This window comes from Mucilaginibacter sp. Mucisp86 (assembly GCF_047324315.1).
GTDB lineage: Bacteria > Bacteroidota > Bacteroidia > Sphingobacteriales > Sphingobacteriaceae > Mucilaginibacter.
On sequence record NZ_CP168503.1, the window covers coordinates 5,647,645 to 5,705,315 of the forward strand.

The 57,671-nt window shown below is 42.1% G+C and carries 49 protein-coding genes (2 of these 49 only partly in view); 32 read left to right on the plus strand and 17 right to left on the minus strand.

Annotated elements, in window-relative coordinates:
- From ACEN9X_RS23645 to ACEN9X_RS23655, 3 genes are all read left to right on the plus strand, one after another.
- Positions 1-913, plus strand: partial view of an alpha-L-fucosidase gene (locus ACEN9X_RS23645; RefSeq protein WP_413667472.1) — the final stretch only. The gene continues 1,205 nt to the left of window position 1, outside the view; 913 of the gene's 2,118 nt are visible here — the last part of the coding sequence; its start codon lies off the left edge, out of view; the stop codon is at positions 911-913.
- 67 nt (positions 914-980) lie between these two features.
- A complete protein-coding gene (locus ACEN9X_RS23650; protein ID WP_413667473.1) occupies positions 981-3,257 on the plus strand; it encodes a GH92 family glycosyl hydrolase in 2,277 nt (758 codons plus the stop codon).
- 265 nt (positions 3,258-3,522) lie between these two features.
- Entirely contained in the window at positions 3,523-4,608 is a 1,086-nt protein-coding gene (locus ACEN9X_RS23655) for a DNA topoisomerase IB (RefSeq protein ID WP_413667474.1), read from the plus strand.
- A 111-nt stretch (positions 4,609-4,719) separates the two neighbouring features.
- On the opposite strand, the gene ACEN9X_RS23660 is transcribed toward ACEN9X_RS23655, so the two are convergent.
- Both ACEN9X_RS23660 and ACEN9X_RS23665 read right to left on the minus strand, forming a co-directional pair.
- A complete protein-coding gene (locus ACEN9X_RS23660; protein WP_413667475.1) occupies positions 4,720-6,582 on the minus strand; it encodes a M56 family metallopeptidase in 1,863 nt (620 codons plus the stop codon).
- 11 nt (positions 6,583-6,593) lie between these two features.
- Complete coding sequence (locus ACEN9X_RS23665; protein ID WP_413667476.1) at positions 6,594-6,950, minus strand: BlaI/MecI/CopY family transcriptional regulator; 357 nt, start codon at positions 6,948-6,950, stop codon at positions 6,594-6,596.
- Between the two features lie 643 nt (positions 6,951-7,593).
- Here ACEN9X_RS23665 and ACEN9X_RS23670 point away from each other — a divergent pair.
- From ACEN9X_RS23670 to accC, 6 genes are all read left to right on the plus strand, one after another.
- On the plus strand, positions 7,594-9,177 hold the full coding sequence (locus ACEN9X_RS23670) for an FAD-dependent oxidoreductase (RefSeq protein WP_413667477.1): 1,584 nt from the start codon (positions 7,594-7,596) through the stop codon (positions 9,175-9,177).
- Positions 9,178-9,208: 31 nt separating this feature from the next.
- On the plus strand, positions 9,209-10,375 hold the full coding sequence (locus ACEN9X_RS23675) for a pyridoxal phosphate-dependent aminotransferase (protein ID WP_413667478.1): 1,167 nt from the start codon (positions 9,209-9,211) through the stop codon (positions 10,373-10,375).
- Between the two features lie 100 nt (positions 10,376-10,475).
- Positions 10,476-11,468, plus strand: coding sequence for a Hint domain-containing protein (locus ACEN9X_RS23680; protein WP_413667479.1), 993 nt, complete (start codon positions 10,476-10,478; stop codon positions 11,466-11,468).
- A 139-nt stretch (positions 11,469-11,607) separates the two neighbouring features.
- Positions 11,608-12,450 (plus strand): SDR family oxidoreductase, encoded by an 843-nt coding sequence (locus ACEN9X_RS23685; protein WP_413667480.1) that lies wholly within the window; start codon positions 11,608-11,610, stop codon positions 12,448-12,450.
- Positions 12,451-12,565: 115 nt separating this feature from the next.
- Positions 12,566-13,063, plus strand: coding sequence for a c-type cytochrome (locus ACEN9X_RS23690; protein WP_413667481.1), 498 nt, complete (start codon positions 12,566-12,568; stop codon positions 13,061-13,063).
- A gap of 587 nt (positions 13,064-13,650) precedes the next feature.
- Positions 13,651-15,135 (plus strand): acetyl-CoA carboxylase biotin carboxylase subunit, encoded by a 1,485-nt coding sequence (gene accC / locus ACEN9X_RS23695; RefSeq protein WP_413667482.1) that lies wholly within the window; start codon positions 13,651-13,653, stop codon positions 15,133-15,135.
- On the opposite strand, the gene ACEN9X_RS23700 is transcribed toward accC, so the two are convergent.
- Positions 15,132-15,593: an NUDIX domain-containing protein gene (locus ACEN9X_RS23700; protein ID WP_413667483.1), complete on the minus strand. Its 462-nt coding sequence runs from the start codon at positions 15,591-15,593 to the stop codon at positions 15,132-15,134. The two genes, accC and ACEN9X_RS23700, sit on opposite strands and share 4 nt — an antisense overlap.
- An 89-nt stretch (positions 15,594-15,682) precedes the next feature.
- On the opposite strand from ACEN9X_RS23700, the gene ACEN9X_RS23705 reads away from it, so the two are divergent.
- Complete coding sequence (locus ACEN9X_RS23705) at positions 15,683-16,180, plus strand: SRPBCC family protein (RefSeq protein ID WP_413667484.1); 498 nt, start codon at positions 15,683-15,685, stop codon at positions 16,178-16,180.
- An 85-nt stretch (positions 16,181-16,265) separates the two neighbouring features.
- On the plus strand, positions 16,266-16,850 hold the full coding sequence (locus tag ACEN9X_RS23710) for a riboflavin synthase (RefSeq protein ID WP_413667485.1): 585 nt from the start codon (positions 16,266-16,268) through the stop codon (positions 16,848-16,850).
- Here ACEN9X_RS23710 and ACEN9X_RS23715 read toward each other — a convergent pair.
- Complete coding sequence (locus ACEN9X_RS23715; protein ID WP_413667486.1) at positions 16,847-17,989, minus strand: hypothetical protein; 1,143 nt, start codon at positions 17,987-17,989, stop codon at positions 16,847-16,849. The two genes, ACEN9X_RS23710 and ACEN9X_RS23715, sit on opposite strands and share 4 nt — an antisense overlap.
- Positions 17,990-18,100: 111 nt before the next feature.
- Between ACEN9X_RS23715 and ACEN9X_RS23720 the strand changes: the two genes are divergently transcribed.
- A complete protein-coding gene (locus tag ACEN9X_RS23720; protein WP_330860125.1) occupies positions 18,101-18,388 on the plus strand; it encodes a hypothetical protein in 288 nt (95 codons plus the stop codon).
- A gap of 58 nt (positions 18,389-18,446) precedes the next feature.
- Here the strand turns inward: ACEN9X_RS23720 and ACEN9X_RS23725 are convergent, their stop codons facing one another.
- From ACEN9X_RS23725 to hscA, 4 genes are read right to left on the minus strand one after another with little or no spacing between them, the layout of a single operon-like run.
- Positions 18,447-18,578, minus strand: a complete 132-nt coding sequence (locus ACEN9X_RS23725) for a hypothetical protein (RefSeq protein ID WP_330860124.1) — start codon at positions 18,576-18,578, stop codon at positions 18,447-18,449.
- A gap of 50 nt (positions 18,579-18,628) precedes the next feature.
- Entirely contained in the window at positions 18,629-19,333 is a 705-nt protein-coding gene (locus ACEN9X_RS23730) for a hypothetical protein (protein WP_413667487.1), read from the minus strand.
- 57 nt (positions 19,334-19,390) lie between these two features.
- Positions 19,391-20,383 (minus strand): hypothetical protein, encoded by a 993-nt coding sequence (locus ACEN9X_RS23735; RefSeq protein WP_413667488.1) that lies wholly within the window; start codon positions 20,381-20,383, stop codon positions 19,391-19,393.
- Positions 20,384-20,420: 37 nt separating this feature from the next.
- On the minus strand, positions 20,421-22,277 hold the full coding sequence (gene hscA / locus ACEN9X_RS23740; protein ID WP_413667489.1) for a Fe-S protein assembly chaperone HscA: 1,857 nt from the start codon (positions 22,275-22,277) through the stop codon (positions 20,421-20,423).
- Positions 22,278-22,428: 151 nt separating this feature from the next.
- Here hscA and ACEN9X_RS23745 point away from each other — a divergent pair, with 151 nt between their 5' ends.
- The 5 genes from ACEN9X_RS23745 to ACEN9X_RS23765 all read left to right on the plus strand — a co-directional run bounded on the left by ACEN9X_RS23745 (position 22,429) and on the right by ACEN9X_RS23765 (position 27,110).
- Entirely contained in the window at positions 22,429-23,379 is a 951-nt protein-coding gene (locus ACEN9X_RS23745) for an aldo/keto reductase (protein ID WP_413667490.1), read from the plus strand.
- Positions 23,380-23,645: 266 nt separating this feature from the next.
- The gene (locus ACEN9X_RS23750; protein WP_413667491.1) at positions 23,646-25,403 is read left to right on the plus strand and encodes an ATP-binding protein; all 1,758 of its coding nucleotides are present in this window, start codon (positions 23,646-23,648) and stop codon (positions 25,401-25,403) included.
- A 92-nt stretch (positions 25,404-25,495) separates the two neighbouring features.
- On the plus strand, positions 25,496-26,380 hold the full coding sequence (locus tag ACEN9X_RS23755; protein WP_413667492.1) for an AraC family transcriptional regulator: 885 nt from the start codon (positions 25,496-25,498) through the stop codon (positions 26,378-26,380).
- 4 nt (positions 26,381-26,384) lie between these two features.
- Positions 26,385-26,792 (plus strand): DUF983 domain-containing protein, encoded by a 408-nt coding sequence (locus ACEN9X_RS23760; protein WP_413667493.1) that lies wholly within the window; start codon positions 26,385-26,387, stop codon positions 26,790-26,792.
- 165 nt (positions 26,793-26,957) lie between these two features.
- On the plus strand, positions 26,958-27,110 hold the full coding sequence (locus tag ACEN9X_RS23765; RefSeq protein WP_158603985.1) for a hypothetical protein: 153 nt from the start codon (positions 26,958-26,960) through the stop codon (positions 27,108-27,110).
- A 79-nt stretch (positions 27,111-27,189) separates the two neighbouring features.
- On the opposite strand, the gene ACEN9X_RS23770 is transcribed toward ACEN9X_RS23765, so the two are convergent.
- Entirely contained in the window at positions 27,190-27,498 is a 309-nt protein-coding gene (locus tag ACEN9X_RS23770) for a hypothetical protein (RefSeq protein WP_413667494.1), read from the minus strand.
- 386 nt (positions 27,499-27,884) lie between these two features.
- Here ACEN9X_RS23770 and ACEN9X_RS23775 point away from each other — a divergent pair, with 386 nt between their 5' ends.
- The 7 genes from ACEN9X_RS23775 (at position 27,885) to ACEN9X_RS23805 (ending at position 33,561) form a co-directional block, all read left to right on the plus strand.
- Positions 27,885-28,955, plus strand: a complete 1,071-nt coding sequence (locus ACEN9X_RS23775; protein WP_413667495.1) for an NHL repeat-containing protein — start codon at positions 27,885-27,887, stop codon at positions 28,953-28,955.
- Positions 28,956-29,028: 73 nt separating this feature from the next.
- Positions 29,029-29,673, plus strand: coding sequence for an HAD family hydrolase (locus tag ACEN9X_RS23780; RefSeq protein WP_091211607.1), 645 nt, complete (start codon positions 29,029-29,031; stop codon positions 29,671-29,673).
- A gap of 155 nt (positions 29,674-29,828) precedes the next feature.
- Positions 29,829-30,803 (plus strand): ABC transporter substrate-binding protein, encoded by a 975-nt coding sequence (locus ACEN9X_RS23785; protein WP_413667496.1) that lies wholly within the window; start codon positions 29,829-29,831, stop codon positions 30,801-30,803.
- A complete protein-coding gene (locus ACEN9X_RS23790; RefSeq protein ID WP_413667497.1) occupies positions 30,804-31,673 on the plus strand; it encodes an ABC transporter permease in 870 nt (289 codons plus the stop codon).
- A complete protein-coding gene (locus ACEN9X_RS23795; protein ID WP_413667498.1) occupies positions 31,670-32,419 on the plus strand; it encodes an ABC transporter ATP-binding protein in 750 nt (249 codons plus the stop codon). The genes ACEN9X_RS23790 and ACEN9X_RS23795 overlap by 4 nt, the downstream gene beginning before the upstream one ends.
- 33 nt (positions 32,420-32,452) lie before the next feature.
- Positions 32,453-32,698, plus strand: coding sequence for a hypothetical protein (locus tag ACEN9X_RS23800; RefSeq protein WP_413667499.1), 246 nt, complete (start codon positions 32,453-32,455; stop codon positions 32,696-32,698).
- A 341-nt stretch (positions 32,699-33,039) separates the two neighbouring features.
- A complete protein-coding gene (locus ACEN9X_RS23805) occupies positions 33,040-33,561 on the plus strand; it encodes a tetratricopeptide repeat protein (RefSeq protein ID WP_413667500.1) in 522 nt (173 codons plus the stop codon).
- A 174-nt stretch (positions 33,562-33,735) separates the two neighbouring features.
- On the opposite strand, the gene ACEN9X_RS23810 is transcribed toward ACEN9X_RS23805, so the two are convergent.
- The 5 genes from ACEN9X_RS23810 to ACEN9X_RS23830 all read right to left on the minus strand — a co-directional run bounded on the left by ACEN9X_RS23810 (position 33,736) and on the right by ACEN9X_RS23830 (position 38,530).
- A complete protein-coding gene (locus ACEN9X_RS23810) occupies positions 33,736-34,632 on the minus strand; it encodes a Fic family protein (RefSeq protein ID WP_413667501.1) in 897 nt (298 codons plus the stop codon).
- 145 nt (positions 34,633-34,777) lie between these two features.
- A complete protein-coding gene (gene ctlX, locus ACEN9X_RS23815; RefSeq protein ID WP_413667502.1) occupies positions 34,778-35,668 on the minus strand; it encodes a citrulline utilization hydrolase CtlX in 891 nt (296 codons plus the stop codon).
- Between the two features lie 125 nt (positions 35,669-35,793).
- Positions 35,794-37,239, minus strand: a complete 1,446-nt coding sequence (locus ACEN9X_RS23820; protein ID WP_413667503.1) for an arginine deiminase family protein — start codon at positions 37,237-37,239, stop codon at positions 35,794-35,796.
- Positions 37,240-37,375: 136 nt separating this feature from the next.
- Entirely contained in the window at positions 37,376-37,690 is a 315-nt protein-coding gene (locus ACEN9X_RS23825) for a hypothetical protein (RefSeq protein ID WP_413667504.1), read from the minus strand.
- 66 nt (positions 37,691-37,756) lie between these two features.
- Positions 37,757-38,530: a helix-turn-helix domain-containing protein gene (locus tag ACEN9X_RS23830; RefSeq protein WP_413667505.1), complete on the minus strand. Its 774-nt coding sequence runs from the start codon at positions 38,528-38,530 to the stop codon at positions 37,757-37,759.
- Between the two features lie 162 nt (positions 38,531-38,692).
- On the opposite strand from ACEN9X_RS23830, the gene ACEN9X_RS23835 reads away from it, so the two are divergent.
- From ACEN9X_RS23835 to ACEN9X_RS23860, 6 genes are all read left to right on the plus strand, one after another.
- Positions 38,693-40,837, plus strand: coding sequence for a DUF5703 domain-containing protein (locus ACEN9X_RS23835; protein ID WP_413667506.1), 2,145 nt, complete (start codon positions 38,693-38,695; stop codon positions 40,835-40,837).
- A 3-nt stretch (positions 40,838-40,840) separates the two neighbouring features.
- Positions 40,841-42,229 (plus strand): GDSL-type esterase/lipase family protein, encoded by a 1,389-nt coding sequence (locus ACEN9X_RS23840; protein WP_413667507.1) that lies wholly within the window; start codon positions 40,841-40,843, stop codon positions 42,227-42,229.
- Positions 42,230-42,444: 215 nt separating this feature from the next.
- Positions 42,445-45,009, plus strand: a complete 2,565-nt coding sequence (locus tag ACEN9X_RS23845) for a galactose oxidase (RefSeq protein WP_413667508.1) — start codon at positions 42,445-42,447, stop codon at positions 45,007-45,009.
- Between the two features lie 371 nt (positions 45,010-45,380).
- Entirely contained in the window at positions 45,381-47,639 is a 2,259-nt protein-coding gene (locus ACEN9X_RS23850; protein WP_413667509.1) for a GH92 family glycosyl hydrolase, read from the plus strand.
- 237 nt (positions 47,640-47,876) lie between these two features.
- On the plus strand, positions 47,877-49,136 hold the full coding sequence (locus ACEN9X_RS23855) for a glycoside hydrolase family 71/99-like protein (protein WP_413667510.1): 1,260 nt from the start codon (positions 47,877-47,879) through the stop codon (positions 49,134-49,136).
- A 188-nt stretch (positions 49,137-49,324) separates the two neighbouring features.
- Positions 49,325-51,586 (plus strand): glycoside hydrolase family 3 N-terminal domain-containing protein, encoded by a 2,262-nt coding sequence (locus ACEN9X_RS23860; protein ID WP_413667511.1) that lies wholly within the window; start codon positions 49,325-49,327, stop codon positions 51,584-51,586.
- Between the two features lie 357 nt (positions 51,587-51,943).
- Here ACEN9X_RS23860 and ACEN9X_RS23865 read toward each other — a convergent pair whose 3' ends face one another.
- Complete coding sequence (locus ACEN9X_RS23865; protein ID WP_413667512.1) at positions 51,944-52,660, minus strand: ZIP family metal transporter; 717 nt, start codon at positions 52,658-52,660, stop codon at positions 51,944-51,946.
- The gene (locus tag ACEN9X_RS23870) at positions 52,660-53,223 is read right to left on the minus strand and encodes a phosphatase PAP2 family protein (RefSeq protein WP_413667513.1); all 564 of its coding nucleotides are present in this window, start codon (positions 53,221-53,223) and stop codon (positions 52,660-52,662) included. Before ACEN9X_RS23870 ends, ACEN9X_RS23865 begins: the two co-directional genes overlap by 1 nt.
- Positions 53,224-53,487: 264 nt before the next feature.
- Here ACEN9X_RS23870 and glmM point away from each other — a divergent pair, with 264 nt between their 5' ends.
- Together glmM and ACEN9X_RS23880 are read left to right on the plus strand one after the other, a co-directional pair.
- Positions 53,488-54,879 (plus strand): phosphoglucosamine mutase, encoded by a 1,392-nt coding sequence (gene glmM / locus ACEN9X_RS23875; protein WP_413667514.1) that lies wholly within the window; start codon positions 53,488-53,490, stop codon positions 54,877-54,879.
- Positions 54,880-55,002: 123 nt separating this feature from the next.
- Complete coding sequence (locus tag ACEN9X_RS23880) at positions 55,003-56,139, plus strand: cysteine desulfurase family protein (protein WP_413667515.1); 1,137 nt, start codon at positions 55,003-55,005, stop codon at positions 56,137-56,139.
- A gap of 111 nt (positions 56,140-56,250) precedes the next feature.
- On the opposite strand, the gene rpoN is transcribed toward ACEN9X_RS23880, so the two are convergent.
- Positions 56,251-57,671 carry the 3' portion of an RNA polymerase factor sigma-54 gene (gene rpoN, locus ACEN9X_RS23885; protein WP_413667516.1) on the minus strand. The gene runs 55 nt beyond the window's last position, so the window shows 1,421 of its 1,476 coding nt (coding positions 56-1,476); its start codon lies off the right edge, out of view — the gene reads right to left on this strand; it ends in the stop codon at positions 56,251-56,253.

A 57,671-nucleotide genomic window follows, 5' to 3' on the forward strand; every position in this document is an offset into this window, starting at 1 on the left:
CGAATTAACTATCGATCTGCATTCGCCAAAAACGTTTAACGTGATCCGTCTGCGCGAAAATATTAAGCTTGGTCAGCGTATTGAAGCAGTTGCCGTAGATGCTTATTTAAATGGCAAATGGGAGCAAATAGGGGAAGCTACCAGTATTGGCGGTAACAGGCTGATCCGTTTAACTCAAAATATCACTGCAAGTAAACTGAAACTGAGGGTTACTGCGTCGCCGGTGGCTATTGCTTTGAGCGATTTCGGGATTTATAAAGAGCCGGTGCATTTAACTGCACCAAAAGTATCACGCAATAAAAAAGGCGAAGTAAGCATTATTACCGAAGCTCCTGTAAGCGCTATCCGCTATACGCTTGACGGGCACGAGCCAACATCGAGTTCGTCGGTTTATACTAAGCCGTTTGCGCTTAATGAGGGCGGAGTAGTAAAAGCCCGGAGTTTTGAAGGTAAAAATCAACAAAGTGAAAGTGCTTACGCATCATTTGGCTTTGCTAAAACCGATTGGAAAGTGCTGGATGCCACTGCAGCTAATGATGGCTGGGGGCGTGCAGAAAATGCTTTCGACGAAAATACAGGTAGTCTTTACAGTACCCTTAAAAAAGAAGATGCGCAATTCCCGCAGCAAATCAGCGTTGATTTGGGTAAGGAACAAAAGATAAAAGCATTTGGTTATTTGCCAAGGCAGGATAAACAATCTGAAGGCATTGTTGATAGCTACATTTTCTACGTCAGCAATGATGGCAAAACCTGGGAAAAGGTGGCATCTGGCGAGTTCTCTAATATCAAATCGAACCCAATTGAGCAACCTGTAGCTTTAAAGCAGGCATTTAGCGCACGTTATTTTAAATTTGAAGCCACGCACGTAATTGCAGGCAATGGTATTACCGTAGCCGAATTAAGCGTTTATTAATAATCTATTAAGTATTGAGGTTTACTTTGACAGCAATATAAACCTCAATACATCATTTAAATAAAGAATGAAAAAACAACTCGTTTTGGCCGGTTTACTGGCCCTGGTTAATTTAAGCGCCCAGGCACAAAGGCACCAATCGCAGCCCATGAAAAAGGCCGGCGGTTTAACACAATATGTCGACCCATATATTGGCACCGGTTTTCATGGGCACGTTTTTGTGGGTGCCAGTGTTCCGTTTGGAGCAGTGCAGTTAGGCCCAACCAATATTTCTGAGGGTTGGGACTGGTGTTCGGGCTATCATATTTCCGATTCTACCATTATCGGTTTTCAGCATACGCATTTAAGCGGTACCGGTATTGGTGATCTGGGCGATATTTCTTTTATGCCTACAACCGGGCCAATCAACGTATACAAAGGCAGCAACAAAAATTTAAAAGTCGGTTATGTATCGTTGTTCAGTCACAAGGATGAGGTTGTAAAGCCGGGCTATTACAAAGTAAAGCTTAAAAAATACGATATCGGTGTTGAGCTTACTGCGAGCGCCCGTGTTGGGATGCATAAGTATACTTTCCCTGCATCAAAGGATGCCCACATCCTGATTGATTTGCAGGAAGGTATTGGCTGGGACAGGCCAATGGAAACCTATATTAAACAGGTAGATCAAAATACCATTTGTGGTTATCGTTTTTCAAAAGGCTGGGCAAATGATCAACGTATTTATTTTACAGCGGTGTTTTCAAAGCCTATTAAAACATTCAATGTTTATGACAGTACCGCCAGCGCAAAAGGTACCGAGCTTAAAGGTGTAAAAGTAAAAGGTGTTATCAGCTTTGCTACCACCAAAGGCGAAGTTGTTTATGCTAAAGTTGGTATCTCACCGGTGAGCGCGAAGAATGCCCTGCTTAATATCGAAACTGAGATACCAGGATGGGATTTCAATAAAGTGGTTGCCGATGCTGATGCTGCCTGGAACAAACAGTTTCAGAAAATTGTGATCAAGGCCGATTCATTATCACAGATGAAGAAGTTTTATACTGCTTTTTATCATACTATGATAGCGCCGTCTATTTTTAACGATGTGAATGGCGAATACTGGGGAACAGATAAAAAAGTACACAAAAACGAAGGTTTCAATAACGTAACCACGTTTTCATTGTGGGATACTTACCGTTCAAACAATCCGCTGTCAACCATTATCCACCCTGAGCATGTGAATGATATGATCAACTCTATGCTGGCTATTTATCAGCAACAAGGTAGTTTACCCGTTTGGCATTTGATGGCTAATGAAACCAATTGTATGGTGGGTTACAGCGCGGTACCTGTTGTTGCAGATGCTTTGTTAAAAGGATATAAGGGTTTTGATGCTAATTTAGCATACGAGGCCATGAAAACCACAGCAATGGGTGACGATCGCGGTATCAAATACGTTAAAAAATACGGCTATATCCCTGCCGATAGCAGCCGCGAATCGGTTTCAATGGGCCTTGAATATGCCATAGACGACTGGAGCCTGGCGCAGGTAGCCAAAAAATTAGGCAAAACCGAAGACTACGCTTACTTCAGTAAACGCGGTGCCTACTACAAAAACTATTATGACGCAAAGGCTGGCTTTATGCGCGGCCGTTTATCGCAGGATGCATGGCGTACACCGTATAGCCCATTCATCTCTATCCACGAAACCGGCGACTTTACCGAGGGCAACGGCTGGCAGTACACTTTCCTTGTTCCGCAGGATGTAGAAGGTTTGATTGATATGCTGGGCGGCGTTGATAAGTTCAATACCAAGCTTGATTCATTGTTTATTGCGCAAGGTGATATGGGCAAATTTAAATCGCCTGATGTGTCAGGTTTGATCGGCCAGTATGCACATGGCAACGAGCCAAGCCACCCAATGAGTTATTATTATGCTTACTCGGGCAAGCCATGGAAAACAGCCGAAAAAGTAAGATTTATCCTTGATGACTTTTATACCGATAAGCCGGATGGTATTATCGGCAATGAGGATGTAGGGCAGATGTCGGCCTGGTATGTGTTATCTGCTGTTGGTTTTTACCCGGTTAATCCGGCCAATGGCCTGTACGTGTTCGGCAGCCCGGTAGTTAACGAGGCTACATTGCAATTGCAGGGAAATAAGAAGTTCCATGTAGTGGTTAAAAATAACGGCCCTAAAAACAAGTATATCCAGGCTATGACGCTTAATGGCGCTGATTATACCAAAACTTATATCAAACACACCGATGTGATGCAGGGCGGCGAACTGGTAATTACTATGGGCGATAAGCCTGGCACCGTTTGGGGTGTTGGTGAAGCTAATAAAGCGGTTTCGGTGTTGAAGTAAGGTTTTCCAAGGAAAGCCCACTTCCACGTGTCATTGCGAGCGCAGCGTGGCAATCGCACGGAAACCGAGCCGCTCTGTACAGCCGCCCTGTATCGCATGCGATTGCTTCGTACCTCGCAATGACATAATTATATATTAATGAAAAAAGGGATGCCCGTCGGGCATCCCTTTTTTCATTAAAGAGACTTAAGGCAATAATCTAAAATATCTCTATAAGATAAATTCCTAATTAAAACTTAATATCCCCTCCGCATGTTATCTCCACATGAACCGTCTTCTCAAAAAGCTCGAAAAAATTGGCCGCGACCCAAAGATCACTGCCAAGGCAGTTGGCCTACGTTATGTATCCGACTCATCGCCGGGGTATACCCGTAAAAAGTCGGGCAAAGGCTGGAGTTATTATGATGCAGATAGTAATTTAGTAAAAGACAAAGAATTGTTAACCAGGTTCAACAAGCTGGTGATCCCGCCGGCATATACTAACGTTTGGATCTCGCCCTACGAAAACGGCCACTTACAATTTACGGGTACGGATGCTGCCGGGCGCAAGCAATACCGGTATCATGCTCATTGGAACCAGATCCGGAACCAATCCAAATATCACCGGATGCAGACTTTCGCAGCGCATTTGCCGGCAATTCGCAAGCAGGTAGATAAAGATTTGGCAAGGCATAACCTTGGCCATGAAAAAGTAGTTGCACTGGTAGTGAGGTTAATGGAGCTTACCAGTATCAGGGTTGGGAATGAATCGTACAAAAAGCTTTATGGATCATTTGGCTTAACGACGTTGCAAAACAGGCACGTGAAGGTTGAAGGATCCAATCTCCGGTTTGAGTTTAAAGGCAAGAAAGGAGTGTTTCACAAAGTATCACTGCAAAGCCGTAAGCTTGCACGTTTGGTAAAGCAATGCCGTGATATCCCCGGGAAAGAGCTTTTTCAATATTATAACGAGGATGGTACAAAGTGCAGTGTAGGCTCGGGCGATATTAATAGCTACCTGCATGAAATTACCGGAGAAGACTTTACCGCCAAAGATTTTCGTACCTGGGCAGGCAGCGTAAGTGCACTGTACGCTTTTAAAGAGGCCGGAGAATTTGACAGTGTTACAGAGTGTAAAAAGAAGATAGTGAGTGTTTTGGACGAGGTAGCCATAAACCTTGGGAACACGCGTACTGTTTGCAAAAAGTACTACGTGCACCCATCGGTTATTAAAAGTTATGAAGAAGGAACCATCTTTAAATATATCGGCCAGCTTGATGAACGCGAAGATGTAAAAGCCGCCGAACTTAATATTGCTGAGAAAGCCTTACTCAACCTGCTGGAAACGGAAAAACTGGCCGAGGCCAGTTGAGAAGGTTGATTATGTTTAAAGTTGCTTAAGAGCGTGTTTATTTCTATTAATATTAACTGATCTTATCGAAATAAAACTACTCACCTAATCTAACTTAATCAACCAATTACGTTACTTTTTACGGGTACCTATTACAACTACACCGTCTTTAGCTTTATCGCCATATTTTTTTGTGGCATCGTCGCCTTTGAGTATAGAAATACTCTCTATTTTGTCCGAACCGAGTTTTTTCAGTGCATCCATGGTGCTATTTTTGCCATCTATTACAACCAGTGGGTCTTTGTCGCCATTGGTTACAATGCTCATTCCGTTCACTTTTATTGCCTTAACGTTTGCTTTTTTACCGTACCCGGTAACAATAACATCACCGCCTTGAGCTACTATGGCATCATCGTCAGATTTGATGCTGTATGAAAGAGCTGTAGGTTTTGCTTTTACACCGTTAATAGTTATTGTACTGTTGCTGCTGCCAGTTGCCGAACTGCTTACACCTTTCACTACAACAAGGCTTTTAACATGTTTTACATCAACACTTTTACTAACTGGACCAACAGCCACTACATTAATATTGTCATCGTCATTTAGCACAGTATAGCCACTTAGGTTTGTGCTAACCTTTTTTAAAGTAATATTTGGTACACTTTTTTCGAGTTCTTCTTTGTTGGGAGCGTCTTTAGTAATTATATAAGCTACTTTAATCGGTTTGCCCTCTTCAATCTTAGCAAATTTCCGCGCATTGTCTCCTGTAAGTATATACATGTTCTCGATCTTTGTCGGATCGATGGTTTTACCGGCAGATACCGCGCCATTTACTACAAATACCAATGAATCTCTTTTAATGTCGCTTATTATTCTGATCTTTTTGATAGTATCATTTGGAGCGGTTAATGGGGCGGCAGGCGCAAGCGCACTTAATGCGACTTTGGGAAGTGCCACCGGAGCAGCAGTAATTGCAGCTTTAGTTGCCCTTGCTTTTGACACCGATTTTGAAGCTTTGGCGGGTTTGGTATCCTGTTTAATAACCTCGTCCGGGTTAATGTTAATGATCCTGGCCAGAGGTTGTACCGCGTTGGCAAGGGTAATCCTCACAGGTTTGGCAAAATCAGCTTTTGAAATGCTGAATACCAGTAACAAGGCCATAACGGCCGGCACTACAAAAGCGTAGCGCGTGAGGTTAAGTTTCGACGATCTTTTCGCGTTCATCATGATTATCCGTTTTTTTATAGTTGAAATATTGAAATGGTTTACAATGCCGGGTTGGGTATTATTAAAACTTACGTTTACTAAACTGTATTGGTAAGTTTTACTGTCTACACCATTTTTCAGGATCTTACGATCGGTAATAAACTCAATGTTTTCCCTTACGGCCCTTTTGATAAGCCAGATGCCAGGGTTAAACCAGTAAAAAATACTGCTCAGTTCGGCTAACAGAATATCTGCGGTGTGCCATTGGTTCACGTGCACCTGCTCATGCAGCAGGATAGATTTAAGGTCGGCTGGTTCATGTTTAGCGGGGTTTACATAAATACTTCGCCAAAAGGAAAATGGCGCGGCATCTTTGTCCATTACCCTAACCAAATGTTCGCCTATGTATTGAGGTTTGGAGTTTTTATACAATCGTAACAGGGATAAAAGCTGTAAGGCCAGGCGAATGAGCAGCAGGCCGGCCCCTGTCCAGAAAATAATGCCCAGCCAATACCAGTAATCAAATGTTTGAACCGGTTGGCTTGTCAGTTGTACGTGCGATTGCCAGTTGATGGCAATCTGCTCCATAGGTTTGGCCAGTTCTTCGTGCCGCTGTACAAAGGCCGAAAAATTGATCTGCGGATAGATGCTTGCAAACAGGATAGCCGCAAGCAAATAGATCCGGTTAAGTGTATAAAAAGTGAGGGGCCTCAGCACCAGGTAATAGCCCGCGCAAAACAACAACAGGGCTATGTTTACTTTTAATAAAAAAACAAATGTTGCCGGCATCATCGTAAGGTTTATTGTTTTTCAATGAGTTTAATGATCTCTTTCAGGTCGGTGGCGCTGATTTTTTTTTCATTGGCGAAAAACGTTACCAGGTCTTTATAAGAGTTTTGAAAATAGTTGCTCACAAAACCACTCATAAAGCGCTTTTTATATTCCTCTTCCTGTATCACAGGCAGGTAGCGGAAGGAGTTACCCATTTTTTCGCTTTTCAAAAATCCTTTGCGCTCCAGGTTTTTTATGGTAGAGGCAAGGGTAGTGTAAGGGGGCTTTGGTTCGGCCAGTTGATCTAAAAAATCCTTGATAAATCCCGGGCCCGATTGCCACACCGCCTGCATTGCTTCTTCCTCTTGTTGCGATAATTTTTCCATTGTATTTACGATTGTTTCGTAAATCTACGAATTATTCGTAGTAAAGCAAATTTATTTTCACTTTTTAACAGAATTTAACGTTTGGTGGTAGAGATTAGTGGTTGGAGATCAGAGGTTAGGTTGTAAGAAAACTAATCTCCATTCTCTAATCACTAACCTCTGTCCTTGCGTTAGGGATAGGAGCGGGTACCGGCCAATGAGCGTAATGCCTGCAGGCGTATGAGCGGATAGCCCGGCCGCAGGCAACGCCCATAATCTGAACCGTTGACGTGAATGATTGCGTTGATTGCGTTGATTTTTGCCTGAACCGCGATTAAACGGGTGAAAGAATTTATAGGATTTGAATTGCATCCTTTAATTAACTTCACATTCAAAAAATCCCTATTCATACAAGTAACTGGTCAATAATTCTATCACTAATGTCCATCAACCCATTGGCCAAGCCAGCACAATCGTTCTCGACAAAACCAACCTCTAATTAATAACTGAGCTTAACCATATCTTAACGCAAATCCATTAGCTACCAAACCAACCCTGTTAATTTCATAAAAACCTTAACAAAAGTTGTTTTAAGCTTAACATAGAAACAAACAAAAAACTATATTTAAAGCAGAGTTGATTGTAAAACATAAATACGCGCTTATTGAAAACTATTACCCGCAGGGACTTTTTAGGAAAAGGTGCCATGTTGGCTGGCGGGGCTTATCCCGCTATGCTTGCCCTTGGCTTATTAAAACCATCGCCGGCTCATGCCTTTAATCTCGAAGGCAATGGCAAAGGAAAACATATTATTATTTTAGGCGGAGGTTTGGCCGGCATGACCAGTGCCTACGAACTTGGTAAACTCGGCTATCAGTGCACCATTCTGGAGGCGCGGCAGCGCACGGGTGGACGCTGCTTTAGTATCCGTAATGGTACTACCAATACCGAAATTGATAAACCAACAGCTACCGCCCGCTTTGATGCCGGGCAGTATTTTAACGCCGGCCCTTCGCGCATTCCGCACAACCACGAACTTACACTGCATTACTGCAAAGAGCTGGGCGTGCCCATCCAGGTTTATAATAACGTAAACGAGGGGGCATATTATTTTGCTGAAGGCAAAGGGCCTTTATCCAACAAAAAGATAAAGGTTAGGGAGGTGCATAATGACATTCGTGGTTATATGACCGAAATGCTGGCTAAAAGCATTGACCATGGCAGTCTCGACAGTAACTTTACAAAAGAGGATGGCGAAAAGATCATTGAATACCTGCAGGCCGAAGGTGGGCTGGATATTGGTAAGTTATACAAAGCATCGGCGCGCCGTGGTTACGCTGAATCACCGGGGGCAGGGGACAAGCCAGGCAAAATAGCTGATCCGCATAAACTGGCCGACCTGCTGCATTCGGGTTTGATGGACCCCGATTTTTATAACGTGGCCGAATATACCTATGAATTGCAAATGACCATGTTCCAGGCCGTTGGTGGGATGGATCAGATAGCCAAAGCATTGGAGAAGAAGGTGGCTCCATCCATAAAAATGGGCGCGGAGGTTACGGCTATCAATAATATGGCTGAGGGTGTTAAGATAACCTATAAAGATGCCACCGGCGAGCATATATTAAACGGTGACCTGTGTATCTGTACCATCCCGTTGCCGGTTTTGAGTAATATCAGCAATAATTTTAGCAGTGATGTTAGTCGCGCTATCGATTATATCAGCTATAACCAAACAGGTAAGATTGGCCTGCAGTTTAAGCGCCGTTTTTGGGAGGAGGATGAGCATATTTACGGTGGTATAACGCACACTAACAATGATTTAACGCAGATTTTTTATCCATCCTATGATTATTTAGGAAAAAAAGGTATCTTGATTGGATATTACAATTTTAACGAAAAAGCGCAGAAGATAGGCGCTTTAAGCTACGCCGAGAGGGAGAAGTTCGCACTGGAAAAAGGCAGGCTCGTCCACCCGCAATATGACAAGGAGTTTGAAAGCTCGTTTTCGGTAAGCTGGCATAAAACCAAATATAATTTAGGCGGATGGGCGGTGTATACCACCGAAACCCGTAAAACACAATACCCGGTACTGTTAAAGCCCGATAAGCAGGTATATTTTGCAGGTGAGCATTTAACATACCTGAATGCCTGGATGGCCGGGGCATTTGAATCGGCCAGGAGTACGGTTGCCGCTGTACATGCCAGGGTTACTAACCAGCGCACCCAATATCCGGTTCAGAAATAATATCAACGTAAAAGCATTAAATACCACCACCATGTCAAGTACAATTAACCGCAGAAACTGGATCAAATCCAGCGCATTTATGGCCGGGGGACTGGCCTTTTTTTCAGGAACAATTGGTAAGCTGGCAGCCATGCCGGCCCGTGTATTTAAACCATTAAGCAGGGCATTAACCGATCAGGAGGCTGTTACTAATGCAGGCTTTGAATTAAAGGCAAGGTTGCTGGCCAATGAAAATCCTTTCGGTCCGTCGCCGGCTGCAAAAAAGGCTATACAGGACGCTATTGATAAAAGCTATCAATACCCGTTCATGACCCAGGGTACCTTATACAATAAAATAGCCCAGTATGAGGGCATCAACTACAATAATATCCTGATGGAGTCGGGCTCGTCACCATTATTACTCGCGGCAGCTATACATTACAGCAAAGGCGGGAAAAGCATTATTACCGGCGATCCTTCATATGACGACCTGCCATCGCACGCGCAGCAGCTGGAAGGGAAGTGGATCAAAGTACCCCTTACGGCCGATTACAAGCTTGATCTGGATGCCATGGAGGCCAAGATTGATGATAATACCGGGCTTGTATATATATGTAACCCTAACAATCCAACGGCTACGATATTAGATACGGCTAAGCTTAAAGCTTTTTGCGAACGTGTGTCAAAAAAAACAACCGTATTTGTTGATGAGGCCTACATCGATTACCTGCCCGACCCACAGGCCAGTACGATGATCAGCACTGTGAAAGCCGGAAACAACGTTATTGTTGCCCGTACTTTTTCAAAGTTGTATGGCTTTGCCGGTTTGCGTTGCGGCTACGTAATTGCCCAGCCCGATACGATTAAAACGTTGTCGATGTATACAACAGGCTTTTCGCTTGCCGCAACCACTATTGCAGGCGCAATTGCGGCGTATCGCGAAGAAGAGTTTTTAAAGGACGCTCTCCAAAAAACAAACGCTTCCAAAGAATACCTGTATTCGGTACTAAAAAAAGAAGGTTATGAATACATCCCATCATCGGCAAACTTTGTAATGTTCCCGCTAAAAATGGACGGTAAAAAATTTGTCAGTGAAATGATGAAGCGCGGTGTAGGTGTCCGTAACTGGCAATTTAATGGCAAGGACTGGTGCCGCGTGAGCATCGGTCGTATGGACGAAATGGAAGCCTTTGCCGATGCGTTTAAACAGTTGTCTTAAGTGATTAGAGGTTGGAGATTAGTTGGAAAAGCAAAATCTAATCTCTAATCTCCAATCTCTAAAACAACCAACCTCTAATCTCTAACCTCCAATCTCTAAAATGAGAAAACTCACATTAACACTACTACTAACTTCATCTCTTTATTTTGCCCAGGCGCAAACAGTAAACCCTCGTCCGCTTACTATGGATGAGTATAAAAAGGCACAATCATTCACGATTGCCAACCTGGATAATGACACTTACGTTAAATTTGAAAATACATATGTGCTTGACAGGTATGAAAGCCGTAAACCCTATTTCATAACCGGATCTGACGGGTTAAAAAAACGCATCGACCTGTATAAACTGATGGCCAAAGAAGGTATGCAGGAAATAGGCCTGATGGTATTTTATACCAACGAAAAGGGCAAACTTTACAAAGCCCTGGTACCTGATTTTACAGCCGATGCCAAGGTTTGGGAACAATATTTTCAGGATATTGATAATATCAACAAAGTAGAGCAAAACTTTATCCTAAAACTATCTTATGTACTGTCGAAAGAAGTTAGTTTTCAGCAATATAAAGTACTTAACGGCGGTAAGGACCTGAAAGAGGAAGCTGCTACTTATGGTAATGATATCTGTTTTCCGGGCGAAGAACTGGTAACTATGGCTAACGGCGATAAAAAGATGCTGAAAGCTGTAAAGAGCGGAGATGAGGTAATTTCTGTTGATCCTGCTACTAAAAAGAACATGATAGTTAAGGTGAAAGAACTCACTACTCACGAAGCAAAAAACTACGCGATTACTCAACTGGTGTTGGTATCAGCTCAAACAAAAACTACAACACAGGGGAAAGAGGTTAAATTGAATAGCAAAGTTCTGCAGGCAACTCCCAATCACCCTATGTTAACCAAACAGGGCAATGTCAAAATAGGAGAGGTGGCAACCGGACAGGAAGTGCTTTGCCTCAATGAACAAACAGGTAAATACGAAGCTTTCACCGTGCTGCAAAAAACAGAACATGCAGGCGGCGTACAAAAAGTGTATAATATTGTTGCCGATGGTGGCAGTACGCTGCTCATGAATGGTGTAATGGTGATGCAGAAGTAATCTGCCTCATGATCTGCAATTCTAAAACTTCGTAAGTTTGGGTGAGGGCATCAATCCCAGGGTAAAAATACCATTACCCGGCCGCATAGGGCAAGTAAATGACTATCTTGTCCGTTCAAAATTATCTGCATCAACACTTATGCCTATAAAAACAACGGTTATTACCGGGGCTACCTCCGGCATTGGTAAAGCAACGGCAATAGCCCTTGCCGGGCAGGATCATGCGGTTTACCTGCTGGTTCGTAATATCATCAGGGGTGAGGCTGTTAAACAGGAAATCATTAGCCAGACCGGCAATAAGCATATCTATGTAATTAAATGTGATCTCGCCGATCTGCAAAGTGTTCGTGAAGCTGCAGCTGAGCTTTCATACAAGTTGATGTCGGTTAACACACTTATTAATAATGCAGGCGCCGGTTTTAGTGAGAGACAGGTAAGTAAGGATGGGTTTGAAATGACTTTCGCTACCAACCATCTCGGTCACTTTTTATTAACTACGAGCTTGATGCCATTGCTTGAGCGTGGGCAGGCGCGCATTATCAATGTGAGCTCCGAGGGGCATAAATTAGGGAAACCCAATTTCGACGATTTGCAATCGGTACAAGGATATTCGGCTGTTAAAGCTTACGGTATGGCCAAACTTTTTAACGTTTATTTTGCCCGGTCACTCGCACAAAAGTTTGGCAACAATGGGGTACTGGCATTCTCTCTCCATCCAGGTGCCGTGAACAGCGGCTTTGCCGATAAGCTTAAAGGGTTTGAAAAAATATTCATGAAGCTGGCCCGGCCGTTTATGATCACACCTGAACGGGGCGCAGAAACATCCATCTACCTGGCAACTGCATCTCAATTGGATAAATTTAATGGTAGCTATTTTAAAAAGAAGAGGGTTGCTAAAACGGCTGGAATAGTACAGGATGCTATAGCACAGGAAAAGCTCTGGCAGATAAGTGAGAAACTAATCAGTAAATCAATTGCTTAAAATTTGTGCAAAGGTTTGTAACTATGAATTTACCGTGAATAATTCAATCATTTGCTTGAAAATGTTGCAACATTAAAATCAATAAGTTAATTTAGATGACTTAAACATGACAATTATGCCTGTTAACAAAAAATTATTAGTTACACTCGGTCTGCTATCCATAGTAGTGTTTGGCGCCATGACCACCAGTAAGCCACAGGACGAAGGTTTTAAAAATCTTAAAGTATTGCCTAAAAAGATTTCTGGCGAAAACCTGCATAAGGTAATGGAAGATTGGTCGCATTCTTTGGGCGTGCATTGCAATTTTTGCCATGCCCGTAATGAGGAAACTAAAAAGATGGATTGGACAAGCGATGCCAAACCAGAAAAGGAAATGGCTCGTGATATGTATAAAATGATGAACAAAATTAACCAGAAATATTTTCATGCTAAAAAAGACTCATTGGGCATGATTATGCAGAGCGGAGTTAATTGCAATACCTGTCACCGTGGTACAGCCCATCCTGAAGTGATGGTACCAGACGGAAAAGGCCCGGGTGGCCCAGGAATGGCCCCTGGTCCAGGGGGACAGCCAGGTCCGCCGCCGGGTGCACCTGCGCCAACTAAACCATAATTGAAATCATATTATCTATAAAACAAAAATGCCTTTGGTTTTGCCAAAGGCATTTTTATTTTATGCCTGCTTTGTATGCAAGTTACTTTAGGTAATGATTAAAGAAAGTATGAGTTATTTAATTAACCGTCGATCGCGTATTCTTTTTAGGAATAATTTTAAGCCGAGTTCATGAAAAATTCATTCATTGTAACTATTTTTATACAAAATATTAATTTGTTGATTTTATATAAAAACTTTATTTGTTAGTTTATTATAGGTTAATGAATTAATTATTACAACCTTTAATAATTATCATAATTAACAAATGACTGCGGAGTTTCGAATTAAACCACAGGAGACGGCTAATACTACAACAAGTTCCAGCGAATTAATGTGCCGGAATTGTAAAACCCGTTTAAGCCGTGTTAAGCGGAGCGCATTTGCTAAATTTTTCCTGTTTGGCTTACCTTTCAAAAAATACATCTGTTATAAATGTTCTCGTAAAACCTACAGGTGGGTTTCTAAATAACATTTAATATTTCATGCCGCTTTTATAAGCATCTGGCATATGATAAGTTTTTGGATAAATCAATTACATTTGTTTTATGCAGAAAATATTGGTTGCCAACCGGGGCGAAATTGCCTTGCGGATTATGCGCTCTGCGCGCGAAATGGGTATTAAAACCGTTGCTGTATATTCGGACGCGGATAGAGACGCTTTACATGTGCGCTATGCCGATGAAGCTATAAACATTGGAGAAGCTCCTTCCAGTCAATCTTATCTTGTTGGTGAAAAGATCATAATTGCCTGTAAGCAAACCGGTGCGGAAGGGATTCACCCCGGATATGGCTTTTTAAGCGAAAATGCCGGTTTTGCCCGGTTGGTAAGAGATTCGGGGCTTATTCTTATCGGTCCTTCGCCGGAGGCTATGGAGGTGATGGGTAACAAGCTATCTGCTAAAAATGCGGCGCTTAGATACAATATCCCGATGGTGCCCGGAACCGAAGAGGCAATTACCGATATTAATGAAGCCAAACAGCGGGCTATTGAAGTGGGCTTCCCCATATTGATCAAGGCAGCTGCAGGTGGTGGCGGTAAAGGGATGCGTATTGTTGAAAGTGCCGGGGACTTTGAAGAACAGATGCAGTTGGCGGTTTCTGAAGCTACATCAGCCTTTGGTGATGGTTCCGTTTTCATTGAGCGCTATGTTTCATCCCCCAAACACATCGAAATCCAGGTACTTGGCGATACACATGGTAATATTGTGCACCTGTTTGAGCGCGATTGTTCGGTACAGCGCCGGCATCAAAAAGTAATTGAAGAGGCGCCGTCATCAATATTAACGCCCGAAATAAGAGAAAAGATGGGGCGTTGTGCGGTTGATGTGGCCCGCTCTGTTAACTATACCGGTGCCGGTACGGTTGAGTTTATCATGGATGAGGCGCTGAATTTTTATTTCCTGGAGATGAACACGCGGTTGCAGGTTGAACACCCGGTAACTGAAATGATAACCGGTATTGACCTGGTGAAAGAGCAAATTAAAATAGCGAGAGGCGAGGCTATCAGCTTTAAGCAGGAGGATTTAACGATTCGCGGTCACGCGGTCGAACTTCGTGTTTATGCCGAAGACCCTGCTAATAATTTTTTGCCGGATATCGGCACGCTGCAAACATACATCACACCCAAGGGCCCCGGTGTGAGGGTCGACGATGGCTTTGAGCAAGGTATGGAAATTCCAATTTATTACGACCCGATGATAGCCAAACTCATAACTTATGCCGATACACGTGCCGAAGCCATTGACCGCATGATAAGGGCTATTGACGAATATCAAATCACCGGTATTACAACTACGCTTGGTTTCGGGCGTTTTGTGATGGAACATGAGGCCTTTACTTCGGGCAATTTTGATACGCACTTTGTAAAAAAATATTTTGCCCCCGAAGAACTGCAGGAAAGCCACGAGGATGAGGCAATAATAGCTGCAATGGTAATGGAACAGCTCTTGAGCAAAAAGAAGGTTTCCATTGCCGCACAGTCGGAGATTGTTGAAGCCAGCAACTGGATTAAAAACAGGAAGCAGGTTTAATAATTATCCATCGCAGCCAGTTCGTCTATAAAAGTTACCTGCGCCGGGTTAATCTTTCTTTTTGCTGTCGCGATATCAAACCATTCGCCGCGGTCAATTTCATCAAAAGTTTGTTTTTTGCCTGAACGCGGCGGCCATTCCATTTCAAATGTATTGCTTTTGATGGCTTTCGGATCGATATTGCCCTCTACTGCCCAGGCCAATACTGTTTTACCTCCTTTTTGTTTGACAGATCTCAATGCTGTAAAACTCCCTGTTATTTCATGTCCGGTTTCTTCCTGAAACTCACGTTTGGCTGCTGCGAGCGGGTCTTCATCCGCTTCGTATTCACCTTTGGGTACCGACCAAGAGGCATCGTCTTTGTTTTTAAAGAAAGGGCCGCCCGGATGTACAAGAAATAACTGTAAACCCTGAGATGTCTTACGGTATAATAAGATCCCGGCACTTTGCTTTGGCATGTTTAAGATTTAAAGGCAAGTTAATGAAAGCCTTAATTATAATTGTTATTTTTGGTTACAAACACCCAAAACCGATATACAATTTTATTATGGCAGACGACAGATGGAGCAAATTTAAAGTAACAGCTGATGTTGACACAGATGTGCGCAGTATGTATGAAGCCTGGGCTACTCCCGAAGGCCTGGAAACCTGGTTTTTGCGTAAGGCCGATTTCTTTGCCATAGCCGGCCGTCAGCGCGAACAGCAGGAATTTATTAAGAAGGAGGATACTTATACCTGGTATTGGCATGGATATGACGATACTACGGTTGAGAACGGGCAGGTATTAGAGGCCAACGGAAGTGATTTTGTTAAGTTTACATTTACCGGCGGCAGTATTGTAAGTGTTTCCATAACCTGCAAATTAGGTGTTGTTATTGTTGAACTGGTACAGGAAAATATCCCTGAAGAAGCCGATCCTGAAAAAAACCTTTATGTACAATGCCAGCTTGGCTGGACATTTTATCTGGCTAACCTGAAATCAATATTGGAAGGTGGCAAAGATCTCCGCAATAAGCGTAAGGATCTGTTCTCAAGTTTCAAATAATTTCATTTACTGCTGACAAACCGTAGTATAAAATGTTATAGCTTTGGTGCCAATCAAAGTAGCCCTTTAACGGGCCAGGAGGCATATGTTTACAGGAATTATAGAAACTTTAGGTAAGATCACCGATCTGCAACAGGAAAAAGGCAACCTCAATATCACTGTTGAATCAGCTATATCGCATGAGCTTAAGATTGACCAATCGGTAGCGCACAATGGCGTTTGCCTTACCGTAGTAGCTTTGGCTGATGGTTTGCATGTAGTGACCGCTATTGAAGAAACCCTGAATAAAACCAATTTATCCCAGCTCAAAGTTGGCGACCCGGTAAACCTGGAGCGTTGTATGCAAATGAATGCCCGGCTTGACGGCCATATTGTGCAGGGGCATGTTGACCAGGTCGCCATTTGTACCGCTTTTAAAGAACTCGACGGTAGCTGGGAGTATACCTTTGAATATGACGCCTCAAGCGGTAATGTAACGGTAGAAAAAGGATCGATCTGCGTAAATGGTATCAGTCTTACTGTAGTTAATTCGCACGCCAACAGCTTTTCTGTAGCTATTATCCCGTATACATTTGAGCATACCAACCTGCACAATGTGCAAGTTGGCAGCCTGGTTAACCTTGAGTTCGATATCATAGGCAAATACGTTGCCCGCTTAATGCAACGCTAAATCCCTAACGACTTAATGCGTTCTTTAGAGTAGGCGATATAAGTTTTTTGTGAATCCTTTGGTTTGTTCGCCAGGTATTTTTTATAGTACTTAATAGCTATTGACTTATTCTTCAGTTCGGTATCATACAGCGTGGCCAGCGCGTAATAAGTGATAGCATCGGGCTTATATAGCAAGCTTTTCTGATATGCTTCAACAGCACTTTTAAGCTGGTGCAGGCGGTCGTACGAATCACCTTTTTCGCTGTAATAGGAGCTTACCCCAGTAGATACGGCCTCCTCAATGGCCTTATTTAAATATACAATAGCTTTAGCATTATTATGTAAAGCTTTGTAGCTCATTGCTGTATAGTAATATGAAGCTTCGGTGCCTGTATTACCATCCTCCAATATTTTGAAGGTTTTGATACAATCCGCATACTGGGTGGTCATGTAATAGGAGGTAGCGAGCATAGATACGATACTGCCGGCCTGTTCACCTGCATCAATTAGTTTTTTGGTAATGGCAACGGCTACCGGGTATCTTTTTAAAGCATACGAAGCCTGGGCTTTCCCCTTCAGCAAAAGCAGGTTTGCTGTATCGGCAACTAAAGCTTTATCAATTATATTTTCGGCATTACCATATAGTTTAAGGTTTATATAAAAAGACGACAGATCATATGCAACATCCGGGTTAAGCGGATTGATTTTGTTGGCTTTTTGCAGGTACACGATACTTCCCTCTATATCGCCTATATTTTGTGATAGGTCTGCCAATTGTTTATATACGTCAAAGTTAGTAGTGTCCTTCAGCAGGATCTTCTTTACATACTGAATCGCTTTTTTGTTATTGCCACGCCTTTTAATGATCTCGCTCATATTGTATAGGTTGGTGAGGCTGGTGGTATCAGTATCGTAAATCCGTTGATAGTAGTTTTCGGCATCAGGCAGGCGTGAGGCCATTTTTGATGTATAGGCCAGTTTCGCCAATACCTTAAGATCCGTAATAGGTTCAGGATATGTTTTTTGGAGATAATCGGCTGCATCGGCAAAACGCTGATTTTGATAATAATCAAGCAAGAGCGAATCATTAGCGGGTTGTTGAGCGTGTAATTGTAATACTGATAAGATAAGGAGTAGGGTTATTAATATATTTTTCATAACTAAATATTTAGTTAAACTAAATTATTAGTTATAGGTGTTAATTCCAAATCTGAAACAATTTTTTATTAAGGTGGTTAGATTTATAATTAATCATTAAAACCACCTATTATGGATAAGTTAAAGAAGTTTGGACTGATGGAAAAAATTGTCCATGAATTGGAAGACCTTAAAAATAGTCAACAAGCTATCATTACCAAATTGACCAAGATAGAAGTTGATAATATTGACCTTGGCGATAAACGCCTGGAACGAGACCTGCCCGATATGCACCAGCGTGTATCCGAAAACCTGGATACCATAGCTGCCATCCTTGAGGACTTTGCCAATCAAACCGCAAGCTATAGTGACAGCAACAATATAGCTGCCCTGAAAGAGCAGGAAGCTTTGGGGAAATAAGTTAAAAATAGAAATCCCCGGGAACGGGGATTTTTATTTTGTCGAATTGACATTCAAATCAAAGATTTTCTCTTCTTTTTTGGAATAGCTTTTCAACGTCTTCATGTTTAACAAAGTCTCCGCCCGCTATTTCATCATCGGCAAGTTCTATTTGCTTATCATAGTCTATTTCTTCTTCCTGATATTCCATACTACCAATATAACAAATAAAGCTATGATAAGCCCTTACTATAACTCCAGTTATTCCTTCTTAGCCCTTTCCGCATTCCGGTTATACCTTTTTATTGCCTGGAGATAATTCTTCCATTGGATGCTTTCAATGGCATCAAGATCATCGCCAATCATTGCTCTTAGATTTTCTTCGTTGTATTGAACAATTGACCCGTTGTTAAGCTGAATGGCAACTATGGATTTGGGGTTGAACATTTTCCCTTCAGGCTCACTTAAAAGTGAGTAGGCGTTGATATGTCCGCTTATAAACTTAAACATCCAACAGCTATCTTTAGCAATGCCCGTATAATAATTTGGTGCCGAAATAATTTCAGCTTGCTTTTTAGTTGACAGAGGTGCTATATTCCGGGCTATTTCAATCGTTTGCTCGGGGTAAATTACCTGCTCCCTGTTTGTATCTGCTTTGGATAATGACTGATCAACAAAGAGCAGATAACTTTTATGGGCATAGGCATCTATATAAATTCTGGATTTAACTTCCTTTTTTGTTCCATTAAGCATGGTTACCAGAAACGTGTATTCAGGATTATTGGTGCTTTTATTGTTATTGCTCCAGAACGACCACATGGCAAATGGTGTTTGATTCTCCATTTGCAGATCCATGTTTTGCCTGTTAAGCGTATTGTTAACAGCCGGCAATCCACTTTGGGCGTGTGAAATACTTGCTAATATAATGAGGAAAAAGGCAGGAATACATTTATGTACAAGTTTCATGGATAAAGCTTAGTCGCGCTAAATCTATGAAACTTGTTTAATCTCAATGTTTAATCTTTACTGGTACTGAATATAAATAGGAGCAGGCTTCAGGCTCAATACCTCTTTAGGGGTAAGCATCCTGTGCGGCTCGTTCTTGATATCGTTTTTGTAGAATAATTTAAAGCCAGTAAACTGAACAGGCTCTTCAGAAATGAAGTATTTGTAAGTGCCTTTTTTAAGTTCCGGGCCGCCCCAGCCATCCATATCCATTACAACCTGTACTTCGGGCTTTAGTTTAATATCCTTATAGTTGGTCACCATACGTTTGGTAAAGCGATGAACCACGAATATTTTTGGTGGCAGGTCATTCTTTTTTACGAGTTTGGCGAGGTAGCCTGTTACATAATTAATATCATCAGCATCAAAAGTGCCAATCCGCTTGCCGGGTACGCTGCCTTCCTTCATAGAAAATTCCGGGTCGATACCTAAATGAACGTTTGGCATCTTCATATACTTCTCCAATAAAGGCAATTCCGTTTGTACCGTACTGAAGCCAACCTGTATATCTAAAAATACAAGCGCGTTGATGCTTTTTGCCCAATTGATCACAGTATCTATCTGGCTAAAGGGCATGCGTAGGTTGTGTAAACCATTACGACCGGCGTCAGCCTGTGCAGTTACACATATATAGTGGAGAGCAGGTACCACGTTGGTAGCGGTATCGGCTTTCTCCCAGTTTTTTACCTCTTCCTTTAATTTATTGAGCATGGTTTTGCGTGGGTATTGACCAAGCACGCCCATGTTTTTAGAATAAAGATTGCCGTAAAACGCTACAATGCGGTTAAATGGTAAGATAGCACCGGGCAGGGGATACTCCTTGGTTTTTACCGGCCAGCGTCCGCTTTTATCGCCGTTGGCCAGTTTTTTCATCAATGAATCGTACGTTAAAGTATCCAGCATTGACGATTTTGCAGACGTATCACGGAAGTGTTTACGGGTTGAAGCACAGGCCGTATTAGTTACGGCAATACAAATAAACAGGGCTAAAGCAGAAATTGTCCTTTTCAAATTTTAAGATTTTTGACTTGATCAGCAATATCTGTGCCTATTCTATACTCTTGCCCTTCATAGCTGTACTTATAGCCTGATCCATCAAGCGTTCCGCAAAAGGCCTTGTAAACTCGTTAACCTCATCAATCGTTTTTAAAATCAGGTCTTTATCACCGCTTGTCAGAGCCTCTTTCAGTTTCTGAACAAGTTTGGTAGTATCAGCAATTTCTGTAACGGAAACATAGTCGGCATTCTTTTGCAGGAAGCGTTCAACAGTATAAACCATTTGCTCGCCTTCTGTACGTGCCTCAATAAGCATACGCTGGCTCACATCATCTTTTGCGTGAGTAATGCTGTCCATCAGCATTTGCTCCACCTGCTCGTCGGTAATGCCGTAAGTTGGTTTTACTTCAACTTCCTGTTTTACGCCCGAACGAAGCTCAATAGCCTGTATAGTAAGGATGCCATCAGCATTCAATAAAAAGTTAATATCAACCTTAGGGAAACCGGCAGGCATAGAAGGGATGCCTTTCAAATCGAACTCGGCCAGTTTACGGTTTTCTTTAATAAGGTCGCGCTCTCCCTGGTAAACAGCAATTTTCATATTTACCTGCCCATCTATTGAGGTGGTATATTGTCTGCCGCCTTTAGTCGGTACTTTGGAATTTCGGGGGATGATCACATCCATCAGGCCGCCCATGGTCTCAATACCTAAGGATAGGGGGGTGACATCAAGCAGTAAAATATCTTTACGGTTACCGGCCAAAATATCGGCCTGTATAGCAGCGCCTAAGGCAACTACTTCATCAGGGTTTACATCATCATGCACTGGTCTGCCGAAAAACTCAGCAACCATACGCTTAACTAATGCTGTACGAGTTGAGCCGCCAACCATGACTACTTCGTCAATCTGATCGATGGTTAGTTTGGCATCTTTAAGTGCGTTTTGGCAACTGGTGATAGTTTGTTGTACCTTGGGTAGTATCAGTTCTTCAAAAGTGGTTCGGTCAAGCGTACACCAAATCTCACCTATTTTATCATTAACCAGGCTTTGATGAGCAAAGGCTTTCTTGGCTTCTTCGGCTTTTAGGCGCAGTTGTTGCGCCAGTTCGGTATTGGCAAATACTTCGGCTTTGTTAAGCTGGTTTTTCTCAATCCAGTAATCAACAATAATGCGGTCAAAATCGTCGCCACCTAAAAAGGTATCGCCATTGGTTGACAGCACTTCGAAAATGCCATTCTGGATCTGCAGTATGGATACATCAAAAGTACCACCACCAAGGTCATAAACAGCAATGGTTTTTGTTTCTTCAGGGTTTAAGCCTATACCATACGCCAAGCTTGCAGCGGTAGGTTCGTTTACTATCCGCAAAACATCAAGTCCGGCAAGTTTACCTGCATCGCGGGTGGCCTGGCGTTGCGAATCGTTGAAATAAGCAGGTACTGTAATTACCGCACGGTTAACCGGGGTTTTAAGGGCATGTTCGGCGCGGGCCTTAAGCTCTTTCAATATCTGGGCCGATAGCTCGATGGGCGTATAAAATTTATCGCCTACTTTGATCTTAACCAGGCTTTCAGTATCGTCGTCAATTACTTTATAGCTAAAAAAGTCTTTGTAGTTTTCAATATCGTGATAACTGCGACCCAGCAAGCGCTTAACCGAAAATATGGTGTTTTGCGGATCAGTTATCAGAAATTCTTTTGCCTCGTTTCCAACCAGTACATCTGCGGTATTGCCAAAATGCACCACAGATGGAACAAGTACACCTTTACCTGCATCATTTATTACCTGCGGATTTTTATCAGGGTTGATAAATGCTACCAGTGAATTGGTGGTGCCAAGATCAATACCTACAATGATTTCTTCTTTTTGTAATGAGCCTGTTGCCAGGTTGATAGAAACTTTAGCCATTATATTAAATTAACAAAGGGCAAATGTACTTAGTTTTAAGTGATGCATTGTCGTTTTTAATTCAGTTTTGTTATAAATAAGCACCAGGTTATTTCATTTTACTGACAAACAAATGCGGCATAGTTCATCTTTTTATAAAAAATAATATCATATGGAAAAGCGTGAATTAGGTAAATCCGAACTATATACTGGGCCATTGGTTTTTGGCGGTAACGTTTTTGGCTGGACAGTTAAAGGCAATGATACCGCCGTTTTACTGGATGCGTTTTTTGACGCCGGTTTTAACACAATTGATACTGCCGATGTATACACCCGCTGGGTTGAAGGCAATAAGGGAGGAGAATCGGAAACGGAGATAGGCAAATGGTTAAAACAAAGCGGTAAGCGTGATCAGGTCATTATTGCTACAAAAGTGGGTTCGGAATTAGATTCGGAAAGAAAGGGCCTGAAAAAGGATTATATTGTCAAAGCTGCTGAAGACTCGTTGAAAAGGCTGCAGACAGATTATATCGACCTGTATCAGACCCATTATGATGACCCTTCAACGCCGGTTGAAGAAACCTTACATGCTTATGATCAGTTAGTGCAGGAAGGTAAAGTTCGTGCTATCGGCACATCCAATATGTCGGTTGAGCGATTGCACGAGTCTTTAAAAGTAAGTGTTGAAAAGGGGCTCATCGCGTACCAAACTTTACAGCCCGAGTATAATCTGTTTGACAGGGAAAAATATGAAACCACCTATGAGCCTTTTTTGAAGGAGAAAAATATAGGTGTAATTAGCTATTTTTCATTAGCCAGCGGCTTTTTAAGCGGTAAATACCGTTCGGAAAGCGACCTGCAGGGGCGCAGCCGGGCACGTTCGGTTAAAAAATATCTTAATGAGCGCGGTTTTAAAATATTGACAGCACTTGATGAGGTTGCTGCTCAATACAACGTAAGCCAGTCGGCAATTGCGTTGGCCTGGTTAATTGCGCGGCCAAGTGTAACGGCGCCTATCGTTAGCGCCACCAATCTTGATCAGCTTAAAGAGTTTGTCACAGCTGCCAATTTGAAGTTGAGCGGGGAAGTTATCGAAACCCTGAATACTGCCAGCGCTTACTAAATATTCTTTTATAATTTAACGGCACGCTTTTCTGTTGAAGGGCGTGCCGTTTGTTTTTAGCAGCCTGATAGGCAAGCTAAAAGCTGGTTTTTGATTGCTTAATAATTACATCAATTTTTTAATTTAATTATTAAATAACAATGTCCTGTTTTTTGATTTTTTAAACACTAAAGTTTTAAAGATTTCATGAAAAATACTTTATTTACTAAACCGAACTCTCCGTTTTGGAGTATAAAGGGTTCTCTCTAATTAATTTTTTATTTTAAATGGAAAAGCTGAAGCGGATTATTGGCTATGGCGAGCCTGATTTGTCGCTGGAGAATAAGCTGTTTAATGTGCTCACATTATTCATTTGCGTTAGCAGCATTTTTTCGCTGATCTGTAATTTGTTCCTGGGTTTAAGTTACAAATTGGAACTTGTTCAGCTTTTCGTGATCCTGATGTCGGGGTGGGCTTTTTACCGGAGCCGTTTTGTAAAATATAAGGAGGATGTTGCAGTGATTTACATCTGTATTGGCTTAGCTGCAATTATCCCGGGCTGGTTTTACAACGGCGGTATTGGCGGCTCAACAACGCTTTCGGGCGTTTTCTTTATAGTGCTTATAACCCTGCTGGTAAAAAAACGATACCATTATATTTTTATCGGTGCCCTGATAGCTATCTTTTTAGGCTGTTATTACGCTGAAAAGCGTTTTCCGTATCTGGTGCAACCCTACAGCAGCCTTAACTCAAAAGAATCAGATCTGCTAACATCCGCAATATCAAACGTTTTAATTGTTGGACTATTGGTGGGCTTCATTAAAAAAAGCCATGAAACAGATAAGCGCGATCTGATCCGTAAGAGTGAAGAGCTGCAAGCCTCGCAAATCGAACTTTCTGCTTCGCGCGATCAGGCAGAAGCGGCTACATTTGCCAAGTCGAATTTCCTGGCTAACATGAGCCATGAAATCCGTACTCCGCTTAATGGTATCATCGGGACGGCCCAATTGCTATCCCGCACCAATTTGCAGCCTGAACAGCAGGAATTGCTTCAAACCTTACAATCAAGTAGTAATTTGCTGATCAACATCATCAGCGATATTCTTGATATCTCAAAGATCGAAGCTGATAAGCTGATCCTGCACCCGGTTTCAACACATTTGCGCAATTGCATAAAAACAGTTATTGAAATTACCGAACCTGCCATTACCACACATCATAAGCCCTTAAGCTTAACGTATCATGTTGATGATAATGTAGTCGACCACGTAATAGCAGATCAGGGCAGGCTTCAGCAAATCCTGGTTAACTTGATAGGAAATGCCATTAAGTTTACAGATGAGGGTTCGGTAAGGTTGCGGGTCAGTGCCACTGAAATCAACAACAATATACAGGAAATAACTTTCAGCGTAAAAGACGATGGTATTGGAATAAGCGAAGAAGCCTTAGCCCAATTATTTAAACCATTTACCCAGGTAAATACCACCGCGTTGCGTAAGTATGGCGGTACAGGACTGGGTTTATCCATCTGTAAAAAGCTTGTTGAAATGATGCACGGCAGGATCTGGGCGGAGAGTAAAGAGGCCCAGGGCTCATTGTTTAGCTTTACTTTACCCTTGCAGGTTACTCATAGTACTACTGAGCAGGAGATACAAGCAGGTGAAAAGGAAGCGTTTCAATACCGCCCTTTACGTATCTTATTAGCAGAGGATAATAAAATGAACCAGCTGATAGCCAGTAAGATATTTAAAAAGGTTGGCTATAATATTGATATAGCCGAAAATGGGCTGGCAGCCGTAAACATGGTTGAGCAGTGTAATTACGACCTGATATTTATGGACATTCAAATGCCCGAAATGGATGGCTTGCAGGCTACACGTCATATATTGAAAAAGCATGGAGAAGGGGCCCCTCCAATTATTGCCATGACAGCCAATGTGCTTAGCGAAAATGAGCGCGAATGTGCCCAGGCCGGTATGAAGGATTTTGTAAGCAAACCTTTTACTTTTGAGCGCGTGGAAGATATTATCCAGAAATGGACGTGATTTGTGAGCGAAAAGCAATAATCGTTGATTAGTACCATACAAAATAAAAATAGTACCATTAAGGGCAAAGCTATTGTGTGTAGTTTTGTGTCATGTTACAAAGCATTCCAACAATTGATATTTGCACGCTGGCTGATGATATAAAGCAGGACGAGATCCTGATCAGCAGGTTTGCCGCGTATCTGGATGCCCATAAAAACCTTTTCTTCCCGCACCGTCATTCTTTTTATCACCTGGTATTGTTTACTGATGGCAGAGGATCACATACCATTGACTTTGAGAGCTTTGATGTAAGGCAGGGGCAGATCTACTTTATGATTCCCGGGCAGGTGCATTCATGGGCTTTTGAGGGTTTTACTGATGGTTATATCATCAATTTCTCAAGCTCGTTTATCCAGTCGTTTTTATTACGCTCAGGCTATTTTGATAATTTTAACTTTTTGAACGGCAACCCAAAGGATGAAGTGATTGACTTGCCTGCCGATCAGTTACCCGAAATTATTGCCCTTTTTGAAAAGATTGTATCTGAAGTTGAAAAGCCTGCAGTTTTGGGCAGCGATATGGTACGGGTGCTTATGCTTCAGCTTTTCATTCTGGTAAATCGTTGTCAGGGAAAAGGCGATGGCTTTGGGAAACAAGGCTACAACCAAACACTGATCCGTAATTTTCAGAAGCTGATTGAACAGCATTATATCGATGTAAAGCTCCCTAAGGACTATGCCGAGCTCCTTTATATCACTCCCAATCATTTAAATGCGGTGTGTAAGGATGTACTTGGGCTGTCGGCAGGCGAGGTGATCCGTAACAGGACATTGCTTGAAGCCAAAAGGTTATTGACCAATCCCAGGCTCAACATAAGCGAAATTGCTTTTAATCTTAATTTTAGCGACAACTCATATTTTACCAAATTCTTTAAAAAAATAGAGGGTATTACTCCCGAAGAGTTCAGGAAAAAAACCTTAAACAATAAATCATAACGTTATGGAAACCCCTAAATATAAATTATCAGCATGGTCTGCCTTTGTAAATGCTAAATGTCCACGTTGCAGGCGCGGTGACCTGTTTATTACCGGCATGTATGAATTTAAAGGCCAGGAAATGCATAAAACCTGTTCGCACTGCGGCCTGGTATATGAGCGGGAGCCAGGTTACTTTTATGTAGCCATGTTTGCCAGTTATGCGCTTAATGTTGCCGAAATGGTTACGCTGGCAGTTGCCATCAGCGTTTTAACAGGCAGCACTAATCCCTGGCTATATGTAACCATTATTTTAGCGGTAGCAGTTGCATTGGCCCCTTTTAATTACAGGTATTCGAGGGTGATGCTTTTACACTGGCTTACACCAGGCTTGCATTATCATCCTGAGATGAGCGAAGATAAAACGAAATAATTTAACTGACTGAAATACATAGCGATGCCCTTGATTGAAAAATTAAGGGCATTTTCATTTAAACCAAAAATTGTTGCCACAGTCATAATAATAACTAGCTTGATTTATATAAAATAAATAACTATTTGAAATTAAGCTTTTTATAATTACTTAAAATCTATTATCATGAAAGCAAAACTTCAATCACTAAAGGCCGATCTATATAATGTATTTGTAGCTGGTAATGCCGATGACAGGCAATTAGCAAAAGCATATTTCCTGTTAGCTATCCCGTTGTTCGCTATATTTTTCGGGTTGGGCTCGTTTCCAAAATTCTGATCATAAAAAAACAGTCGGTACATTTCTGTAACGACTGTTTACAACTGTTCCTAACTAATTAACTAACTATTAAACTAAATTATCTTTCAATTTGGTTTAGGCCAAGGTGATTTGCTGCGATAAGTAAATTATTAAATGAGGGTATTTTATATCCTGTTTGATGGCTACCGTTAATATATTTGCTTAAAACATCATCGTAATGATGATCAGGGATTACCAGCCTGGTGTTTATTCCTGAATTTAACAACGAATCTTTATCTAAATAAATGCCGCTGCGTTGCGGAGGCATGTCAAGCTTTTTTTCGGGTGTTGAGGCAAACATGTTAGCACATGCTACTAAAATGAGGGATGCCGCAACCAGTACAAGAAAATGGTAGAATAATTTCATAAGCAAGGTATAAGTTTTTTAAAATGATTCTGCGTTTTACAGGATCAGATTATACTCCAAAAGTAACCAACGCTCTATAAAAAGTAATCAGGGATTTCACCGTTTTGCGTACGTAGTTTTACGCAATTTTTAATAGATCTGAGTGAATAGTTAAATGTAGAAAGAAAATTTGATATAACGTTGATATTTCTTTAAAAAAAAATAAAACCTTTTACCGGATAGTAATTAAAAGCTCTTTAAGCTATAAATTAAAATGTATTGCGATTTAAGGCAATGTTTGTTCCATTGTGTTTTAGTTGGATTAGGCTTTAATTTTAATTAAATTAGCGCACCTCCTGCACTGATCAGCTATAAAACCAATTAAAATTTTGTTTTAAAATTACATTATGAAGAAAAATGAATTAACCATTTTTAAAGCTGTTGTGCCATGCCTGATGCTTTTAATTGTTGTTTCCGCATGTTCAAAAAAGAGTAATGACACTACGCAAACACTAACCGTCGTCGTAAGCACATTTGCAGGCAGCATAAATCCGGGCAAAGCTGATGGTACCGGGACTGCTGCGTCGTTTAACCACCCGGCTGGTATGATTACAGATGCAGCAGGCAATATTTATTTGGCCGACGCGGGCAATAATTTGATCCGTAAAATAACATCGGCGGGGGTGGTTACTACTTTTGCCGGGAGCGGTGAACAGGGCGATACAGATGGGACAGGCACCGATGCCAGTTTTAATAACCCTCAGGATGTAACACTGGATGGGAATGGCAACTTATATGTTGTGGAAAGTACAGGTAAGGTAATCAGGAAGATAACTTCGGCAGGTATTGTTACTACCCTGGCAGGGGGCGGAGCAAGCGGGGCCGATGGTACAGGTACGGCAGCAGGCTTTACATCACCAACCGGAATAGCGGTGGATGGAAACGGGAATTTATTCGTTGCCGATGTTTATAAAATCCGCAAAATAACATCGGCTGGTGTCGTGACTACGTTTGCTGGGTCGGGTGTTAGTGGTTCTGCAAACGGAACAGGTACCGCTGCAAGTTTTTCGCAGATTAAAGGTATTGTAATTGATTTGTCGGGTAATCTTTATGTAACAGATTCGGGCAATAACATGATCAGAAAGATCACTTCCGATGGCGTTGTTTCCACACTGGCCGGCAGCGGTGCCGAAGGTTCGATAAATGGTACCGGAAACGCTGCTACCTTTACAGCACCTATTGGTTTAACGGCCGATAATCAGGGTGTTATCTACGAGGGAGATTCGGCCCATTTCATAAGGGCTGTTGATGCATTCGGTAATGTTTCGACAATTGCAGGTACAGGTTTTTCAGGACTGGCAGATGGAGAGGGCTCTAAAGCAAGTTTCTCAGTTCCTTACGGACTGGCTGTCGGCGTGGGGAAAGTTTATGTTGCCGATACCTTCAATAATATGATAAGGGTAATTACAGCTCAATAACCTGCTCCTCTTTTTTAAATTAACATCAATGTGATAGCCGGCAGGGGTAAAAAACACTACTTTTGCCGGCACTATGAATAATTCGCTTAAAAACAAATACGACAGCATAATTTTTGACCTTGACGGTACCCTTTGGGATAGCACAGCTACTGTTGCCCTGGCGTGGCAGGCGGCTATCAGTAAGGTAGAATATATTAAAGAGGAAATGACGCAGGAACGTGTACGTTCTATTACAGGAATGACCTATGATGCCATTTTTGATAAATTATTCCCCGAACTTAATGCAGAGCAACGTAAAGAGGTACAAGCCCTTTGCGCTGTTAGCGAGTTGGAAATCCTGTACACCAAAGGAGGGGAACTTTATCCTCAGTTGGAAGACACCCTTAAATATCTTGCCGCAAATTACAAACTTTATATAGTGAGCAATTGCCAGAATGGTTATATCGAACTGTTTTTGGATCTGAACCAATTGCATGGTCATTTCCTTGGTCACCAGTGTTTTGGAACGAAAGGAAACCCTAAGGCCGATAATATTAAAGACGTGGTTAATGATCATCAATTGAAAGCGCCGGTTTATGTGGGTGATACCATGGGCGATTATAGCGCCGCAAAACAAGCCGGTGTACCTTTCATTTTTGCAAACTATGGTTTTGGCGTAGTACCCGATGGGATGGTAGCAACTATCAGTAATTTTGCCGAACTTAAAGAACTGGTTTAAGCAACAGGTTTGTTGGGTTTATTTAACGGGAGCAGTCAACCTGTTACCCTAAATTGTGGTGTAACTTATCGCAATGTTATAATCCTATTGTAAAACAATTTTCAGCTTTTGCCATTGTACTTTCAGCTTTACAGCTAAAAAATTAATTTAGTAAAATGAAGTTCATCAAATATCTGCCGGTAGCCTTAGTTTTTATTTTTTTTGCATCCTGTAAACCAAAAACCAAATCAATGCAGGTGCCTGTAGTTGGTTTTGTTGATGCTTTTGAAGATGCCACCATATCTCAGGCCCGCAAAGGTTTTACTGATGCTTTGGCCAAGAACGGCTTTAGCGAAGAAAAGAAAACCGTTCAGATCGAATATAGTAATGCGCAGGGTGATATCCCAACGCTTACGCAGATAGTTAACCACTTTGTTACCGATAGTGTTAATCTGCTGGCAACCTGCACTACGTTATCAACGGTGACAGCACTTCAAAAAACAAAAAACATTCCGGTTTTTGCCATGGTATCGCCAACTGCCGAACGTATGAAGGTTGTTGATGCAGGCGGCAAAGCTCCGGCCAACCTTTTTGGCACGGTAGAAGATCTTAATTATATCGATACTTCATTCAGCATTATTCCCAAGCTGCTTAAACCTAAAGGTTCAAAGCTGGTTATCGGAATGATCTATAACCAGTCGGAACCGCAGTCGGCAGATGCCCTGAACCGTATTAAAACACTGGCTGCTGACTTAAATGTTGATATTGTAGCGCTTCCGTTAAATACATCTGCCGATGCACAGCTGGTTACGCAATCGCTGCTTAATAAAAATATCGATGCGTTTTTTGCCAACCCGGATAATACCGTTTTTGCATCTTTCGAAACTATCCTGAAAAATTGTAATCAAAAAAATATCCCAATTTTTACCAGCGAAGCAGGTTTGGTACAGCGTGGTGCTGTAGCTGCTTTTGGCGCCGATGTTTACCAATGGGGCTACCAGGTCGGCGAACAGGCAGCCCAATATCTTAAAACGCATAAAACTGATGGTTTACAGCCCGAAATGGTGAAGATCAGGAAGAGGGTATATAACCCGGCAGCGGCTAAAAAATATAACATTACCATTCCGCCAAATTTTGAGCCTGTAAAATAAATGGATTTTTACCTTACCGCTTTATTGCAGGGCCTTTGCTTTTCGGCCATAGCGCTGGGGATTTATATATCCATGAAAATCTTTAACATTCCGGACATCACAACCGATGGCAGCTATACGTTGGGCGGTGTGGTTACGGCAGTGTTACTGACCAATCATCAGCCCACTTATGTTATTTTGCCCGCGGTGATTTCAGCGGGGGCTACAGCAGGTGCGCTTACAGGTATTATTCATACTAAATTGAAAATCAATGCGCTGCTTGCCGGAATCCTGGTCATGACGGCGCTATATTCGGTTAACCTTACTATTTTAGGCAGGTCGAATTTGCCGCTTATCAATTTGCCTTCGCTGTTTACTATTGCAAATGTAGTGAGTGACCCCAATCAAAATACATTCTGGATCCTTGCCATTTTCGTTGTTGTGGTCACTTTTATGATAGGTTATCTGCTGAAAACTGATTTTGGTATAGCTATGCGTGCTACAGGGAATAGCGAATCCATGATCCGTTCATTGGGTGTAAATACCGACAGAATGAAGATCATCGGTTTGGCTTTGGCTAATGCACTTACGGCTTTGAGTGGGTATCTGGTAGCGCAATTTCAGGGCTTTGCGGATATTAGCATGGGGATTGGTATTGTGATAGTAGGCTTGGGCTCGGTAATTATAGCCGAAACATTAATCAATTGGCTTAAACTCACATCAGTATGGTTAAGCCTGATATTGGTGTTGACCGGGGCTGTGATATTCCAGTTGGTACTTGCATTTACGCTGTCAGTAGGTGTTGACCCTAAATTACTTAAAATAGTTACAGCAGGTTTTGTACTGGTTATTGTAAGTCTGCCGCGTTTATCTTTATTAAAATCATCATGATAACGATAACCGACGTACATAAAATATTTAATAGAGGTAAAGCTAACCAGGTAAACGCGGTTAATGGCATTTCGCTGGAAATCAAAAGCGGTGAGTTTTTGGTGATTGTGGGCTCAAACGGCTCCGGTAAAACTACCGTGTTAAATTTAATTGCCGGCAGTGTGTTGCCCGATAAGGGAACGATAAGTATTGATAACACCGACGTTACCAAACTGCCCGATTATAAGCGCAGCCAGTGGATTGCGAGGGTATTCCAAAATCCACTAAGCGGCACTGCACCTGATTTGAGCATTTTAGATAATTTTCGCCTGGCATCGCTCCGCACCAAAACAAAAGGTTTATCGGTAGGGGTAAATGATGCTTTTAAGAAACAGGTTCAGGAAAAAGTAGCTATGCTTGGGATGGGGTTACAAGATAAGATAGATCAGCCTATGGGAACCTTATCAGGTGGGCAACGACAGGCGCTTACCCTGCTAATGAGCGTTATGGACAACTGTAAGGTTTTATTGCTGGATGAGCCTACGGCCGCGCTTGATCCCCGCTCTGCCGATGTAGTAATGCGGACAGCTGATACACTGATCCGTGATTTTAACCTGACGGCTGTATTCATTACGCATAATTTAAAGGACGCATTTAATTACGGCACGCGAATAATACAAATGGGTGAGGGGGGGATTATTAATGATTTATCGGGTACGGAGAAAGCTTCTTTAAAACAAAACGATTTATTCGACTGGTTTGCCTAAAAATTGGCAGAGTAATTGTATAGGCATCTGTCTATGAAAAACAATAATTTTGAATCCATATTCGATGCTTACCAGTTGGTGAGCGGTGCGAAAATAAAAGGCAAAAAACACGACGAGGTATTTGAACTTGGGGCATATGATGCGCTTAAACGCGGCTATGTACTTTACCCGCTTGAACACGGTGTTAAGTTTGATGATTTCAGCGTCATGATATCCGAAAAAGAATTAAAAAACAACTTCCTGATAGAGGCAGTTAAACAAAATGCAATAGCAGCTTAATTAGGGCTGTTATTGCATTTACTGTTTTTGTAAGTCATGCAAAGGCAATAAGCCTCATACACAGTGCTGTTAGCGAGGTGTAGTGTTTTTCATTTCTTGCTTTTCTCATCCAATAATTGTAAGTTTGCACATATAAAGTACAAACCGATGTTGTTTAATAAATCATTCTGCTCAATAGTAATGTGGCCCATGGTGCCGCAGCAGAAGGGTTTTGCATCGATAATTCTCTTCTCAACTCCGGTATAGCGGTTTCGAAGTACCCAAACCGATCCTACATTTACCACATTAGTTTAACATTAGGCATTACTTAAATGTAAGCTTAACTGAATTTGAAATTTTATATGGACAATTATTATTCAATAGAAGAAAAGTACCTCCAGGCTGTTGATGAACTGTCGTTCGGTGAAACACCTAAGGGCTTAAATATATTAAACCAGATCATTACAGATGAGCCTTTTTTTGCAAGGGCGCATTACCAGTTGGGAATGATCCATTATTACAAGATCCAGGATTACCAAACTGCGGGCTATCATTTTAAAACCTGTATGGAGCTGGAGCCATCGTTTCCTGATAATTACACGCATTATCTCGATTTGGTGGTGTTCCTGGGAATGGAGAAATCGGTTTCAACTATTTCGGCCCAGGCTTTAACGACTCCGGGGGTAAATAAGGCCCGCATTCTTGATTTGCTGGGTTTGTTTTACGAAAAGCAAAAAGACTGGAATAAAGCTTTAGGTTACTATCAGGAAGCTTTTATGGAAGTGACCGAAAAAGATGAGCGTAAAGACATTGAGGACAGCCTCAAACGCGTACGCTTAAAAATGAAACAGAAGCAGGCTTACACCTATTTCATTACCGAATAACCTTGATAACTGTTATCGGATACTTAAAGAATAGGCCCCTGATGAAGGGGCTTATTCTTTAGTAAAAAAATCCTAATTAATAACGTATGTTTAAAGATATGTTATTAATGTAAGTTGCTGTTATACAATCAGCATACAATTTTTGTGAAAAGTGTGCAGAGAGAAACACTGTCCTTAATTTATCCACTCTATTTCAAAATACCGAAGTAAAGCCTTATAATTATCCTGAGCTGTAAGGCAGGTATCTAACAGATACTCTTTTATGTGATTCCATTCCTGCAATCCTCTATAATAAAAAAGCTTTAAGTCTTCATCTATAATAAATGGTACAATATTATTAGCAAGACATTCTTTAAACATGATCAATCGTCCCACACGTCCGTTGCCGTCCTGAAAAGGATGAATAATTTCAAACTGATAGTGGAAGTTAATGATATCCTGAAGGTTTTTCTTTTCGATACTGTGATAGTCAGAGAGTATTTCTTTCATTTTTGCCGGAACGCCCTTTGGATGGCACGTTTCGTTACCCCCAACCTCGTTTGGGAGTTTTTTGTATTCACCCACATTAAACCAATCTTTTCTGCTGTCGGAAGTTCCCGATTTTAGCAAAAAATGCAATTCCTTTATAAACGCTTCCGTTAGCTTGGCCATGGCTTTATCGATGATCAGATCGATGCAACGAAAGTGATTGCTTGTCTCAATAATATCATCTACGTTAACACTTTCTTTAGTGGCTCCAATAGTATTAGTTTCAAAAATATATCTGGTTTGGTCCAGAGTTAGTTTGCTTCCTTCAATGCGGTTCGAATTATAAGTTAGGTCAATCTGTGTACGGTGGTATATACCACCTTTAAGTTTCATGTCCTTTTGCTCTTTCAGATTATTTAGCAAAATATTATCACTAAATCTTTTCTTGCTTTCTTTTTTCGGCAATGCTGCATCTTCCGGAATATTCCAGGTTTTACCGGTTAGAAAAGCTCCTTTAATTTTCCCTGTAGCACAGTAATTTCGTATAGTCCTTTCCGGAACATTCCATTTTTTTGCAAATTCGTTTACAGAAGTATAGCTCATGATTTGATATTATTGCCGTTACCGGCAAATATATGGCAAATAAAGCTTTATTTTTGTGGTTTTTTGCCGATAACGCGGTAGCTATTGAGGCATTTCTTCGCATCGCTTTGTTAGCTTTACCGTCAAATATTCGGTAGTCGGTTAACTATTTAGCTGGCAAATGCACTTCGGCCATCATGCATCTTGCGCTGCCACCACCATTGGTTTCAATGGTATTGATATCTGCATAAACTAACTTTCCATATTGCTGCAAAGCCGAACGCTGAATGTCGTTTAAAGCGTTATAAGCATTTTGCGACATCACGATCATCGTTTCGCCCGCTTTATTTTTCACCTCGAGCATATTGCCCGCAAACTGGTTCATCTGCTCAAAAGTGATCTCAATAATTTCTTTGTGCGATGATTTTAATGACGCTGTAACCGTTATTTTTTCGTGCGGATTGGGAATACTATCCAAACAGATCACCGCGAACCCGCTGCCAACACACATCAGCACATTGGTATGATAAATGGCCTTGCCTTTTTCATCAACAGCATCAAAGCTGACAGGTTGGTAACCAGATTGCTCACAAAAATAATTAAGCACTTCTTTATCGGTGCGGGGTGAGAGGCAGGCGTACGCTATTTTATTATCCCTGTCAAGCACCATGCTGCCGGTACCTTCCAAAAAACGGCGCTCATGTTCAAAGCGGCTCAGATCAATTACATGAGCAACTTTGAATTTATCCTCCAAATCGGTTATAATATCTTCCCTGCGCTCAAGCCGGCGGTTTTCTGCCTGCATAGGGTACAGGAAAACACCGCCATCGTTATGGAATGATACCCAATTGTTCGGGAATATAGAATCGGGCGTGTAGGGCTGTGGGGTATCATCCACAACGGTGACATCTACATCATTATGGCGCAAAATGTTAACCATGCTATTAAACTCGCTCAATGCTTTTTCCTGTACGCCATTTTTTTCAGCATCGGGGTTCTGGAAAGCATTGCTTGCAGCGGTTTCTTCGTTAAACCCGAAATTAACCGGGCGGATCATTAGTATATGTGATGTTGATTGACTCATTTCCTATTTGTCATTATTTCATTAGGTCATTGAGTCATTTTCAATTGCAATAAATCACGCTCAGCAATGACTTAATGACCAAATGACTCAATTACAACTTAAATTACACCATCCCTTAATACCGGCATGCTCATGCAATGGAAACCACCGCGGGCACGGGAAAGCTCGGCCGAAGGCATTAATATTAATGTATCGGTCATGCTTTGCGGATCAAGTTCATTATTCTCAAATTTTTGAAGCAGCTCGGCTACCCTGATCACGTTAAAGCCGCCTTCTTTAAACGCTTCAACAGTTTTATCGTTACGGTCGTACCCAACAACTACACCTTCTTTTAATGCCAGCAGATTGCAGGAGTCTGTCCACTGTTCGCGTGCATCAAATGGAAAGGTATTATTGCCCGAGTAAATGAACTTAGTTTTTGCGCCGCTTTTGAGGTCGTTTTCGCTGATATCAGTCAGCAGGTCTTCAATGCAACCAAACAACTTTGGCTTTTCATCTTTTTCAAATTGAACAATTTCCGGCCGTTCTTTCTGTTTTTTATCAGCAAACCATGATATCGGTTCCCGTTCCTCAATAGGCGCTTCGGCTTTAGCAAGTGAACGAAGCAGCACCCAGGTATCACGTTTAACCTGGGTAAAAACAGTGTCGATATGCATATAATCACGCTTGTTCGGGATTTTTACGATGGTTACCTTTTTTACCACGTTATGCTCAAAAAGCAGCCTGATGGCCTCATTAGCTCCGCTTACAGAAGTACGTTCGCTACAGCCGATCACTAAATGATCAGGGCTTACCATCATTACATCGCCGCCCTCTAAAGTAGTGCGGCCTTCAGCGTCTTCGCCGGGGCGTAAAAAATGCTGGGCAGTTTCCGGGATCTCTAAAATATTATCACGATAGGCCTCAAACAGCGGATGGTTGAAAAAGATGTACCGCATTAAAAGCGTTTCGCGGAAACGGGCCTTTTTTGCGGGTTTATTGAGCAGCATGTGGTTATTTACCGCTATGCCCAAATCCCTCGAAAAAATAAGATTCGGAATAGGGGCAAAGATCATCTCTTCAGTTGTTAACGAACCCGAAATAAAGATCTTGGCCAGTTCAACCGGATCGGTATCGGTAAGCTGCTGCTGTAAACGATAATTGCAACTTTCAACAGCGCATACAGAAGCTACCAATTTTTTACGGATATCCGGCTGCTGTAAAATATCAGCCAGCAGGGTTTGGATCTCGATAACTTTATCTGACGAATGGAAGCCTGCATTATCTGGCTTAAAAAATGAGCGGCGTGTGCCTTCATCATTAATTTGATGAAGCTTGCCTTTTATTTTGCCGGGATCAAGAAAATAGAGCAGCAGTTTTACATAATAGTCATATTCGTTCCTGCGCACCGTATCCAGGTGGATGATGTCTTCAAAAAGCCAGTCCTGCGCCTTTGAGGGCACAACCTTGCCCAAACCGCTATCCGGACTGTGAATAAGCAATGTGCGGAGTGTGCCAATTTCGGAGGTTACATCTATTTTAAAATCGGAGTTGGTTATTGTCATAAAGTACTATAATCGTAACACAAATCTATCAGAAATTAAATTACAAAACGGGCTTACCCGGCAAAATTTGGTTGGGTAAGCCTGTTTTCTTTTAACAGAAACTGAATACAAATGTATTGATTATATGCCGCCGTAATTAATCAGCGAGTTGCGTGTAGGTATTCCTTTCCATGCTGATGTTTAACCTTTGCAGCATCGCTTTCATATCAAAACCCTGCTGCTGATATAACTGCTGAACGGCCTCCTTGGCTTTTTGTAAAACGTCCTCATTTTGCCAAATGGCCATAGTAATGCAGATAAGGCTGCCTTGTTCATCATAACGTTCAAAAGCTCTGTCTTCAACAAAGCCGTCGAGTTTTTTTATAAAATCCCGGTTAATCTTCATCCGTTTTTTAAATTCCTGTTGGGCAATTGCCGGAACAATAAATTGGTCAATAAATATCTGTTTCATGATAATCCTTGTTTTTCTTCAAAAATCAAGACAATCAAAACTTAATACTTGTAAAAAATCATTGATTTACCATGCCCGTGGTATCTTGAAGAAATCGGCAGGGCTTAGCCCTGTGAACAATTTAAATTCCTTATTAAAATGTGGCTGGTCAAAGTAACCGGCATTCAGGGCTACTTGTGTAAGGGAACCGTTTTGTGTCTTGTTACCAACTATCGATTTGATTTTAACAATACTCGCAAATTGTTTAGGAGAGGTACCAACAACCCGCCTGAAGCGTTTTTCGAATGCGTCCTGGCTAAGACAATGCGCATTGGCAAGTTCCCTGATCTTGATCTGCCCTTTAGATAACCGGATTTTTTGCAGGGCTGATATGATTAGCTGATCCTGTTTGTAAGTTTGAATATGTTGAACCAGAAATCGCTCAACGATAGCTACCCGTTGTTGATTTCCATCTACTTGCGCAAGCTGTTCCTCAAGTAAGGTTAATTTATCCGGAGCGATGAAATTATCGAGCGGCACACTCGCCTCAAATAATTCGTGAAGCGGTTGCTTAAAAAAGGCTGCTGCGCCGGCTGCTTTAAATAAGATAAGCATGTTACTTGTTGCGGAACCGTAGTTAATTAACCGGGGCGATTTCTTCAATCCGGTAATCAGCGAGGAGGGCAGTTGATTGGTGTTTAACCCGGTAATGTCACTGATATTTCCGCCATACCTGATTGCCATAACTAAAGAAGTGTCTGGCAAAATGCGGTTGATAACGTCGTCCGCCGTTTCAATAAACACGTATTGCTTTATAAATGGCTTCAATATTTCGCCCGGTGCAAAGCGTTCAATATGCATTTAACTAAGATACAAGAATTTGTTTGTCAGATGCTTTTCATAATCGATTGTAATAATTTTTTGCAGTTAATGCTTTTTTAATCTTTTATTAAGTTGCAGTAATTTATTTGCATCATCAATTAACCGATAAATGCAGGTGTACATCATCTGTTAAATAAACCTATGAATACAAAAAAAGTTGGGTTAACACTCACATCGCTGTTCCTTGCCTTTACTTCTACACTATGCTACGCACAATCTGCCGTTAACACGCAATTAGATCATTACAATGTTGAATGGGACACGCCCGGCCCAACGTCGGCACAGTCGATGCCCTTAGGTAACGGAGATATCGGCCTGAATGTATGGTTCGAAAAAAATGGTGATCTGGTTTTTTACATCAGCAAAACAGATGCCTGGGGTGGCGAGCTTGATGCCGAAAAGGACGACTGGATGAAGCAGGGTGGGGTACTAATGAAACTTGGAGCAGTAAGAGTATCGATAAATCCCGATTCTTTAAAAAACAACGCGCCGTTTAAACAGGTCTTAAAACTCCGCAATGGCGAAATCCAAGCACAGTTAGGCGAAGGAAAATCTTCAGTTCAATACAGGATTTGGGTTGATGCAAATCATCCGGTTATTAGGGTGGAGACCAAAAGCATCAGCGCTGCTACTGTTAATGTAAAGCTTGAAAACTGGCGCGCTGGTAAAACAGATACGGTGCTGAACGGACAAAAGAACTGGATAGCCTGGTATCACCATAATTCGCCAACTACCGATGCACATCTGGCGAACCTCACTTTTGGGGCGATAATTAAAGGGAAGGGGTTATCCAACCAGGATGACATTTCCCTAAAGTCGGGCAAAGTAACCTCTCAGGTAATTTCTATTTATCCATTAACCGCAATAGCCGGAAGCGGGCGCCAATGGCTTGGTAAACTGGAGCCCAAAGTAAATGCTATTGATCAGTTAAACCTTGAACAAACTCGCTTAGCTCATCAAAAATGGTGGCAGCAGTTCTGGAGCCGAAGTAATGTATTTGTAACCGGCGATGATCTGGCCGAAAAAATTACACAGGGATACATTCTGCAACGTTTTGTTACCGCTTGCGCAGGAAGGGGAGCTTATCCCATTAAATTTAATGGGTCTATTTTCGTGGTTGATAGTCCGGCCAAAAATGCCAATGCCGATTACCGCGCCTGGGGCGGGCAATACTGGTTTCAAAATACCCGGCCAATGTACTGGCCGCGCCTTATGGCCGGCGATTTTGACATGATGCTACCGCTATTCAGGATGTATGCCAACATCCTGCCGGCCAATGCCAAACAGGTTGATGACTTTTATAAGCATGGTGGTGCTTATTTTGCCGAGACTGCGCCTTTTTGGGGCGGTTTAAACTATATGGGCCCCGAAGTGAAGGCCAATTACACCAATCACTATTTTACCCCTATACTGGAATTAAGCATGATGATGCTTGATTATTACGAATACACCTGCGATACCGGTTTTGCAAAAAAAATGCTGCTGCCGGTTGCTAAAGCCGGGTTACAGTTTTTTGATGAACACTTTAAGCGGGACAGCACCGGTAAACTCCTGCTTGATCCTGATAACTCGATAGAGATGTTCTGGAAAGTGCATAACCCCGCGCCAGATATTGCCGGGTTACATGCTGTACTAAGCCGGATGATCGAGTTGCCGTTAACTGTTGCAGATAAACAGACCAAACAGCAATGGCGAAAATTCTATAACGAACTGCCGCCATTGCCAACTGACAATCATGATGGCAAAACCGTTTTGCTGCCGTATACCGGTCCGCAAACCGCTAAATCATTCAATAGTGAAAATCCGGAGTTGTATGCTATTTATCCGTTTAGGCTTTATGGTTTAGGCAAGCACGGTTTGGATGTAGCTGTTAATACCTTCAACGCCCGTAAACAACGTTCTAAAGGCTGCTGGGTGCAGGACCCTATACAGGCTGCAATGATTGGCGATGCCGAAGTGGCTAAGGATTATACCAGTTTTGCCCTAACCCGAAAAGATCCGGGCCTGAAATTTCCTGCATTTTGGGATAAAGGTAATGATTATATGCCCGATGAAGATAACGGCGGTAACGGCGAAAATGGCCTGCAATTAATGCTGATGCAGGTAGAAGGTAAAAAGATCATGTTGTTGCCTGCCTGGCCCGCAGGTTGGAACGCCGATTTTAAATTGAATGCGCCTTACAAAACCACGGTTGAGGGTAAGGTAATCGACGGGAAGCTCACTAATCTTAAAGTTACGCCGGCCAGTCGCCTTGCTGATGTTATCGATATGACTAAAAAACGCTAAATCATGAAACTGATTATACTGATAGCTTTTTGCCTGATCAACGGCGCGAATGCGATAACAAGGATAACCTGCATAGGCGCAAGTATTACCTATGGAGCTACCTTGCCCGATCCTGCTACGCAATCATATCCCGCACAACTGCAAAAGCTTTTGGGTAAAAACTACTCGGTAAGCAATTTCGGGGTAAGCAGCGCTACGCTTTTGCGCAAAGGTGATCTTTCTTATTGGAGCACCAAGGCCTATCAGCAGGCCCTGCAAAGCAAACCCGATTTGGTATTTATTGACCTGGGAGGTAACGATGCCAAACTCGTTAACCGGATACATCTCGATGAATATGAAAAAGATTATCATGACCTGGTCCGGTCATTTGCTCAATTACCTTCGCATCCGCGTATTGTGTTGTTATTGCCGATTCCATCTTTTCAGGCCGATACTAACCAGATCTATGACAAGGTGATTGTTAACAACATCATTCCCAAACTTAGAAACGTAGCCTATGATGAACATTTAGAGGTAATTGATATGCACTCTATGTTTATTAACCATGAAAGCTGGATGCCAGATAAGATTCACCCCAATTTGGAGGGTACTGCCATGACCGCTAAAAGGTTATATGATGCGGTTGTGCAGCCCCGCGATAGCAACTACGATGTTTTTAGCAGCATGAACCAACCGTTTAAAGAAAGCAATTTTTACGGCTACCCTTGCGCCGAATTTATATTAGATAACCGCGAGTACAAAATTGTAAAGCCCAAATGGGCTGCTAAAGGCCATCCCTGGGTATGGCGTGCACGCTTTTGGGGACATGAACCGCAGACCGATATCGCGCTTTTGGAGCGTGGCTTCCACCTTGTTTATTGTGATGTGGCGGAGCTATTGGGTAATAACGAAGCAATAGGTTATTGGAATGATTTTTATAAAATGCTTACCAACGCAGGCTTGGGTAAAAAGGCTGTGCTTGAGGGCATGAGCAGGGGAGGTATTTACCTATACAATTGGGCGGCTGCCAATCCTGATAAGGTAGCCTGCACCTATGCCGATAATGCCTTGCTCGATTTGAAGTACTGGCCCGATTCGGCTGTTTTAAAAAAGGATTTCAATTTAACCTCTGCAAATCAGATTGGTTCATTGAAAGTAAGCCCTATCGATAAGGTACCACAAATTGTAAAGGGTAAGTTCCCGATGCTGCATCTTTCGGCAGATGATGATGAGGCTGTTGATCCTTCAAAAAATACGCTGTTATTTGAACAGAAGGTTAAGGCTCTTGGAGGTTCAATTACGGTGATTCATAAGCCGGGCTTTAAACATCATCCGCATAGCTTACCTAATCCGACACCAATAGTTGAGTTTATTTTGAAGGCAACGGGTTACGAAATTCCTGCCCCTAATTAATGTTAAATTGTATTGTACACCAAGTATAAGTTCACTAAATGATTGAAGCTTAAACAGCTTTGTACAGCGTAGGATTATAATGTTATAATCTTTGAAACTAAACTGTATTTATTGTAATTTTAGCCAATTGAGCCAATTAAAAGCGCTGAATTAGGGCCTAAATTATAAATACCGGGCGGTACGTGAGTTGTAATGCTTTGGGTGTACTTATCAACATGAGATTTTTTTTACCGGGAATAATTGTTATTGTTTTATTGAATTTTCTGTTCATGTCGCCCACCCATGCACAATCGTACGGGTTGGGGTTCTATAGTCATGAGGTGGTGCAGGATAAACGTACCGGGCTGGACCTTGCGCTGAAAAACCTCTCGCCTAAAGACAAATTTGAGGTTTCTTTTGACCTGTCTTTTTTACCTAACAGGGTTATTTATTTCGGTTATATTTTGCGGCTGATAGGTGATGATAATCAAAATGTCGACTTAGTTTATGATAACCAGGCTAATACCAGGCATTTTAAGATCATTATTGGCGAACGTCTTTCAAAAATATCTTTCAATATTGATGATAAACTGCTTTTTGAGCGCTGGAATAATTTAAAGATCCAGATAGATTATAAAAACGATAAGATCACTGTTGTGTCGGGTAATCAGTATTTAAGTGAAACAAGCATTCATTTAAAAGCAAGCTCAAACTATAAGTTGCTCTTTGGCGCTAATGCTTATAAACAGTTTCAAACCACTGATTTGCCTCCGTTTAAATTGCGTGATGTACGCGTATTGCAAAACACGGAGCAAATAGCTAACTGGCCGCTTAATGAATGGGAGGGCAGCGTAGCCAACGAAACAGAAAACAAAAACATTGGTTCGGTTAATAACCCGCTTTGGATTAAGGCACGTCACCGCAACTGGCAGCTGGAAAAAGAATTTACAGTTCCGGGAGATGCCAGTTTGGCCTTTGACGCCGCAAACGAGGAGGTGTTTGTCATCACGGCTGATTCGTTGGTTACCTATTCCATTAATAAAACACCTCAGTTAAAAAGCAAAGCATATGGCTCCGGTCGGCAAATGTTGGTGCCGGGTGATCAGGCACTGTATGCCAACAATAAACTCTATTACCTATATATGGATCAAACGGCCGTTGGTACGTTTGATTTTATTACGGGTAAATGGGACAGGGGCTACATTAACTTTGCAACTAATAACGGGCACCTCAATAAGTTTTTCAGCCAAACAGATACGGCTCTTTATACCATAGGTGGTTATGGGCAGTTGGTTTACAAGGATAGTGTTCGCCGTTTTAGCCTGAATACTAAACAATGGGAAAAGGTTAAATTTAAAGGGGATACTTTTACGCCTCGTTATTTAGCCGGGTTAGGGGCTAATGCAACCGGCGATACCGTTTATGTAATTGGCGGCTATGGCAGCGCGTCGGGACAGCAGATTGTGAACCCGCGTAACCTGTATGATATGGTGCGTTTTACGGTTAAAGATAAATCCTTCAAAAAGCTTTTTAATATTGATGTTAAGAACGAGGATTTTGTTTTTGCCAATTCCCTTGTCATCAACTCAAAAGATAAATCCTATTATGGTTTGATCTTCCCTCAGCATAAATTTAACTCCAATTTACAGCTTATAAAAGGATCATTGGATAAACCTGCCTACGAAATGGTGGGGGATACCATTCCATTTCAGTTTCATGATGTAAGTGCTTATGTTGATTTGTATTATCTGCCGCATAGCGCCAAATTTTTATCGGTAACGCTGTTTAAAGAAAATGACCGCACCAGGGTTAAGGTTTACTCGCTGCTTAGTCCGCCTGAGCCAATTGCTATCAATACCCTTTCAGAAAGTCATATGGGGTATTTATTATGGATAGCTGCCGGTTGTGTTGTTTTTGTGGGGATTGGGGTAGTTATTGTTAAACGCCGTAAACATGCTGCTTTGAAGCCATTGGCCAAACCTCAAAATGTTACTACTGAAATAGTATTACCTGCTGATGAGCCACAGGGATTAGAGGTAACCGAAGCGAAAGAGGAAAATGAAAGCCGGCTGCATGTCAATAAAAACGCAATATTTTTATTTGGCGATCTGCAGTTGTTTACGCCCGATGGTAACGAAATCACCAAATACTTTACGCCTTTATTAAAAGAGTTGTTTTTAGTGATCCTGATGTATTCGGTTAAGTTCGACCGTGGTGTAAGTTCTGAAAAACTGAATGAAATCCTCTGGTTTGATAAATCGGAGAAAAGCGCAAGGAATAACCGCTCGGTAAATATAGCCAAGCTGAAATCATTGCTTGATAAGATAGGGCATTGCCATCTATCAAAAGATACCGGCTATTGGAAAATTGAGATAGATTATAACGAGATCCAGGTTGATTATCACAATTACCTCAATATTGTATCCAATAAAAGCAAGCTCAATAAACAGAAAATAACCCAGCTTACGCACATCACTCAACGCGGCAATTTCCTGTCGAATATTGAGTATGAATGGCTCGATGCCTTCAAGTCGGAAGTATCTAATGAGATCACCGACTCATACATTCAGTTTGCTAATTCGATAAAGGTTACTGATGATCCTGAATTTTTGATCAAACTGGCCAACGATATTTTTTATTTTGACCCGGTAAATGAGGAAGCCATGATCCTGAAGTGCAAAGCACTGTCACATATCGGTAAGCACTCCCTGGCAAAAAACACGTTCGAGAATTTTAACAAGGAGTATAAAGCAATTTACGGCGAGGCTTTTGAGCGCGATTTTCATTCAATTCTTGAATAAATCTGTTACAATTGATATTTATTGGAGTAATTAATCAATTTTTAATGATTAATTAAGTTGTTCGGGCAATTTTGAGGCATGACCAGTTAATCAATTTTAATAAACACGAGGCACCTACGGAGCCCAAGTCCGGATTATTTTTGCTTTAAACACGAAACTCCTATGGAGTTCAAAAAAGTGGAAGCTCAACTCCGTAAGAGTTTTGTGTTTATAGATGATGCAGAGGGAATTTTAAGGCTCCGTAGGTGCCTCGTGTCGGCGATATCAAAGGTGATTTTTCTGGGAGTATTGCCAATTAATAAATCTGGCGCTTGTATTTTTACAGAGTCAGCATAAAACGTTAATCAGTATATCAATATAAATTAATAGCCATGTTAAGCCCACTTCCCAGGTTGTTTAAACCACTGATTTTATCCACGGTACTCGGTATTGGTAGTTTGTGTGTCAGTGTGACGGTATCTGCTCAAACAAAAGATGAAGGCAATCTTCAATACATCGATCCGCATATTGGTAATGTGGGAGCGCTGCTTGAGCCAACCCGCCCAACAACGCATTTACCTAACCAGATGATCAGGATGTTGCCTGTTCGTCATGATTACATTGATGATCAGATCTCAAGCTTTCCGCTCAATGTGGTATCGCACCGTTTGGGAGAGGTGTTTTCGGTTAAGCCGGATAATAACACAATTACCCCTGCTTCGTGGAGCGAAAGAATGACCTATGACCATGATCTGGAAGTTACCCGCCCGTGGTATTACTCAACCTTTCTGATTGATAAGGACATCACCGTAGAGTTCGCACCTGGTAAAAAGGTTGGAGATTATAAATTTACTTTTCCGGCTAAAAGTGCTGCTAAAAGCATTTTGTTTGGATTGTATAACGATGGCGCAGCTAATTTTACGTTTACCGGAGGGAATGAATTAACCGGTTTTGAAACCTATCATGACGATATCAAAGTTTATGTATACGGTAAGTTTAATGCTAAAGGTACCACTGGCATAGTAAAAGATAATGCCCTGCTTAAACAAAGCACTGCAGATGGGAAAGACCTTAAATCATACATTACATTTGATGCAGGTACTCCGGATGTCATTGAGTTTAAATACGCCATATCATACGTAAGCCCTCAACAGGCTAAGCAAAACTTTAGCGATGAATTTGGCAGTGCCGATTTTGAAACGCTCAAGCAGGCAGCCAAAGCAACATGGGCAAAAGTAGTAGGCCAAATTGAAACAGAAGGCGGCACTGTGGCACAACGCAGGTCATTTTATACTGCTTTGTATCGTTGCAATGAGCGCATGGTTGATATTAACGAGGACGGTCATTATTACAGCGGGTACGACAAAAAAGTACATGATAGCAACCGCTCGTTTTATGTGGATGACTGGGTTTGGGATACTTATTTGGCCCTGCACCCGCTTCGTACTATCCTGAACCCTAAGCTGGAATCGGATATGTTGAACTCGTATGTTAACCAGTATGAGCAAAGCGGCTGGATGCCAACCTTTCCTGTATTATTTGGTGATAACCCTTGTATGAATGGCTTTCACTCTACCGTAATGTTTCTGGATGATTACCGCAAAGGCATTCGCGGTTTTGATGTAGATAAGGCCTATGAAGGGATCCTCAAAAATGCCAATGAAGCCACTATGCTGCCCTGGGAAAATGGCCCTAAATGCGAATTGGATGATTTTTACCATACCAACGGATATTTTCCCGCCTTGAAAAAAGGAGAAAAGGAAACTGTAAGCCTGGTACATGGTTTTGAAAAACGCCAGGCAGTAGCGGTAACCCTTGGCGGCAGTTATGACGATTGGGCGGTTGGCCAATTAGCCGGTGAGTTGAAAAAAACAGCCGATGAGCAAACCTTCGCCAAACGCGCGCTTAATTATAAAAACCTGTGGAACAACGATAAACAAATGTTTATTCCTAAGGATAAGGACGGCAACTGGATAGACATCGACCCCAAGTTTGACGGCGGTTTAGGCGGTCGCGAGTTTTATGATGAAAATAACGGCTGGACTTATTTGTGGCAGGTGCAGCACGATATCTCCGGGCTGGCGAATCTGATGGGCGGGCAGGATAAATTCCAGGCCCGTTTGGATCAGCTGTTCCGTGAAAGCCTTGATAGGAGCAAATACCAGTTCTGGGCAAAATTCCCTGACGCTACGGGATTAGTTGGCCAGTATTCGATGGGTAATGAGCCAAGTTTCCATATCCCATACCTGTACAACTTTGCAGGCGCACCATGGAAAACACAAAAACGTGTAAGGTTCCTGCTTGATGTTTGGTATAAAGATAACATCTTCGGTATCCCCGGCGATGAAGATGGCGGTGGTATGTCGGCCTTTGTGGTGTTCTCGTCAATGGGTTTTTATCCTATTACACCAGGCAAGCCTGTTTATACCATTGGCAGTCCGGTGTTCAGCAAGGTGACCATCAACCTGCAAAACGGAAAGCAATTTAAACTGGTCGCTAACAATTGCTCGGTAGTAAACAAATATATCCAAAGCGCTAAGTTTAACGGTCAGGTGCTTAACAAGCCGCTCTTTACTCATGAGCAACTCATGGCCGGCGGTACGCTTGAACTGGAAATGGGGCCTAAACCGAATAAAAACTGGGGCATCTGATTAGAAACACTTTTAAGTGATAATTATTCATTGCCGTTGGTTTTAACCAACGGGTAAGAAGAAAAGAAATCCTGGCTTTAGCCTAAATGAGCATGCAGTATTTGGGCTAAAGCCAGTTGGGTCGGGCTTACTTCCGTTGGTTAAAACCAACGGCAATGAAATTTCGGATTATGACATCATATCAAATTCAGATCGTTTTCAAACCATAAAATCAACACATATTAAAATTTTATCCTGATGAAAAAACACGTTTTTAGCATCTTGCTGCTATTGCTGTGCGCTGTCGCTAACGCTCAGTTGAGGCATAGCAAGACATCGGCATTTAAAAGTTACAAAGGTTTGGTTATGGCCGGCTACCAGGGCTGGTTCAACGCACCCGGCGATGGCGGTAACCGCTGGTGGAATCATTATGTTTCGCATGGCAAGTTTGAGCCGGGTTATACCAATATCGACCTGTGGCCCGATGTGAGTGAATATCCTAAAACCTATAAATCGCCGTTTAAGCTGGCCGATGGCAGCGACGCTTATCTGTACAGTTCATATGATGCCTCGTCAACCGAAACACATTTTAAATGGATGCAGCAATATGGTGTCGACGGCGTTTTTGTGCAACGCTTTATTGGCGATGTGCAGCGCGGGCCAGGTAAGCATCATAATGATGTAGTTTTGGGGAATGCGCTCAAATATGCGCAGAAATATCATAGGGCCATTACGGTAATGTATGACCTGTCGGGTATGAACGCCGGGGGCGATTCGCTGGTGATCAAGGATTGGAAACATCTTATCGATAGCATGAAAGTTACCAACCGGGGTAATAATCAAACCTGGTTATATCACAATGGCAAGCCTTTAGTTGCTGTATGGGGGATAGGTTTTAATGACCATCGCCGCTATGGACTAACTGAAGGTGAAAAGATCATTGATTTTTTAAAGAATGACCCGGTTTATGGCGGCTGCGCGATATTGCTTGGTGTGCCGACATACTGGCGCGATTTTGGCAATGATACCGAAAATGACCCGCACCTGCATGATTTGCTGCGTAAGGTTGATATTGTTCACCCCTGGTTTGTAGGCCGTTTTAATGAAGAGGCGTATCCTGCTTTTCAGCATCGTATTGCCGAAGATATTGCCTGGTGTAAGGAAAACAAAGTTGATTATGTACCCACAGTATTTCCGGGCTTTAGCTGGCATAATATGAACCCACGGGCCAAACAAAACCAAATCCCCCGTAACCGCGGTCATTTTTATTGGAAACAGATAAATGGTGCCATCAACAGCGGCGCCGAAATGCTGTACGTAGCCATGTTCGACGAAGTTGACGAAGGAACGGCTATTCTCAAAGTATCAAAAAATCCGCCGGTAGGCTTAAGTACGTTCGTAACGTTTGAGGACGATATCCCTAATGACTATTACTTGTATCTAACCGGTTATGCCGCAAAAATGCTGCGTAAGCAAGTGCCATTAACAGCCGATGTGCCTCCACCGGTAAAAAAATAGTGTTATAAAGCTCTTTCATCAAATTTAATTAACATTAATGGCGGATAAGCCCTGCCGTTAATGTTTTATTAATCACTTATTAGTTTCCAGGTATAGTTTTAGCCTTCGATAAGCCGGACTGGATTTGTTTGTTCAAATAAACAATCGATTGTGCGGCAAGTAATAACCCAACCAATTATAAATTATTTATGAAGCAAAAGAACGCCTATATATCGGTTCTTTTAGTAACGATTTTTTGTTCATTTAATACCCCTAAACCTACTGCTGAGCTTCCGTACAAGGATGCATCGCTGCCGGTTGAAAAGCGCGTGGCCGATTTACTTGGTCGGATGACCACTGCCGAAAAGATCCGTCAGCTGGATATGTACTGGGGGCACGAGGTTGCCAATATGCAGGGCCATGACGCGGTTTCCATGTCGGATAGTGCAAAAATCAATATCGGCACCGAAGGTATTGGCTCTGTTCATGACCTTTATCCTTTAACCGCCGACGTAAGCAATCAGATCCAACGTTATGCTGTTGAGAAAACACGCTTGGGTATCCCGGTACTTTTTATTGAAGAAGGGCTACATGGTTATGAAGGTTTGGGCAGCACCACCTTTCCGAGTCCGATGGCGCTTGCCGGCGCCTGGGATACCACGAATGTGCATAAGGCTGGCCGTATCATAGCAACGGAGATGCGTGCTCATGGTGTAGCTATGGTATTAGGCCCGGTACTTTGCCTCCCCCGCGACCCGCGCTGGGGCCGTGTTGAAGAAACCTACGGCGAAGACCCTTTTCTATCGGCAGCTAATGGTGTGGCCATGGTAAAAGGCTTGCAGGGTAGTAAGCTGAGCAGTCATAATACCGTTTTATCCGAACCAAAGCATTTTGCTGTACACGGCATTCCTGAGGCAGGCAGCAATACCGCGCCTGTTAATATGGGCGAAAGAGAAGCCCGGTCATCCTTTTTATATGTATTTGAAAAAGCAGTAAGGGAGGGCGGTGCGATGGGTATGATGGCAGCATACAGTGAAATTGATGGTATTCCCTGTGTAGATAATAAATGGTTGTTAAAAGATGTGCTGCGTGATGAATGGGGCTTTAAAGGTTTTGTTTTGTCCGACTTGGGCGCCATCAAAATGTCGCTCAATAACCACCAGATAGCAACCGATGCGGCGGACGCATTGGCTCAAACCTTTACCGCTGGTATGGATATGCAGTTTTATGATTTTCCGCATGTACCTTTCCATGAGGCTATGAACAAGGCGCTGGCGAGCAAGAAATTATACATGACAGATTTAAATCGTGCAGTATCAAATATATTACGAGTGAAATTTATGCTGGGTCTGTTTGATCATCCTTATATAGATGTTGATCTGCTAAAAAAAGTAAACCATACGGAGGAAAGCCGTGCCGTTGCCCTGAAACTAGCTCAGGAAGGGATCAGCTTGCTGAAAAATGATAATAACATATTGCCGCTCGGGCCTGATGTGCGTTCGGTGGCAGTTGTCGGACTGCTGGCCGAAAGCACATACCTGGGTGGTTACGCTAATAAGATGGGTAAAGGTGTAGCGATATTGGATGCATTGAAACAAAAGGCTGGTAATAACCTGGATATTAAATTTGAAACAGGTTATACCGCAGATACATCTACTATAAAACAAAACGAATACCTTGAAAAGGCTGTCAATACGGTCAAGCAATCGGATGTTGCAGTGGTTGTTTTGGGCGAGGATATCAACGAAGTAGGCGAGGGTAAAGACCGCGCCAATCTCGACCTGAACAAACAGCAAAGCCGCATGATTGAAGCCATATATAAAACCGGGAAGCCGACAGTAGTAGTGCTGTTTAACGGCAGACCGCTATGTATTAACTGGGTAGCCAAAAAGATCCCGGCCATTGTCGAATCGTGGTTTTTAGGCGAAACAGGAGGGTTAGCCATTGCCGATGTGTTATTAGGTAAAGTAAATCCATCGGGTAAATTACCTATAACATTCCCGCGGTCGGTGGGGCAGGTGCCTTTTTATTATGATCATAAGCCAACATCAAGGCACGTGTATGTTGATCAGGATACATCAGCGCTGTTCCCATTCGGGCATGGATTAAGTTATACTTCATTTGAATATTCAAACCTGAAAATTGCTCAGTCGCAAATTCCGCTTAATGGTTCCGCAAACGTTAGCGTTAACATTAAAAATACCGGTAAAGTTGAGGGGGAAGAAGTAGTGCAGCTTTATTTACGCGATGTAATAGCCAGTGTAACTACTCCTGTAAAATCACTCAAAGGTTTTAAACGAATTAGCCTTAAACCCGGAGAAAGCGGCACGGTTCAGTTTAAAATTGATAACAAAGAACTGATGCTCTGGAACCGCCAGATGAAGCGAGTTGTTGAGCCGGGAGAATTTAAGGTGATGGTTGGTAGCTCGTCTGAAGATATCAGGCTTAGGGGGAGTTTTTATGTGAAATAATTAGATGTGGAGATGTGCAAATTTCAGATGTGCAGATGTTTGGAGTGAACATACTTAAAATATCCCGGAGCATTCCAAACATGAATCCGGTGTTTAGTTGATGATTACCATAATATTTGGTAACCGGTGCGCCTGGGATGAGATACAGGCGCACCTTTTTTATTATATATAAATAGGGATAACAAAAAGCCGGGGTAGTGCGATTCTCCTCTTGAGAGGGGCGGTAATGGTTTGGAAGGCATACCGATGAAACACACCCCAGCATTCGCTCGTATTCCACCTCTCAAGAGGGGATTTTAAAACGTCAATTATTTAGACTCTGTTTTGACGGTAACTCCCCTTTAGGGGCTGGGGGGCCTAGAACTCCTTCAAAAATCCCAGCAATGCAATAGCAACACCGGCCAGCACCGCCATCATCTTACGCATATTAAAACGATGATCGGCGCTTGATTCAAAGAGAATGGTAGTTGAAATATGCAGGAAGATCCCGATAACTACACCCATAATTCTGTTAAAATAATGCTGCAGATTGCCGATGTTTCCGCTGCTTAATGCATCGCTGAAAAAATATCCGGCAGGAGCCATTATCGCAAAGATGGCAACAAAGAAAATAGTTTTGTTTTTGCCCTGTTTGTTGGTGAGCAAAACTGTAGCTAATGCAAAAGCGGCAGGAATATGATGCAGGGCAATGCCGTAAACTAATTGATCCTGGTTGCCCTGGGCAAGTGGCATGCCTTCTAAAAACGCATGCAGACAAAGGCTTGCCATGATACCAATAGGGAAAACCGCTAAGTCATGCGGATGTTTGTGCATGTGGCCATGTTCAATCCCGTCCGAAAATTGTTCAAGCACAATCTGGAAAAGGAAGCCTATCAAAATAAACACGCCTACATAGTTATCATTGCCATGGTAGGCATCTGGGATTAAGTGTAAAACGGTAATACCAAATAGATAAGCGCCGCTGAACGACAGCACCAGTTTTAGCGTTTTGTGATTATCGCCCTTAAATAAAAATACAGAAGTACCGCCAAAAAAGGCAGCAAAAAACAGCAGCAGAATTTTCCAATATCCCATTAAAAGGCAGGTTGTAATTTTTTAAACAATAATGAAAGCAGCCATCCCACAAAAGCGCCGTACAGAGCACCACACAATACATCTATCGGGAAGTGTACACCAACGTATACCTGGGCAAAGCAGATACTCCCTGCCCACAAAATGGCCCAAAGCCAGATCCATTTCCACTTACGGCCAAAAACAAAACATAAAAATATCGCCATGGCAAAATGGTCGGAGGCATGGGTGGATGGAAAACTGTAGCCGCTACCACAAGGCACGCGACTGATGTCGGTAACTGATACTATCGGATCACGGCAGGGGCGGAGGCGTTGTACAGTATGTTTTATGAGAACGCCGCTGCTAAAATCAGCTACACCTGCTGATGCTGCCAGTAGTAAAATAATGATAGCGCCAATTTTTCTGTATCGCCATAAACAAAAAGCGATAATGAAAATATAAAGCGGGATCCAGAATTTGGGATTGCGCAGCAAAGGCATGATCCAGTCGAAAAACGAATTGGACAGGTCATGGTTGATGAAATAAAATAAATGCCGGTCGAGATTTAAAAGGTAGTCGGGCATTGTTTTTACTATAGGTGTTTGTTTACTTAATTTTCAAAGTTATTAAATCGGTTAAAAAAACCTTGCGAGTTTTAATACTTAGGTCGTGTATTATCCCGTTAAGCATAAAATAATGCGTTGGAATGACAATTGAAACAGCGATATTCAGCGGCAATAAACGATAAACTAACCAAAAGCTTGTGTGCAAGCGTTTGCGCAATTACTTAAAACAATATCAATTGTATCTTATATTTTTTACTTTTACCACACCAAAAACATCGCATTTTGACTTTAATTAAATCTATTTCAGGTATACGCGGCACAATAGGTGGCGCTGTTGGCGACGGTTTAACCCCGCTTGATATTGTAAAATTTACTTCGGCCTACGGTTCATGGGCTGTAAAGAAATCAGGAATTAAAAAGATTGTAGTTGGCCGTGATGCCCGTTTATCGGGTGCCATGGTAAATAACCTGGTTATTGGTACACTACAGGGCCTGGGTATTGATGTTGTTGATCTTGGTTTATCAACCACACCAACTGTTGAGGTTGCCGTTACCGGCGAGAAGGCTGCAGGCGGTATTATCCTTACGGCAAGCCATAACCCAAAACAATGGAATGCCCTTAAGCTTCTGAACGCCAATGGTGAGTTTATAAGTGATGCCGATGGCAAAGAAGTACTTGAAATTGCCGAGAACAGTGATTTTAAATACGCCGATGTAAATGATCTGGGTAAAGTTACCCACGATGATACCTGGCTGCAAAAACATGTTGACCTTGTGTTGGCGTTGCCGCTGGTGGATGTTGAAGCCATCAAAAAAGCCGACTTTAAAGTAGTAATAGATTGTGTAAACTCTACAGGCGGTATTTTTGTGCCTGCCTTGTTGAAAGCTTTAGGGGTTGAAACCGTTCATGAATTATATTGTGAACCAGATGGAAATTTCCCTCACAATCCAGAACCGCTTCCTGAAAACCTGATAGCATTATCAAAAGAGGTGGTAAGCAAACGTGCAGATTTAGGTATAGCTGTTGACCCTGATGTTGACCGTCTTTGTTTTGTTTGTGAAGATGGCAACATGTTTGGCGAAGAATATACCCTTGTTGCAGTAGCTGATTACGTGTTGAAAAACAACGTAGGCAATACCGTTTCTAATCTTTCATCAACCCGCGCATTGCGCGATGTTACTGAAAAGGCAGGCGGCGAATACCATGCAGCCGCGGTAGGAGAGGTGAATGTTGTAAACCAGATGAAAGCAGTCAATGCTATTATTGGCGGAGAAGGTAATGGCGGTGTTATTTATCCCGAATCACATTATGGTCGTGATGCTTTAGTTGGTATTGCGTTGTTTTTAACTCATTTGGCAAAATATGGCAAGTCGGTTTCAAGTTTGCGTGCGTCATATCCGGGTTATTTTATTTCAAAAAACAAAATCACTTTAACGCCCGAAATGGACATAGACGCCCTTTTGAGCAAGGTGGAACAGAAATACAGCAAACAGCCTCATTCAACAATTGACGGCTTAAAAATAGAATTTGATAAAGAATGGGTACATTTGCGGAGGTCAAACACCGAGCCCATTATCAGGATCTACTCCGAAGGCAATTCTGAAACCGTGGCAAACGGTTTGGCCAATAAGATCATCGCTGATATTAAGGAGATCTTACAACTGAAAGGTTAATTTTTACTGGTATTAAAAAATAACAGGCAACCGGCGGTAAATACCGTTGGTTGCTTGCTTGTATAATAATACCGGGCATGTGTTTTAAAGTTACTGATCCATTAATTTATAAATTTTAAAAGAATGCGCGTTTATTTTGATAATGCCGCCACTACACCGCTTGACCCTGATGTGATGAAGGAGATGTACAAGGTGATGGAAAACCAGTTTGGTAATCCGTCGTCAATACATGCCCATGGCAGGGAAGCACGTACTTTAATTGAGCGTTCGCGTAAAACCATTGCGGGTTTATTGCATACCTCGCCGGCCGAAATCTTTTTTACATCAAGCGGTACCGAGGCTGATAATACGGCCATCAGGTGTGGTATCATTGATCATAACATTACTCATGCCATCACCAGTCATACCGAGCATCACGCAGTGCTCCATACACTGGAAGCCATGGAGAAATCAGGTTTGATCAAACTGAGTTTTGTAAATATTGATAGTAAGGGCACAATTGATTACGATCACCTGGAGACATTATTGAAAGAAAATGAACGCAGTTTTGTTTCATTAATGCATGCCAACAACGAAATAGGTACATTGTCAGATATGGAACGTGTGGGCGATCTGTGTGAAACATACAACGCTATTTATCATTGTGATACTGTGCAAACCATGGGGCATTACCCGCATGACCTGAGCAAACTTAAAGCTCATTTCCTCGTTTGCGCTGCTCATAAATTGCATGGCCCCAAAGGAGTTGGTTTCCTGCACATCAATCATAAAATAAAGATAAAGCCGTTTATTTATGGCGGAGCCCAGGAGCGCAATATGCGCGGAGGTACCGAAAATATTTACGGTATAGTTGGATTAGCTAAATCGCTTGAATTGGCTTACAGTGAAATGGGGCAGCACCAAAGTCATATCCAGGGCTTAAAATCTTATATGATGGAACAATTGACAGCCAATGTTCCCGGTGTAAGTTTTAACGGTGAAACCGATGCTGACAAAAGTTTATATACGGTATTGAACGTTTCGTTCCCTGAAATGGAAATGAGTGATATGCTGTTATTTAACCTTGATATCGCCGGCATTTCGGCTTCGGGTGGCAGCGCTTGCAGCTCGGGCAGTGATATTGGCTCGCATGTGTTGACTGCTATCGGCGCAAGCTCATCAAGGCCATCGGTACGTTTCTCATTTTCAAAGTACAACACTAAAGAAGAAGTTGATTTTGTAGTAGCCAAAGTTCGCGAACTTTGCGCTGTTAATGTATAAGCTTAAAAGCACTGCCATTAAAAAAAGCCTTAAGAATTGATTTCTTAAGGCTTTTTCCTTTTTTGCGAAAGTGACAAAGATTAACTAATCCCTAACCTCCAACCTGTACAACTACAATTCCTTCCTTAACCGTGCTACCGGGATATTCATTTGCTCGCGGTATTTGGCTACGGTACGGCGGGCTATGTTATAGCCGGCATCTTTAAGGATTTCGGTTAATTTTTCGTCGGCCAGCGGATGGCGTTTATCTTCTTTGCCGATATGCTCCTCCAGGATCTTTTTAACCTCTTTGTTGGATACTTCTTCGCCGCTTTCGGTTTGGATGGCCTCAGAGAAGAATGATTTTAACAGGAAGGTGCCAAACTCAGTTTGTACATATTTAGAGTTGGCTACGCGTGATACTGTTGAAATATCCATGCCGATACGATCGGCAATGTCTTTCAGGATCATCGGTTTCAGGTTTTTATCATCGCCTGTAAGGAAAAACTCATATTGGTATTGCATAATGGCATTCATGGTTTTAAGCAGCGTTTGCTGGCGCTGTTTAATAGCATCAATGAACCATTTGGCCGAATCGAGCTTTTGTTTCACAAACTGAACAGCTTCTTTTAATTTTTTATCTTTTTGCGAAGCCTTATCATAGTGTTGAAACATTTCCTGGTATGAACGGCTTACCCTAAGCTCAGGTGCGTTTTTAGAGTTTAGCGTAAGGATAAGAGTGCCATCATTGTTGGTGATATGAAAATCAGGGATCACCTGCATTTGCTTGGTGTTGATCTCGTTTGAGTCGCCGGGTTTGGGGTTAAGTTTCAGTATCTCATTAACCACAGCACGCAACTCAGTTGAGTTCATGTTTAGCGATTTTTCAAGCTTATCGTAATGTTTACGGGTAAACTCATCTAAATAGTGCTCAACAACCTGTATTGCTTTTTTGATGATAGGATCGTTCACATCTTTTTTACGAAGCTGGATCAACAGGCATTCCTGTAAGCTGCGTGCGCCTACGCCCGGCGGGTCAAAGCCTTGTATCACTTTCAACATATCCTCAACCTCATCGTCTTCGGCCAATACGTTTTGTGAAAATGCAAGATCATCGGTAAGCGACATGATAGGGCGGCGCAGATAGCCGTCATCGTCAAGACTACCTATGATCTGTTTGCCAATCATGAAATCTTTATCGCTCAGGGGCAACAGATCTAACTGGGCTTGCAGACTTTCAAAAAAAGAACTTTGTACAGCAATTGGAATTTCTTTCCGCTCATCCTCGTCATCGCCGTTTTGATCATAGCGCGAGCCATAATCATTAAGGTTATCTTCCTGCAGGTAGTCGTCTATATTAAATTCATCCATCTCGCCTTTTTCCTCGTCGTTGTTGAAGTTGTCGTCGTCGGGATCGCGGTCTGGATATTGTTCTTCGGGTTCGTTCAGGTTGGTAAGGCTCAGATCTTCAAGCGCCGGATTTTCTTCCAGTTCTTCTTTTATCCGGGTATCAAGGGAAACAGTAGGTACCTGCAGCAGTTTTATAAATTGTA

Bases quoted from the DNA above. Each gene is read 5' to 3' on its own strand.
- ACEN9X_RS23650 (WP_413667473.1), top strand. From the start codon at position 981: ATGAAAAAACAACTCGTTTTGGCCGGTTTACTGGCCCTGGTTAATTTA.
- ACEN9X_RS23655 (WP_413667474.1), top strand. From the start codon at position 3,523: ATGAACCGTCTTCTCAAAAAGCTCGAAAAAATTGGCCGCGACCCAAAG.
- ACEN9X_RS23660 (WP_413667475.1), bottom strand. From the start codon at position 6,582: ATGCCGGCAACATTTGTTTTTTTATTAAAAGTAAACATAGCCCTGTTG.
- ACEN9X_RS23665 (WP_413667476.1), bottom strand. From the start codon at position 6,950: ATGGAAAAATTATCGCAACAAGAGGAAGAAGCAATGCAGGCGGTGTGG.
- ACEN9X_RS23675 (WP_413667478.1), top strand. From the start codon at position 9,209: ATGTCAAGTACAATTAACCGCAGAAACTGGATCAAATCCAGCGCATTT.
- ACEN9X_RS23680 (WP_413667479.1), top strand. From the start codon at position 10,476: ATGAGAAAACTCACATTAACACTACTACTAACTTCATCTCTTTATTTT.
- ACEN9X_RS23685 (WP_413667480.1), top strand. From the start codon at position 11,608: ATGCCTATAAAAACAACGGTTATTACCGGGGCTACCTCCGGCATTGGT.
- ACEN9X_RS23690 (WP_413667481.1), top strand. From the start codon at position 12,566: ATGCCTGTTAACAAAAAATTATTAGTTACACTCGGTCTGCTATCCATA.
- accC (WP_413667482.1), top strand. From the start codon at position 13,651: ATGCAGAAAATATTGGTTGCCAACCGGGGCGAAATTGCCTTGCGGATT.
- ACEN9X_RS23700 (WP_413667483.1), bottom strand. From the start codon at position 15,593: ATGCCAAAGCAAAGTGCCGGGATCTTATTATACCGTAAGACATCTCAG.
- ACEN9X_RS23705 (WP_413667484.1), top strand. From the start codon at position 15,683: ATGGCAGACGACAGATGGAGCAAATTTAAAGTAACAGCTGATGTTGAC.
- ACEN9X_RS23710 (WP_413667485.1), top strand. From the start codon at position 16,266: ATGTTTACAGGAATTATAGAAACTTTAGGTAAGATCACCGATCTGCAA.
- ACEN9X_RS23715 (WP_413667486.1), bottom strand. From the start codon at position 17,989: ATGAAAAATATATTAATAACCCTACTCCTTATCTTATCAGTATTACAA.
- ACEN9X_RS23720 (WP_330860125.1), top strand. From the start codon at position 18,101: ATGGATAAGTTAAAGAAGTTTGGACTGATGGAAAAAATTGTCCATGAA.
- ACEN9X_RS23725 (WP_330860124.1), bottom strand. From the start codon at position 18,578: ATGGAATATCAGGAAGAAGAAATAGACTATGATAAGCAAATAGAACTT.
- ACEN9X_RS23730 (WP_413667487.1), bottom strand. From the start codon at position 19,333: ATGAAACTTGTACATAAATGTATTCCTGCCTTTTTCCTCATTATATTA.
- hscA (WP_413667489.1), bottom strand. From the start codon at position 22,277: ATGGCTAAAGTTTCTATCAACCTGGCAACAGGCTCATTACAAAAAGAA.
- ACEN9X_RS23745 (WP_413667490.1), top strand. From the start codon at position 22,429: ATGGAAAAGCGTGAATTAGGTAAATCCGAACTATATACTGGGCCATTG.
- ACEN9X_RS23750 (WP_413667491.1), top strand. From the start codon at position 23,646: ATGGAAAAGCTGAAGCGGATTATTGGCTATGGCGAGCCTGATTTGTCG.
- ACEN9X_RS23755 (WP_413667492.1), top strand. From the start codon at position 25,496: ATGTTACAAAGCATTCCAACAATTGATATTTGCACGCTGGCTGATGAT.
- ACEN9X_RS23760 (WP_413667493.1), top strand. From the start codon at position 26,385: ATGGAAACCCCTAAATATAAATTATCAGCATGGTCTGCCTTTGTAAAT.
- ACEN9X_RS23765 (WP_158603985.1), top strand. From the start codon at position 26,958: ATGAAAGCAAAACTTCAATCACTAAAGGCCGATCTATATAATGTATTT.
- ACEN9X_RS23770 (WP_413667494.1), bottom strand. From the start codon at position 27,498: ATGAAATTATTCTACCATTTTCTTGTACTGGTTGCGGCATCCCTCATT.
- ACEN9X_RS23775 (WP_413667495.1), top strand. From the start codon at position 27,885: ATGAAGAAAAATGAATTAACCATTTTTAAAGCTGTTGTGCCATGCCTG.
- ACEN9X_RS23780 (WP_091211607.1), top strand. From the start codon at position 29,029: ATGAATAATTCGCTTAAAAACAAATACGACAGCATAATTTTTGACCTT.
- ACEN9X_RS23785 (WP_413667496.1), top strand. From the start codon at position 29,829: ATGAAGTTCATCAAATATCTGCCGGTAGCCTTAGTTTTTATTTTTTTT.
- ACEN9X_RS23790 (WP_413667497.1), top strand. From the start codon at position 30,804: ATGGATTTTTACCTTACCGCTTTATTGCAGGGCCTTTGCTTTTCGGCC.
- ACEN9X_RS23795 (WP_413667498.1), top strand. From the start codon at position 31,670: ATGATAACGATAACCGACGTACATAAAATATTTAATAGAGGTAAAGCT.
- ACEN9X_RS23800 (WP_413667499.1), top strand. From the start codon at position 32,453: ATGAAAAACAATAATTTTGAATCCATATTCGATGCTTACCAGTTGGTG.
- ACEN9X_RS23805 (WP_413667500.1), top strand. From the start codon at position 33,040: ATGGACAATTATTATTCAATAGAAGAAAAGTACCTCCAGGCTGTTGAT.
- ACEN9X_RS23810 (WP_413667501.1), bottom strand. From the start codon at position 34,632: ATGAGCTATACTTCTGTAAACGAATTTGCAAAAAAATGGAATGTTCCG.
- ctlX (WP_413667502.1), bottom strand. From the start codon at position 35,668: ATGATCCGCCCGGTTAATTTCGGGTTTAACGAAGAAACCGCTGCAAGC.
- ACEN9X_RS23820 (WP_413667503.1), bottom strand. From the start codon at position 37,239: ATGACAATAACCAACTCCGATTTTAAAATAGATGTAACCTCCGAAATT.
- ACEN9X_RS23825 (WP_413667504.1), bottom strand. From the start codon at position 37,690: ATGAAACAGATATTTATTGACCAATTTATTGTTCCGGCAATTGCCCAA.
- ACEN9X_RS23830 (WP_413667505.1), bottom strand. From the start codon at position 38,530: ATGCATATTGAACGCTTTGCACCGGGCGAAATATTGAAGCCATTTATA.
- ACEN9X_RS23835 (WP_413667506.1), top strand. From the start codon at position 38,693: ATGAATACAAAAAAAGTTGGGTTAACACTCACATCGCTGTTCCTTGCC.
- ACEN9X_RS23840 (WP_413667507.1), top strand. From the start codon at position 40,841: ATGAAACTGATTATACTGATAGCTTTTTGCCTGATCAACGGCGCGAAT.
- ACEN9X_RS23845 (WP_413667508.1), top strand. From the start codon at position 42,445: ATGAGATTTTTTTTACCGGGAATAATTGTTATTGTTTTATTGAATTTT.
- ACEN9X_RS23850 (WP_413667509.1), top strand. From the start codon at position 45,381: ATGTTAAGCCCACTTCCCAGGTTGTTTAAACCACTGATTTTATCCACG.
- ACEN9X_RS23855 (WP_413667510.1), top strand. From the start codon at position 47,877: ATGAAAAAACACGTTTTTAGCATCTTGCTGCTATTGCTGTGCGCTGTC.
- ACEN9X_RS23860 (WP_413667511.1), top strand. From the start codon at position 49,325: ATGAAGCAAAAGAACGCCTATATATCGGTTCTTTTAGTAACGATTTTT.
- ACEN9X_RS23865 (WP_413667512.1), bottom strand. From the start codon at position 52,660: ATGGGATATTGGAAAATTCTGCTGCTGTTTTTTGCTGCCTTTTTTGGC.
- ACEN9X_RS23870 (WP_413667513.1), bottom strand. From the start codon at position 53,223: ATGCCCGACTACCTTTTAAATCTCGACCGGCATTTATTTTATTTCATC.
- ACEN9X_RS23880 (WP_413667515.1), top strand. From the start codon at position 55,003: ATGCGCGTTTATTTTGATAATGCCGCCACTACACCGCTTGACCCTGAT.